Below are 51,632 nucleotides of genomic sequence, written 5' to 3'. Positions count from 1 at the left end.
AATTGCCTATTACATTATATCTATGATACGTTCCTTCTTTTCTCCGCTTTGCTTGCTGGTCTTAAGAAAGAGTAGTACTATTATCGCAAACGTAATAATATGGTGGGAGGTCTTTCTGACTATGAGTATCAATACCTTTGTATATCCCTACCCGATCAATGTATTTATTATTTCGCGGTTAGGTCTTACGGTAGAGCAATTTTGTGAGTTACATGGCTATAAGCAGAGTACAGTAGCAAGCTGGGTAACAAGAAACCGTGCAGTAAAAACGTTACCTTGTGATTTTTTATATTGTCTTAGTCTTTCTTCAGGCTGGTCGATGGATGATGTTTATCGTCATTTATTGGTATTGGAGGAGAAGTTCTTAAAGAGTATCAATCCAAAAAAAGAAAAAGAACAAATTAATTAGTTATGTCGATCATTCTTCTTTGTATTTTAGTTTTTTACGTGTTCGTTAAGTGATATAGGCGATGTAACTTAATAAATGATTTTGTCAGTTTACTTTTTTGGGAAGGTTAAAGTATCTGTATTTATTTGTGAAAGGTAATATTATTACATTTTTGTAAGGGTTATTTAAAACAGCAATAGTGTATAATTTAAATAAAATTATATCTTGTCTATGTTTTAAATATCGAAAAAATAAATATTTACAATATCCTATGACTAAAATATAGTTGAGTCAGAAAGGGGGAACAGTAGATTCATTTCTCGAATTTACTGAAAGATATGAAAAAATCAAAAAGGAAAGTATTGACGATTGTTTTATCTTGCACAGTTTTGGTAGTACTTGGTACACTATTTTTCCTGAAAAATAATGGTAAAACAGGTATTTTTATTGAAAACAATAAAGATGCAATAGAAGTTCCTATTACAATAGCAAGAAATTATTTGAATGAATCAGAAGTTCTTTATGAAAGTAATTCGATAAAGTCTACGAATAAACCAATAGAGGAAGTTAGTATAAGTGGTGAGAGTTCTATTTCAGTTACCATTTATGGAGAAGAGCAAACAGTTACTGGATATGTTGATAGCAATACTAAAAACTTTTCTTTATTGGTAAAAGTAGCTAGTTATGACGAATCAACGGGTAAAATAGTATTAGATTGCAAATATGATGATGGTATGAACAAAATAGAAAAACAATTGATTTTCCAAAAATAAGGAGAACTAAAAATGAAAAAAATATTTTTAACGTTAGTTTTATTCTTTGGTATTTCAGTATCAAGTAGTATCAATGCATATGCAGATGAGATTGCAACAGATGAATCAGTATCAGAAACAATATCGAATGAGAGTCTTAGCGATGAAGTAATAGATAGTTTAACAATTGATGACTTTGTTAGAGCTTATGAAATTTCGAGCTCAGATGAAGCATTTAAAGATCTATCTGAAGATGATCAAAACTTATATATGATAAAGCTATGAAAGCCGATTTCCTTTTTGGGAAGTCGGCTTTTAATAAGCGAAGCTAATTTAGTTGAAGTAGTTGCTCAATAACCGAAGAGCTGCCTGGTAAAAATAAAAGTAGACTACCTATGACTAACAAGATCCCTAAAACAAACTTTAACTGTTAGCTCCTGCCGAAGATCGTCACATCCGAGGAGGCTCATTGTCAAGGACAATCGGAATAGCATACGGAAAGAAGTTCTGCACCTTATAAAATTTGTCAAAAAAACTGTTGCCATTTCAAATGAAGCAAGCAATATATGAGGGTGTCGAAATCTGGGGCTACATGGTTTGGAGCCCTATAGATATTGTCAGTTCAAGCACAGGGGAAATGAAAAAGAGATATGGATTGATTTATGTCAATAGAAATGACAACCAGAGCGGAAACTTTGAAAGATACAAGAAGAAATCCTTTTATTGGTACAAAGGGGTTATTGCTTCCAATGGGAATGATTTGTAGGAAGTCACTGCTTACTCATGAACTGTAAATGTACTTGATTTTTAGATTTAAAAGTCTCTGATATTTCAATTTAAGAAATATATTACTAAGATGAGAATTACAAGGAGAATTAATTGAGGATAAACTTATTTTAATTAATTGACTAAAGTCCTTTAATCCCCCCATTTATGTAAAGCTGAGATAGGATAAGAAAAGCTTAACAAGGAGTTGTATATCTTTTTTAATGCTACAAGGTGTAATCAGATATTGTTGAGTATCCATCGGATTACTATCAAAATCGGTTACTTGTATTTCAAAAATATGACAAAATATTTCTATTTGTTTCTATTTGTTTTAAATTCTATTATTTCGAGTATTGTTTATTCTATTTGCTATGCTTTATATAAATAATATTTATCAAAAGTATAGGAGAATTTTTGTGAAAAAAAATATTTTTATTTCCAGTATTTTGATGTTGTTTTCTATGTCGGTGGTTTCTGCATATGCGGAGGATATAGATAATGAGATTGGTAAACAGGAACAGAAAATTGACGTGATAAAGAAAGAAACAAAGACCATAGAGGAGCAAAAGTTAGATACTGATAATTCAATTAAGAAAATTGATGCCGAGATTAAAGAAATACTTGAAAATAAATCAGTTACGGAAAAAAAAGCAAATGAAATTTCTAAAGAAATAACGGAGCTGACAATAAAGATTAACAAAAGAAAAGAATTGCTAAGAAATCAAGCTAGAGATATTCAAACTTCTGATTCATCTAATAGTTTAATAGAGACATTACTTAGCTCAGAATCTATTAGTGATGCAATAAATAAAGCCGTTGCCTCTATTACGATTATGAACGCGAGTAACGGTGTAGTAGAACAGCAGCAGATGGATATAAAAAAGAGTGTTGCACTTGAAAAAGAATTAGAAAAAAAACTAACTGACATTGAAGATCAGTCTGCTGAATTAGATAAGAAACAAAGAAACTTAGTTGATATCAAATTGGGACAAGAATTAGAGTTAGCTGAATTATCCCTATCTTTAAATACTGAAGAAGAAAAGAAACAGAAACTCATTGAGGAAAGAGATGAGGCAGAAAAGAAAAAGAAATTAGCTTTAGAGGCTTTGGAAAAGCAACGAAAAATTGAAGAAGACGCTAAGAGAATGGCTGATTTGGAAGTATCTAAGAAACGAGAGACAATTATTGATAATTCAGCAGAGAATGCGGAATTGGTTGATGAAAAAGCTACAAAAGAAAATCCAAGCGAGACAAGTAAATCTGAAGAAAATGTTGTATCGAATGAAGAAAAAAGCAACGTAGATTTATCTTCCAAAGAAAAAGATGTTCTATCAACCGAGGAGTCTAGTTCGTCAAATACTGGTTGGAGTAGGCCTCTAGATTCTATTAATATTTCAAGCCGATTTGGGTTTCGCTCAGATCCCACAGGATATTCTGGAAATCAACATGATGGTTTAGATTTTACCGGATCTACTGGAACTCCAATTTTTTCAATTAATTCCGGAGAAGTTGTTGCAGCAGGTTATGGACCGTCTACTGGAAATCATGTGATTATAAAACACTCTAACGGTATGTATAGTTATTATATGCATATGAGTACCCCACCGGCGGTATCAGTAGGCCAGTCAGTCTCTTCAAGAGAATACTTAGGAGGGATGGGAACGACGGGTAATTCTACTGGAGTTCATCTGCACTTGGGCATGTCTACTGGATTGTGGTCCGGTTTTGTGGACCCAGCGACTTATATAGGCTTATAGAATTTCATGTTTATTATTTTAGAGAAATCTAGTGTTTAAGGCAGTATGCTTTATTACGCTAGATTTTTTACTGGATTTATACACTTTTTTTAAATTATTCGAAGTAATAGAATTATCTTTTAATACGTTAAAGACAAGTATAAAGAATATAAATTAGGTAATTATTTCAATATTTTTCAAAACACTTTAATCTCATTTATAGAATATGTTTTAGATATCGACGTAAATTTAGGTGGAAATCGATGGTATATATTCAAAAGCAATCGATCGAAGCTGATTGCACAGAAGAAAAACCGTAATTTTTTTAAAATACATATGAATGATTTGACATATGTTTGATTAATCATTTATAATATTCTTATATTAACTAAAGGATGAGTAAGATGTCAAAAGAAAGAAAAAAAGAAATACGGAGAAAATTGATTAAGCTTTTAAATGAAAATCCTAACTGGTTAGATAGTGATCATACAGAACTAAAAAAAGAAATTCAGTTGTTGGGACAGTTTCTAGGATATAACTCCAAAAACAAAAAAATTGGAGACTTAACTTTAGAGAAATATTTAAAATTACTTAGCTTAGGTTTCAATAACCAAGAAATAAAAGGAATCTATCAGTTATCTGAGGGGAGCTTTAAGGAGTGGCTGAAAGAGCATGATTTTTATCGGCGAAATGTAGATGAGATTTTGAATGAAAACAAAGAATTCAAAAACTATGATTAATCATAAACAATATTTAGGAGGTAACGTAAATGGACAAAGAAGAAATCAACAACAAAAATCATTCTCTTAAAAACAAGACTAGTAACCATGGAGGCACTGAGCATAAACATAATGAAGAACACGATCATAGCCATGGGAATATCCCAGTATATTTTTACTTCATAGGGTTAATCACATTTTTAATTGCTCTATTTTTAGGAGAAGATCTACTTATACTTTCTAACATGTTATTTAGTATTACGGTGGTTTCTGCAGGGTACCATGTAATCATAGAGGGCTTTGGAGATACAATAAAAGATAGTTTGAGAACGAAAAAATTCATGCCTAATATTCATTTTTTAATGGTATTAGCAGCAGCTGCCGCAATGATTATTGGTAGTTTTGAGGAAGCCGGTCTATTGATTTTGATTTTTGCCGGAGCACATTTCTTAGAAGATTACGCTGAGGGTAAGAGTAAGAGAGAAATTACGAATCTACTAAAGCTAAATCCCACTGAAGCTAGAAGAATATCAACTGACAACTCTGTTGAAGTCGTGTCAGTTGATCAATTAGTGGTCGGAGATAAAGTGCAAGTTTTAAATGGAGGACAAGTGCCTACAGATGGGAAAATAATCTCTGGAACAACATCAATCGATGAGTCGTCTATAAACGGTGAAAGTATTCCAAAAGAAAAAACAGTGGGTGACGATGTATTCGGAAGTACAATTAATGGTACCGGTTCATTTGTTATGGAAGTTTCAAAAGATAGTAGTGATACTGTATTTGCAAAAATATTAAAACTAGTTGATCAATCGCAGAAAAATTTGAGTAAAACAGCAACAACCATAAAGAGGTTAGAGCCCAAGTATGTGACCTTAGTATTGATGATTTTCCCATTTATATTGGTCTTGGGTCCAACAGTTTTTGGATGGAGCTGGAATGTAACTTTATATCGAAGTATTGTATTTTTAATTTCATCTTCACCTTGCGCATTAGCAGCTAGTGCGGTACCAGCTACTTTATCAGCGATTTCTAATTTAGCTAAGAGAGGTGTACTGTTTAAAGGGGGATCATTTTTATCTAATTTAGGGGAACTTAAAGCTATTTCTTTTGACAAAACAGGGACTTTGACGAAAGGAAAACCCGTTGTTACAAATCAATATTTCATTGATGGGGTCGACGAAGAAGAGGTAATCGACGTTATTGTATCAATGGAAAAAGAATCAAATCATCCTTTAGCGACTGCTATAGTTAGTAATTTTCCACATACGGAGACAAAAACACTATCAGTAGAAAATGAGGTTGGCAGAGGATTAGTATCAACTTTCAATGATAATGAGTATAGAATTTCTAAACCTTCGGAATTTAACAGTTATGATAAAAACATAAAAGAAAAAGTTAATGAGTATTCAAAAGACGGAAAGACTGTTGTTTTAATAGCAATTAATAAGGAAGTTATAGGTTTAATTGCATTAATGGATGTCCCTAACTCGAATGCAAAAGATGCAATAGAATACTTCAATGATCAAGGTGTTCACACTACTTTAATTACAGGAGATGCTAAACTTACGGGTGAATCGATTGGCAATGAGCTAAAGATTGGTCAAGTAATTGCTAATGTTTTACCGGAAGATAAGGCGAAAATTGTTAAACAGCAACAGGATTCATATGGACTAACTGCAATGGTAGGTGACGGAGTCAATGATGCGCCAGCTTTAGTTAATGCGGATGTAGGAATTGCTATGGGCGATGGAACGGATGTTGCTATCGATGTAGCGGATGTGGTTCTAATGAAGAATGACATATCGAATTTAGTTTATGCTCATAAAGTATCTAGACGATTAAATAAAATTGTCTGGCAGAATATTATCTTTTCAATGTTTATTGTGTTGCTATTAATATCATTAAACTTTTTAGGTAAAATGACTATAGGAATAGGAGTTTTAGCTCACGAAGGAAGTACTGTGTTGGTTATTTTTAACGGATTGAGATTATTAATTCCTCAAAAAGAAATGTGAAAATTATAGGACGGAGATTCTAAATGAAAAATAAGGATTTAGAAAGATCAGTTGAGGGAGCCCAGAAAATCGTAAAAGTACTCAATGATCGAACCAGACTAAAAATACTGTTTTTTTTGTCGAAACAAGAAAGAAATGTCTCTGAATTACAGTCATTGGTCCAAAGATCACACACAGCAACATCGCATCATCTTTCTAAGTTGAAAAGTAATAGGATGGTTTCAGCAGAGCGTAAAGGAAAGTATATGTACTACTCCTTGAATGATGAACATATAAAAACTATTTTAAAAGTTCTGTTTGAACACACTATGGAAGAGGGTGAATTTTGTGGGACACCATCACAAAAAAGATTATTATAGAGATGACCACCATAAAAGTAACACTTACAAAAAAGAACATCATGGTAATCATGGTTCCTATAGAAGTAACAGAGGCTGCTTAGGCTGTTTAACTCAAATATTCCTAGTTTTAATTATAGTATCATTTATCTTTATCAGTGTTAATTTGTGATTATTAGCTGATGTGTTAAGTAATTGAGGTAAATATTTTGATACGGAGGAACTCAATGAATAGAGAAGAAATTTTACAAACAATCAAAGATCTAATAGCTAATGGCAATATTGAAGAAGCAAATGCTCTTTTGAATGAACAAGCTACATTCTTAGCAGATTATTATGATCAGGCAGCTGGATTATTTGAAAATTTAGATACTGTGCAAATACCTTTTTTTAATAACAAGGAAACTATATTGTTGTTATGGGAAAAACTTTCAAATTTATTCAATAAATAAATATTTAGATGATGAGGGCTTTCATGTTATTTGTAAGTGTAATATCAATATTCGTTCTTCTAAGTGTAGATCAGATTGCTAAATTATTGACAGTTAATATTTTTGCATTATATGAAGAAAGAGTCATTATTCCCGATATTTTTTCACTGACCTATATTCAAAATAGTGGGGCAGCTTGGGGGATTTTGAGTAATAATACAAACTTATTGATTGTTATATCGGTGCCCATAATCGCTATGTTGGGTTGGCTAATGTTAAAAAGTAAAAAAAAGATTCTGACGAGTGGCCTGAATTTTATTATTGCAGGTGCATTGGGAAACTTAGTAGATCGAATAAGGATTGGCTATGTAGTTGACATGCTACGTCTTGATTTTCTAAATTTCCCTGTATTTAATATTGCAGATGTAATGTTGACGTTTGGTGTGCTTTTGGTGATCACTGATTATCTATCAGATAAAATATCAAATGTAGAGAATAAAAATCATTGATTTTAATGGTCTTATGCAAGACATTCTGAGAAAAGTGCTATTAAAAAGTATCTGCTTAAATATATTCCATAAATTTTACTGATGTGACACAATCAGATTCTGTCACATTCGTTAAAATCGCTCCATCCTTAGAGGCTCTAAGAGAAAATCACTTTTCTTTTAGGTCCTTTTTTCTATAGCTTGTTTAAATGTGACTTATTATCTGTTATAATCATATTAAGTAACATTTGATAGGGGGATAAAAATGAAGAGCGTGGAACCGATTCGCGATAAAAAAAAGATCGATGCCATGAAGGCAATTTTGGCTTCCGGAAAATATGGGCAACGAAATTTGGTGCTTTTTTCGATTGGGATCAATACGGCGTATCGAATCTCTGATTTAAGACAGTTGAAATTAAGTGATGTGTTAGAAATTTCCCGTGGGCGGGTGATTGTCAAAGAACGTCTGGCCATGAAGGAGCAAAAAACGGCCAAGCACAATTCGGTCTTCATCTCGAACAAATTACGAAAAGTGATTCTTGATTATGTTCAATCCGAATTTTCTGAGCAGCTGCAAGTACAGGACTTCAGCAGGTATTTGTTTCCAAGTCGAAAGGGAGCAGATACGCCTTTGACCCGACAAAGCCTTTGGCGGATCATTCATGAAGCAGGAATGGCGGTTGGGTTGAAAGAAATTGGTCCCCATTCGATGCGTAAGACTTTTGGCTATTTTTTGTACAAGCAAGGAACCAAAACAGAGATCATTCAGTCGCTGCTCAACCATTCTTCGCAACGGGAGACCTTACGCTATATTGGAATCACCCAGGAAGACAAAGATACTGCAGTAAAGAGTTTGGATTTATGACAGAATAATGCCCTATACAATAGAAGAAAAATTCAAAAGGTGAGAAAATGAACGAAGAAAAGCAGCCTAACTTTCCTGATAAATATCACTTATCTCGCAAAGAGTCTGTGTATTTATTGAAGAAAAACATTGTAGAGCTGGTGTATAATGCGGGGAAATTTGAAGGGTTAAATACAACGTTGTTACAAACAGAAGAGATTATTAAGTATAATCGGGCCAACAACGTGGTGGTAGATGATGTCCTGACCGTCGTTAACTTAAAAAGAGGCTTTGAAATGCTTTTAAATGACGTACAGGAGCCCCTGTTAGAGACAAGTAAGCGGATTAATCGGATCGTTGCAGCAGAGGATGCGCTTTTTCCCGGTGAAATACGAACTGGTGGGGTAGAAGTATCGACGATTCAAGGAAGATATGTGCCACCAATGTTAACTGAAGACGAGGTAAACAATCAATATGGTGAGATAATGAATAAAGAGATATCAGATACGGAAAAAGCCCTGCGACTGTTTCTATTCATTTAATGCAATAGGAGCGGGTATTTGTAATGCTTCCCATAGTGCCACCCCATTTTTGAAATCAATTTCCCACGTTTCTTCGTTCTCGCCATTCTTTGGGAGAAGCTCAAGAGATGGCGGAGTAAAATCAAATTCGCTTTTCATTATATTAATTGTCTAACTTAATTTGACAATTAATATTATTTATACAGCACAAGTGAGAAATATATTGAACAGTTGAAACAAATACAAAACGATTTGTACGGTAACATTGAGAAAGAATATTTTGATAGTCAAATGTTCCAACAAAATTCTAGCCCCTATTATTCTGAAGAACGTTTTTTTCAATTAATGGAACAGGAGTAAGAAAAAAGACTACTTCAATTAATGAAAGAAATGGAAGAACAACAAGTAGCGGAAGAAATAGAAGAGAAACGGTTTATTAAATTAATAGAAGAGCAAATGGAAATAGAAAGTTTAAGAGAACAAGAAGAGGAGTAAGTTCTGCGTTTGTTAGAAACATAATATCTTTGAAAACAATTTAGACAAACGACAGGAAATGGTAATTTGAAAACTAAACATTGATAATTACTTATTGCACTTAATATGGTAGAATTGCATTAACTGTAAAGAGAGGGTGATGCCTAAATGATGACAACACAAGATTTAATGGACAAGTACGAAGTATCACGACAAACTGTAAACAATTGGGTTCGGAAAAACGAAATTCCTGCACCCACAGTAAAAAAAGGGCATCAGAATGCTTGGACATTTAGTCAAGCGGAACTTATTGACAAAAAATTGAAGCATAGTCACAGCGAACAATTGGAGTTGTTTAAAACTGAATCGACTCCTCTTCATATCAATAATAGAAGATATTTAGGCAGTAAACAGAAAATACTAGATTTTATCAATGATGTTGTTTCGGAACACACCAAAAATGTTAAGTCAGTTGCTGATGTTTTTGGTGGAACAGGTGTTGTTGCTAATTTATTTAACAAGCAAGGCAAAAAAGTCATAGTTAACGATATTCTTACAAGCAACTACATTTCTTATGAAACATGGTTCGGAAATATGCCCGTAGATGAAAAAAAGATTCAGTTCAAAATTGAAGAACTGAATTCTCTTGAAGGTATACATGGATATGTTGATAAAAATTTTGGTAATAAATATTTTTCAGTTGAAAACGCACAAAAAATTGATGCAATCCGTGAAAAAATCGAGACTTACAACGATTTAAACGAACGTGAGAAAGCATTTTTGTTAACGTCTTTGCTATATGCTATGGATAAGGTGGCTAACACAGTAGGACATTTTGATGCATATCGGAAAAAAATGGATACCTTTAAACCTATTTATTTACGAGTTCCCGAATTCAATAAAAATGTTGGAAATGAAATTTACAATGAAGATGCTAATCAGCTAGTTAGAAAAATTAAAACAGACCTTATTTACATTGATACTCCTTATAATTCTCGGGGCTATGAAAGTGCTTATCATGTATTAGAAAACATTATGGAATGGAAAAAGCCGGACGTTGAGGGAGTGGCAATGAAAGCGGTCAACCGCTCTGAAAAATCTTCGGACTATACTAAATCTAAAGCACCCCAAGCATTTGATGATTTGATTCAAAATATTAACGCTCGATATATTTTAGTTTCGTACAATAATATGGCGAAAAAAGGAAATTCACGTTCAAACGCAAAGATTTCAAATGAAGAAATTATTGCCACATTGAAGAAACGTGGGCAAGTAGAAGTTTTTTCAATTGATTTTAATGCTTTTACAACGGGCAAGTCGAATATAGAAAATCATAAAGAATTACTGTATCTTTGCACAGTTGATGATGAAATAATTCAATCGCCACTGAATTATACGGGCGGGAAACAAAAATTGCTTCCACAATTACGACCATATTTTCCTTCAAGGTATACACGATTGATTGACTTATTTTCTGGTGGTGGTAGCGTTACTGCAAATCTGGCAAAAAATGGACAAGCAGAAAGTTATCTTATGAATGATGTTGAAAATCATGTGATTAATTTTTTTGAGTATATTTCAACTATTGATATAGATGATTTCATCAACCAAGCGGAAATGAAAATAAGTGAATATGGGTTATCTAATACGAAAAAAAATGGATATGAATTCTATTCTGCGAATAGTGCTAGTGGTTTAGGTGCATATAATAAAGAAAAATTTCTGAAGCTAAGGAAAGATTATAATAATTCACCGTCACCATTGCTGTTTTACTTGTTAGTTGTTTTCGGTTTTAATAATCAGATTCGCTTTAATTCAAAGGGTGAATATAATCTTCCAGTTGGTAAACGAGACTTTAACAAAAAGATGGAGGAAAAATTACGTAAGTTTGTAAAAGTAATACAGGACTCACCAATTGAATATTCCACCAAAGATTTCCGAGAAGTGAGTATAGACACAGGAGATTTCATCTATGCTGATCCGCCGTATCTTATTACGACGGCAGCTTACAATGAAAATGGTGGTTGGTCTGAAAAAGATGAAAAAGACTTATACGATTATTTAGATAAAGCAAATGAAAATAATATTAAGTTTGCTCTTTCAAATGTGATAATTCATAACGGAAGAGAAAATGAAATCCTTAAAAGTTGGGCTTCAAAATATAATTTGTACGTCTTAAACTATAATTACAATAATAGCAACTATCAGTCCAAGGCTAAACAAAGTGAAACAGTTGAAGTTTTAGTCACAAATTACGAGAGGGATATTTAATGAAGCTTACAAATACCGCAGAAACATTTAATCTAGGTGACACAAGTTTTAGAAGAAAAACATTAATTGACGACTATAAAACTTTGTTGCCTTATCTTCAAGAAACAAATCTAGAATTCAATGAATGGAATAATGTCGCGCAAGCAGAATTTTACGAAAAAATTTTGACAAAAACAGATTTATTTTCTAGGAATACTGATGAGGATTTTGCAAAACGTGGGAGAACCTTAACCAATGCCTTAGTTAAAATTGGGCTAACAAATTCAAAAAGGAAACTTTCAAGAGTTGCTAATAGTTGGATAAATGAAAATACGCTTAGTGCAAATGATGTTGAACGTTCACTAGGAATTGATGCGAATAATTTATTATTCACTCGTCAGCTGTTAAAACTACGTGTTTATGATTCAAATAAGATGAATTATTTTTATCCATTTCGTGTCGCATTGGGATTGGTGATAAAGTATCAGAATATCCCACAACAAGATTTTCTAACACTAATTCATTTAATTCAGCCGTCATTTGATAATAGGAAAATAAAAGACATCATTAACGACTATCACAGTGTTAATGATAACAATGAAATTTTTTCGGAATTTTTGGATAGAAATTTTCCAGAGAATACAAGTGAATTGACTGCTGATGAACTTTTTTCAAAAAAACCATTAAATAGAAAAGAATTTGATTCGCTGTTCGTGAATAGAAAATCTTCAGCTACGCAAGGAATATATTTTGAATTTGTAAATAAGTTGTTGGCGTTTAAATCTAACAAAAATGTTGAAAATTTAGATGCTTTGCTTGAATTGAATTCTAACGATAAATTAACAAAGGCATTTGGATTTGGAAAAGCTATTTTTGCTAAAACGAATTTTATGAAATCTAAAAATATCCAAGATTTTTTAGATGAAAACGTAGATAATGATTTGCTGTCAGAAAATAATACGTTGATTTACAATCAATTTGTACTTTCTAAAAAAGATGATATCGTTCGTGAGTATCGAGATATGACAAAACGAACATTCAATTTATCGGGATTATTAGACTTCAATACTGGACTAGTCAATGCTACCAATCAAGATGTTCTTTCGATAATATTTAGTTCTATGAGTTTCTCGGGAACTGAAAACTATGCTGATTATGAAGAAAACTTGAGTTACTCATTCTATCAAGAATCTACAATAACTGAGGTATTGGATTTAGATGAATCTGCTATTTTGTCGGAAATTAAAGCATTTCTTGGAATTGAAAATACTTCACAAATCGAAAGTGTTGTTTTAACGCAAAAAGAAGATAAATTTAGAAAATTTATCTCAAAAACATTTCCTCGAGAAAAAATTATTGAAATCTTACCGCTATTTTCACCGAGAGATGATAAAAAAATTAAATCAGAAGTATCAGAATCGGCAACGGTTCCAACAATTTATGAATATATTGTTGCTATTGCATGGTTTTATATTTCTAAAGAAGAATTTTTTATTACAAAGAGTTTGAATTTAACCTTAGACGGTGAAATGCGTCCGTTATCACATGCAGCTGGTGGTGCTGGTGATATTGTCATTGATTATGAAAACTTGACATTAATGCTTGAAGTTACTTTGATGAATGCCCAAGCTCAAAAACGTGGAGAATGGGAGCCAGTATTACGACATGCAACAAATTTGACGGTAGACAACTTTGATAAGAATGTCATTACTTTATTTATTGCTGATGAACTGGACGATAATACTGTAAATATTTGGCGAGCAGTTGCAAGTGTACCTCTACGGTCATCAAATAAAGATGAAATTGCAGATTTAGTAAAGATTTTCCCTCTGGAGAATCGAGAACTACTTCATATGCTGAAAAACAATCTCGATGAACGAAAACTATTAAAAGCAATTGATGAATCATACGAAGAACTTGCGGGCAATTTTGACTTAAGTTGGCGAGATAAAATTTTTGTTGAAGCTAATATGTAAAAATGTAGTAGTTTCGATTTAAACGGGAATGTTTTTTAGTCAATGGAAAATATCACTTAATGGTGTGAACTTATGGTAAAAGCTAGCTCAATTCGTTTTATTTAGGGTTAAAATTCACACCATTCAAATGATATTAGTTGAAATTAGATGAAGTTTTGTTATTTGTAATCGCCCAAAAGATTTGATAATATTAATTGTCAAATTAAGTTAGACAATTAATATATTTATAAAGTATTATGTAATAATTAATTCGTAAAACCAGTGTATAATTACCAGAGAAAAACCGGGTCATTTCATATGGTTTCATATCACTGAATTTTAAGTAAGTTTCAAAGAAAATAGTTCCTCTAAAGGGTATCTAAATGGTATCTAAATACCTCTATAAAAATACAAAAAAACACTCTTTGAAATAATCCAAAGAGTGCTGTAAACGTTGAAATGGCAACGATATTAACGTTGAGAACTGTAGTGAACGACGAGCGCCTTTAAGACCTGGCTTGAACAACGCCTAATTGAATAACTTTCAAAAGCTTTTATTATTTCGTTTGTCAAATTAAGTTAGACAAATCATCTTTTGTGACGTAACTCAAAAATACTTCCATTGGTGTCCGATAGTGTAATGATTTTCTAGGAATATGATTTCGTTTTGATGCCACTGATTGGATAAAGGTTTCGGATACACCATTAAAATCCATAGCTTTATATAAGCCATCTTTACGTAATAATCCATTCGAATTTTCATTTAATCCTCGTTGAGAAGGTGTTCCTGGATCAGCGAAATAAATAGAAATATCATTGATGTTACTGATGTTTTTCCAATTAGAAAATTCTTTCCCACAATCAAACGTAATTGATTTAAATAAGTGCTTAGGAACAGAGTCGAACCACTGGTTCAATCTATTTTCAATATCTTTGGCTTGTCTACCAGTAGGTTTTAACGTAATGATCACTTTAGATAATCTTTCCACTAAAGTAATGACTGCACTTTTATGTTTTCCACCGACGATGGTGTCACCTTCCAGGTGACCAAATTCATGATTGAAGTGGGTATAATCATGAGTTCTATCATGAATTGAACGGCGAAACGCTTGTTTTCCTCGGGTTTCTTTGTGGCCGTTTAGTTTTCTTTTCCCCTTCATTGGTAAGTGTTTACTATCAAAGGTTTGGTCTTTAAACATCCGATACAGTGTACGTACCGAACAAGCAATAGGAAACTCTGCTCGACCAATAAGGACATCAGGAGCCCACCCTTGAACCACCTTTTTTTGAATGTATTCCTGTTGTTCATCTGGTAAAACAATCGGACGTCTTCCACAGTTACTTTTGTTTTTCTTATATTGTTTATAGTAACTCATTGCGTTTCCACCATTTTTAAGAAAACGATAGACATTATAAATGGTTTGTCGAGAACGTTGTAATCGTTTGGCTACTTTTGAAACAGATTGATGATTATTATAATACGCGTCTATCATTGCAAGTTCATTTGATGTAAGATGGGTATAGGTCATTTGTCTTCACTCCTTATAATTCTTTTGCGGGAACTATCTTGAGTGTAGCACAAATGACTTTTTATTTGTCTAGCTTAATTTTATGATCGGCGTATTAAGACTATTTTTAAAAAATGCTATAATAATATATGTATTTAAATTATATTTTGGAGAGTGTAGTATGAGTTTAATTTTTAAAATATTCACTAAGAAGTTTGCATTAGGCTGGTTAATATTATTTGCAGTTTTATTTTTAGCATATCCATCTTATTTAGCGTATTCAGTTAAAGAAGGAGAAAAAAGTAAGTCTTATTCAATGATAAAATATCTTGAACAAACTAATGAGACTGTCTATTTAAATGTAGGGATACAGGTAGTAGAAACTAAGTCAAATAATACAAGTATCCCTTGGACAAAAATTGGTATCCCTCTGACTGAAAAGAAAGCCATTATAATTCTTAATTATCAGGCAAAATTGGGCGTTAAAAAACCAGTTAAAATTAAGAAAATTAATGAAAATAGATATAGTGTTACTATACCTAAATATGATGTTATAGGGATAGAATTAGATCAAAAGGCTCCTTATCAGCTTTATGATTCTAGCGGTGACCTGTTAAGTTTAGCAACCGAGGATATTGACACAGGTAAATTGGTTACTAATAGATTGAGTACTAAAAAACAAGAAATGTATTTAGCAAAATACAAAGGGCAAATGAATGATTCTGCGAAATCATATTACAAAACATTGTTTCAAGGGATTAACAAAAATGCAAAATTAGAGTTTAATTTTGAGTGATAAAATCATTATTCTATCAACGGAAATTAGTCAAGTCCACAATCTTGTGTAAAAGTTCAACCTCATCAAAAGCACAATGTTTTGCGTTGTGAACCTAGTTTAAGTAGGGACTCATGTTAGTATCAAATCTTAGACAGCTTTTCGTAGAGACAAGAATAAATTAAACTTATCTACGAGAGGATGAATTTTTATGACCCGATATAAAGAAAATTTTAAACAGACGTATTACCCAAGAAATCTTATTATCACTCGACCTGAAGGCCTCTATCTTTCAGGGTTTACTACCGATAAAAAACAGCAAATTCTTGATTTTACTCAACGTGTTTCATTATTTTTAGAACAACATCAGTTAAAAATAGATGGAGATATTTGGGAGCTACTGTGGCAAGATGAAGTATTTACAACGGAAAAGGAGTTACAAGTTTTTGAAGTAATGATACCGATAAAACCTGTATCTCATTAACTTGCTGAAAACCCAAAACGTGAGTATCAGTTAGAGTTGCTTTATATTTTAAGGATAAGCATAAAAAATGATTAGCTCAAAGTGAATCAATGAATCATCTAAATGGGTGAGTCACTTTGCATGAACTGGAGTATGCTAACGCTAGAAGTCAAAAAATGAAACCTGTATACAAAAATACCTGTTAAAAGCTTGAATTGTTGATTTACCAACAATTCAAGCTTTTTTAATTTAATCTGCAGCTGAAAGCATACCTGTTGCTATTGTTTTCTCGTTGCATGTCGGTTAGTCTACACCATACTCTTTTAATAGGGCATCTGCTAGTTTGTTTACGTTTGAATAGATTTCTAACTCTACAATACTGTCGTTAAATTCCATTTGAATAGATGAATTGAAAATCGAATAAAATTCTGTTGTTCGTTTAAATGTATCCGTTTCAACAATTACTTTTGATCCGTCGACAAAGACATGTCCACAGTTATTTTTAAAATACATAACCTTCCCCTCCTTCCCTTTTAAGAGTAAATACGAAAAAATTGGTCAAAAGAAGACAAGGGGAAGCATTTCGTTGTCAAAACCATGTCCGATTGTCATTGTTGTGTGTTCTTTTCATTTAACCGTCCATTTTGTACGTATCTACCGCTTGCTGAAAGTGGTTATAGCATAGCCAGTCGAAAAAACAAGGATATATGAACTCTCTACGTTCGTCCTTGTTTTTTCTTTGTGTCTAAGCTAAGGGATAACCACAGCAAACGACCGAAACGCACTGAAAAAATGGCAAATAAAAAGAAAGGAGAAAAACACTGCTACTCGATCCTTGACAACAAAACAAATAACAAAAGAATCCAGCTTCACTTCTCTCAACCTCTAAAAAAATGTGTTGGGAAAAAAAGCCTAAAAGAAAGAAGGAGAAAACAATGTCAGTTAGTTATGAAAAAGTAGTAGAAATTGTCCGTCTCAAACAAGTTGTCTGTGATTCCACCTTAGAAATACAAAAAATTACGTCCAGCTTTGGCATTGCCCAATGGCTAATGGATGAGATTGGAAATGAAACGCAAGAAGTTTTGATGTTGCTATGTTTGAATACAAAAAACGAAGTAAACAGTTTATCTGTCGTGCACCGAGGTACGATAAACCAATCGATTGCTCACCCAAGAGATATTTTCCAACGAGCAATTCTTAGCAACGCGACTCGCATTTGTATCGCGCATAATCACCCAAGCGGAGACCTATTAAACATAGTATCCTAAACTAGAGTACTCTAAGTACTCGAAGTTTAGGATTTTTTAATTACAGTGCTTTAACTATTAAATATATAAGGGTATTATTAATAGTAGTTAAAGTATTTAAAGGTGGTGGAAAGATGAAGGTTCAGAAAGTAATTGTGGAGGAAAAATCATATCCGTTATACATACTGCTAGATAAAGAATTTGAAGTGATAGAACCGGTTAAGCGATTTATAAAGTACTTGGATAATACGGGAAAAGCTCCAAATACCATTAAAACATATTGTTATCATCTCAAGCTGTTTTATGAATTTATGAGCCAAAGTAGAATCGAATTAGGAGATTTACAATTTGAGGATTTAGCAAACTTTGTAGGATGGTTAAGAAATCCAGCAGGGCATTTAAAGGTAATAGATATACAACCAAAGAAGGCTAAAAGAGAGGAAACATCAGTTAATTCCATACTTAACGCTGTAACTAGTTTCTTAGAGTATTTAAATCGCACAGAAAATTTTAAAGCTATAGATATGTCTAAAGAAGCAAGAGGAAGAAACTTTAAGGGGTTTCTTCACCATATTTCTAAAGGTAGATCCTATAAAAAAAATATTTTAAAGCTTAGGGTCAAAAAGAAACTTGTACAAGTATTAGAACATGGACAAGTCAAAGCAATAATTGAGGCATGTCATACCAAAAGAGATAAGTTACTTATTATGCTTATGTATGAAGGGGGACTTCGGATAGGAGAAGCATTATCCCTTCGTATTGAAGATATTTCAACATGGGATAACCAGATTAACATCAGGCCAAGAGATCATAATGAAAATGGAGCTTATATTAAACTTAAAAAAGAAAGAACTATTGATGTAAGTAAGGAATTAATGGCATTATATACCGATTACTTAGTACATGAATATGGGGAAGATTTAGATCATGATTATATATTTATTAATCTTAAAGATTCTTATTTTGGCCACCCTCTAAAATATCAAAGTGTATTAGACTTAATAAGAAGACTAGGAAAACGGACAGGGATTACTTTCACTGCCCATATATTACGTCATACGCATGCCACAGAGCTTATTAGAAGTGGATGGGATGCTGCATATGTACAAAAAAGATTAGGGCATGCCCATGTACAAACAACACTTGATACGTATGTTCATCTTTCTGATCAAGATATGAAGAATGAATATAAAAAGTATCTTCAAGGGAGAGAAACATGACAATGAAATTTCCAAGTGTAGCAACTAATCGAAAGCTTATCGCTAGTACAGAGATTAATAAAAAAATAGCTAATATGACAAGTGTTTTAAAAGGTTATTGGGCAGCAGATAGATGGGATATAAGAATTTGTCCGCATCCTAGTGCAATTGAGTTAAGTAAGAATCCGTCACTAAGAAATCGTTGGGTAAATTTCGATAAGGTGGAAAATGTCTGGTTGAAAACAGAATTAAAATATTTTTATTACCTTCACTTGAATAATGGAGCTTGGAATGCAAAATCCGTTTGGATTAGAAAGGGAACAGTGATAAGCCGGATGATGGGATTTTTAAATTTAAAATATCCTAATATTACATCGATAACCGAAGTGCCTATAAAAAAAGCTTTGACAGAATACCGGACCTACTTAACAGAACAAAAAGTAAAAACTACGACTACTAATTACAAACTTGATGTAAATCAGCAGAAAGTTACTGTACATGCGAATTCCTATTACGTTACTCATCTTAAGCAGTTTATGGAATTCTATGAGGACTTCTATTTTGATGGGGAAGAATGGGAAAAAGATGTTTGGAATCGAAGAAAATTATCATTACCGGAAGATAAGGTAAACCCAACATCCTACGAATATACGATCAACTTTAAGGGTTTTAAGAATAATTATTTTAAAGAAATAGTTAAGCGATATTGTAAACTAATGTTAAACACAGCTAGCTTTTCTCACGTAGTAGATATAGCTTCAAAATTAAAAGAATTTTTTAATTTCATGAACAAAAATTGTGAAGGTATACAAAGGATTCATCAATTAACTAGAAATGAAATTGAGCAATATTTTAATTATATTAATTTAAAAGGTTTAAAACCCAGTACTGTAACTGGACGAATATCTACTTTAGACGTTTTTTTTACTACAATTCAAAGATATGACTGGAAGGATACACCTTCTAAGATCCTTATCTTTCAAGAAGATTACCCTAAAGTGCCGAAGGCACTACCACGTTATATTGATGAACATATACTTGAACAATTAAATGGGAAATTAGATAAATTGGAACCTTATATTGCTACAATGGTTATGGTACTTCAAGAATGCGGGATGCGTATCAGTGAACTTTGTACATTGAAAAAAGGGAGCGTCATAACCGATAAAGAAGGGGATTGCTTTTTAAAGTATTATCAGTGGAAAATGAAGAAAGAGCATATCATTCCTATTTCTAAAGAAATTGCTGCATTGATATTAGTTCAAGAGCAAAGGGTGGCTGATGAACTCGATGATGGATGTGTATATGTGTTTCCCCGAAAAGATTGCTCACCATTGAAACAAGATACCTTTAGGGTTAAATTAAATGAACTAGCTTATGAAGAAAAGATAACGGACAGCAACGGAGAAATTTTTCGTTTTCATGCTCATGCCTTTCGGCATACAGTTGGCACTAGAATGATAAATAACGGAGTGCCACAACATATTGTCCAGAAGTTCTTGGGTCACGAATCACCGGAAATGACGGCAAGATATGCACATATTTTTGATGAAACCCTAAAGAAGGAATTTACGAAATTTAAGGAAACCTTAGTAACGAATAACGGTAGCATTCTGGATTTAAGTGAGGAAAATACTGAAGCTGACAATACAGATCTTCAATGGTTTAAAAAGAATATCAATGCACAGGCACTTCCTAATGGCTATTGTCGGTTACCAGTAATTGCAGGACCATGTCCTCACGCAAATGCATGTTTAGATTGTACGAATTTCTGTACAAGTAAACAATTTCTTACTGAACATGAAGAGCACTTAGAGCGAACTAAAGAAATACTAAATAGGGCTAAACAAAACCAATGGCAGCGTCAGGTTGAAACCAATGAACGTGTTAAAAATAGATTAGAACAGATTATTCATTCGTTAAAGGAGACGAATTAAAATGATTAGAAAAGGTAACACAACTGCCATAGTTCAGCTAGCTAAAGACAAGTCGGAGAAAACAAGAATTAGGGTTGAAAAGACAATTTCAGAGATGGCATTGAAAGAAGAGAAGATTAATTTTAATTCCGTTGCACAAAAAGCAAATGTTTCAAAGTCATGGCTTTACAAACAAAAAGATATTAGAACTAGAGTGGAGACATTAAGAGGGATGCAGATAAGTGAGTTAACCCCCCGTAAACCTAGTAAAAGCCCTCGTTCAGAGGACGTATTAATAAAAACCTTAAAAAGCCGTATAAAGGCGTTAGAAGAAGAGAATGAACGGTTAAAGGATCAAGTTCAAAAATTACATGGCAAGCTGTTTTAGCAGATTTGTGTTTCTTGGAATTTATTGGGCACTTTGAATTGGCTACCTAAAATGAAATCGCTAAAACCTTCAATAACTTCAATAGCCCATTTCCCTAAATGTGTTAAGGGGAAATGGGCTTTCTTCTAGTATTGTTGGCATGATCGCAGAAGTGTTTTATGCTCTTAAATAATACTTTTTAATATATTGCAAATACTCATTAGCACTTTTCTGTATCTCTTCGCCCTTCATATCCGAATTAGCACCGTAAAGTACAAACTCTGGTACATATTCAGCATGAATCTATGCACATAAAGATTTGAATGGTGTTAACATCTGGGTTAATGTATGCTTGTTTTTACCCATACTTGTAAATTCACCTTTTTTTACGCCAGCTGATATAGCTAATCCTAATTTTCGATTATAAAATATTCTTTTACCCTTTGATCCGTAAGCCCATCCATATATAATCACTTCATCGATCCATTTTTTTAATAATGAAGGAGAACTATACCAATATAATGGAAATTGAAAAATAATATTATCATGATTTTCAACTAATTCCTGCTCTCTTTTTACATTTATAATAAAATCAGGATACTCTCTATAAAGATCATGAATGGTAATTTCGTTTGAATAAGACGCTGCTTTTTCTACCCAAACTTTATTGATTCGAGAATTTGGCATATCTGGGTGAGAAACGATCACCAATGTTTTCATTGTTTCATCCTTAACATACTCAACTTTCGCACCAATAAAACAGTGTACGAAAGTTGAGTTACTTAAAAGTATTCTATTCTAAGAAATTCAAATTTGCGTGATTCCTAAGCTATTTATTTACAGCTTAAACTATAGAAGATGAACTAAACAATAACTAATCTTTACATAACTAAGTTATTACCCACGCTTTTTTAAACCTAATCCAGCTATTAAGGCAATGAGTATTGCCCCTGTAGCTGCAAGGAACGCATCTGAGTAGGACATAGCGTCCAATATATATAATGGATTTATCGGCTCAGTAGCATCACGTCGAGCGGATAATAATGCTCCAATCATACCTGCTCCAGTTCCTGCTCCAAGGTACAAAGCACCTTGGAAAATCCCCATTCCGACACCAACCTTGTCTGCATCGAGTGCACTTACTGCGGCGTTATTTGCGGGAGAATTCGTGAATGCAAAAGCAATCCCTACTCCGAGGACCCCCACGGAAACTAACAGAGGTGAAGCACCAGATGCATAGGTGGACAAGAATAAGGTAGACAGCCCCATCAGAGTCATCCCAGTAATTATCAGACGTTTATCCCCAAATCGATCAGAAAGACGGCCAACGAAGGGAGATAAGATTGCAACAGCCACACCACCTGGCAACAATATCATTCCAGCCTGTCCAGAAGAGAGTCCATTCACCTCAATGACTAGTAATGGGACGAACACAAGAACAGCGAAATAAGCAAACATCGAAAAAAATGCAATTATGACCGTATTGACATAATCCTTGTTATTGAACAGGACAGGTGGTACAAATGGATTTTCTGCGGTAACAATTCTCCAAATAAATCCCACCAAAGCTACAACAGAACCAATTAGGCTAGTTAACGATGAGAACGAAGAAAAACCAGAAGTTTCTCCTTGAGTGATGCCAAAAAGGAGTAATCCTACTGTGAGGCCGAGGAATAAACCACCAATGAAATCAAAGTTCTTATTGCTTCCTACGGATTCTGCCGGTTTAATTGTCGGTAACGCGTAGTAGGCACCAATAACAATCATAATGGCTAACAAAAATGTGAACCAAAACAAGGCATTCCACCCTAAATATTGACCAACTACTCCACCAAATATTGGACCAGCAGCAGTTCCAACACCAATACTTCCTGCGATAATTCCCAAAGCTCCCCCACGTTTTCCTTGTGGGAAAACCTTCGAAATTGCAATGACTGATAGAACTGGAATTGCGGACATCCCAGCACCCTGAACCATTCTTCCCAAAACCAACAATGGGAGGTTCGGGGCAATTGCACATAAAAGACTACCACTTGCCAGAATCATAATGGCAAAGATATATAGCTTTCGTAACTCAAAAAAGTCTGAGATTCGACCATAAATCGGAACTCCAATCGCAAGAACAAGTGCAATACCACTAACTATCCAACTCACTTGAGATTTCGAAGCTTCTAAATCTTTGCTTATTAGTGGAAGTACGGGATTGACTGAATCAGCCGTAATTGAACCTACAAGTACAGATAGGGAGAGTACCATCATTAAAAGCCTAGTAGAACCCCTTTTTTCAGATTGAATCATTTCTTTAGATTTACTATCCTTTTTCATTTTATTTCCTCCTAAAATATATTGTGATTTTAGGAGGCTAAATCCACTGCTTTCACCATAAACCTCACCTCATATCTATTTATATTGTAAAACCAAATCAACGAACTCACCATATTTCTACAGCATGATTAAAGATTCGGTTCTCCAAACTAACTGAACTGATCAAACAAAAAAAAGGCACCAGTTTAACAACCGGTGCCTAATCATTCGTATGCATTTTTACAAATGCAATAGATTCATAAATTTTTGCCCATTATATAAAAGGAGGCAAAAAGTTTTCCGGTAGTGTTTCCATTTTTTGTTTTTGTGAAAAAGGACATACTGATCCCGTTGTACCTAAATCCCCTGAAACTTTTACATGCTTTCTAAACTCGACATTAATGAAATCAATTCCCATTACTTTTTGCCTCCTTTCTCATATTGTGATAATAACACAATTATAATTGATGAAAAAGAAATAATCAACCCTACTTTTTTGAAAACCAATTTAAAGCTTTACTACTTTTACTTACATAATAAAGGCAGGTGCAGTATAAACTTTTTTAAATAGGTCTTCTTTAACGAGCAGGTAGCGTCAGTTAAAGTAGATAATTTAAGATCGAAATCATATTATAGATATTCCGAAATTGGGCGTGATTGTTGCAGGTCAAAAGCTTAATTCCTCGATAAAATAAAAAGGAATTAGTTTTTTTATTTGTGGTACATTCTTCTGACCGTAATCAATTGTCATCTAATAATTACATTGTATTTTTTCATTTGATTTAACACGTTAAATATATGTTCTTAAAGTAAAAACATTGATGTTAATGGATTTTTAGTAATTTACTCTTGATAAAACCCGTTACCAAGTAAAGCAGATACGATGATGACAGACAGGATGAACAAATTATGTGAATTGATGGGGATTCCTTTAATTGATCACGTGATTGTGGGAGGAGATAATCGAGAGTTTTTTAGCTTCAAGGAAAAAGGGTTGATATCTAATCCAAGAATTACTTTGACGAACGACTATAAAACTCTAGACTTTCCATCCCCAATGATAGCTGAGCGAGGGAAGGTAAGGTGAATGTGAGTGGATGGAGGCAGATTTACAGAAGAAGAGCTGGCTATTGCAAAGAGTGTTGATTTAACAGCAGTAGCTACTAACCTTGGATATACAGTAAAACGTGTGGGTAGATATCACACGCTGAAGGAAATGGACTCTGTAAGAATTTATGATAAAAGTCATTGGTTTCGCTGGTCAAGGCAGTATGAAAAGGGAAGCAACGGTGGTTCACAGATTGATTTCCTTCGAGTTTTTGCTGGAATGGAAGTGAAAGAAGCAGTGTTTTGGCTTTTGGACTTTGTGGGTTATCAAAGAATGCAGGAAGATAACAGAATGTCAGAATTAATGTATCGGGTAGAACCAGAATCACCAAAGGTAAAAGAGTTTGTACTACCATTACCAGCTAGGGATAATTCTTATTTGTACTCGTATCTAAGGGAAGAACGCGGATTAAGCGATCAGGTCATTGACTATTTTATTGATAAGGATTTGATTTATGAGAGCAGACATTATCATAATGTGGTCTTTAAGGGAAATGACAAAGACGGAATGACTAGATTTGCAAGTATGAGAGGGGTTTTTGATAGGGAAGGTTCTTCATTTAAATGCGATGTTGCTGGAAATGATAAGAACTATGGATTTAATGTAACGAATGCAGAAAGTTCTGAACTGATTGTATTTGAAGCAGCTATCGATCTTATGAGTTATACGGATATTTTTTCTGATTTTGAAACAAATAAGCTTGCTCTTGGAATGCTTGCAGATGCTCCACTGATTATGTTTCTAACAGAGAATCCACAGATCTCATTCATACGGTTTTGCCTTGATAATGATGAGCCAGGGAGAAAGGCTTCATTGGAATTATGTGAGAAATACTATGGACTTGGTTATGAAGTGGAGGATAGTCCACCACCAATTGGTTTTAAAGATTATAACGAATGGCTAGTGGCAAAGAAACGAGATTTGGAATTTCCAAAGAACTGTTCAGAAAAAGGGATGCATGCAAAATAAGCAGATTACGGTTTGGATTTGTATGCAAAACATTTGTCTACAGGAATTCTCCTAAAAACCAATGTCTATTGTTTTGATTTGTATTCAAAATTTATGTCCAGTGTTTGGGATTTAAGTGATAGCAGAAAGTGCCATCAAAACGAGGCAGTGATAGCAGAAAGTGCACTCACAAAGCAAAAGTGATAGTAAAAAGTGCTATCACAATTATAAGGTAATCAAAGTTAGGAAAAGTCTATATAAAAAGTGATAGCAGAAAGTGCACTCATAATTGCCATGTGATAGCAGAAAGTGCATTCACAAGGCAAAAGTGATAGCAAAAAGTGCTATCACTCGTATATAGAAGGGGGTTTAGGGGATTTTCCCCTAACTAGATGCTTCGAAAGCCAGAGATGGCTTAGAAGCGTATCTAGCAGTGGACACCGGGAACTTTACGGGGGACATTAGAGCAAGGATAGAATTCACAAAGACAGATAAGGAGGTGCAAGGGAGTGATGGAACAGGAAATTGAATTATTTACAAAACCAGAAGAAGTGATTCAGTGGATACAGAAAAGTGGTTTGTCTTTTGATTTTTCGGTTGAAGATGCAGAGATTCTTCTTGGTTATTTGGAAGGTCATGATTATACCATTGGACAAGACAAAGAAGGGACTCTCTATCGAACAGATATTGCAGAGGTTCAAGGTGAGACGGAAGTGTATTCAATGGATGAGGTAATTGATATTGTCTGCCAATGGAATTATGAAAAGATTCTTGAGGAAGATGAAGGTCGTAATAATCCAAAGGATTTCATGGATTTTACAGAGCATCAAAAAGAATATGAGAAATTGAAATTGGATGAAATGCGATTAGACAGATTATTTGATATGACTCGATTTGGAAGAGAAATGGAAGCGTTAGCAGTTAAGCTTGCGAATGAGTTCATAGAGAACCTGAATCAGCATAAAGAGATTGATACAGCCGTGCGTGTAGTATCTGAAGGTATACAGCAGAATTCAACAGGTAACAGAGGAAGGTGAGGAGATGGCAGATAGTATTCATTGTATTAAGAAGACGTTGCGTTTGATGCCAGAAGAGGCTAAAATTCTGGCAGAAAAAGCAAAGGAAGCTGGGATGAATGAAGCAGAGTATGTGCGCTTATTAATCCGACAGAAGCCAAACGACTATCCTGAGATTCGTAAACTCTTAAAGACATTGATTAATGAAGTGAATCGGATTGGAATTAATATCAATCAGATTGTCTTCAATCATAATTCCGGGCTATATTCGGAGGATGATAAGAGTCGATTGGTAGCATATATGAGAAAGTTGAATTCTGCTGTGAATGAGGTGGTGATGCAGATTGGCAATTAGTAAGATCCTTCATATGAAAGACTGTGGAGGACATTTTCATGGAAAGCACCTGAAAAGTTCACTGGAGTATATTTTAAAACCAGAGAAAACACAGGATGGCAGACTGGTAGGAGCAATCAATTGTCAGGTAGATACAGCATTTGAACAGATGAAAGAAACGAAACGACTATTTGGAAAGATTGATAAGCGGCAGGGATATCATTTGATCCTTTCTTTTAAAGAAAATGAGGTCGATCCAGATACTGCAATGGAAATCACACAGAAATTCGTTCAGGAATACCTTGGGAAAGAATATGAAGCTGTATATGCGGTTCATGATAATACGGAACATGTGCATTCCCATATCGTTTTTAACAGTGTCAGCTTTGTTTCAGGTAAGAAGTATCGTTATGAAAAAGGGGATTGGGCAAGAGATATTCAGCCCATAACTAATAGATTATGCGAAGAGTATGGTCTATCCATCATTGATATTGAAGAAGGAAAGGGAGAACGGGCAAATGAGAATTATAAGGACTGGAGCGAATACCGTGAAGGAAAGTTTGTTTGGGCAGATATGATAAAACGCGATTTGGATTCTTGTATTATTCAGGCAAATTCTTTTGATGACTTTGTGGATTTATTGAAAGAGAAAGGCTATGAAACAAAGCAGGGAAAGCATCTTGCTGTAAAACCTCCAGGAATGACACGGTTTAAACGATGTAAGTCGCTGGGAGAGAATTACTCCGAAGAGCAGATTTGGGAGCGAATCAAGAAGGAAGACTTGGAATTCTATCAGGCGCAGAAGGAATTGGCAAAACCGCAAATTGTGAAGTGCTATATAAAGCGATATAGGAGAGCTAGAATGTCAGGTCTTCAAAAGCGATATTATGCAAGGTTATATCGGACTGGGCAGCTAAAGAAGAAGCCCTATAGTCAGGTGTGGAAATACAAGAATGACATAAGAAAGATGCATAAACTTCAGCAACAATATCTGTTTTTAGCAAGGCACGACATTCACAATGTGGTCGATTTGGAAGCAACGATTGAGAATCTGACGGATAAGAGAAAGGATTCTTCATTTGAAAAGAGTAAAGTATATCGGGCACGGCAGAGATGTGTAAACTTATTTTCTATTTTGGATGAGTTAGAAGTATTGAAACCGGCAGAAGAGTCTTTTCAAAAAGGAGATGATTTTTTTATCGATGAACACAATCAATGGACTTTATTGTCAGAGCAACTCCTTAGCGAGGGATATACTCTAGAGGAGGTGGAGAAATTAGGAAGCTTTTACAAGGAACAAATAGCTTCTACAATTGCGAAAGAGAAAGCAGTATTTCGTGAATTGAATCTTGGAAAGTCAATCTGGAAGGATCTGATTTCAGACAATACAGAAAAGACAAAACAGGAAGAAATCAGTAAAGAGAAAGAAATAGACAAAGACAGGAAAGAGCAGCCAAAACGATAGGCTGTTATTTTTATGTAGACAATGAGACAAGTAATGCATGCTTGCATGCAAATACATTTGACAAATGTCCATAGGAGAGACGAAAGTCGAGTTTTAGAAGGAGGTATTTATGGAACAAGCACTTAGTAAATCAGAAATCGGTAAGCATATTGACATTCTAAAGTCTGGAAAGCGATATGGTGAGGAAATTATAGCATTGATTAAGGATGATTTGGAATATGGTTTTTCAAAGGAACAGACAGAGTTGTATTTAAAGTCTGGTTACAACATTGGACAAATGAGGGTATATTCGGAATGTCTGCGTGATGGTAAATCGGAAGAGTTTTTATCCTTAATAGAACGAACAGAACTAACTGCACCTCAGATGCAGATAGCATTTGAATTCTATAAAAAGGGTGTACCGATTGAGACAATTGAAGAGGTTGTAGCAAGGAAGGAAACACCGATTGCTATGAAGACTGCTTTTAGTAAATTTTTAGAACAGATTCAGATGGTAAAGCAAGAGACGGCTACAGAACCAGAATATGTGCAGGAACTTGTCAAGAAGATGGAGGAGATTGTTAGTAAAATCTGTGTTCAGGAGCAGCGATACGATGCTTTGAATGAAAAGCTTACTATATTTGAATCTACGAAGGCAGATGAACAGATTAGGGAGAATCTTGTGAAAGAGAATGCTGATAAAGAGCAATTGTTAAATGATCAGCAGGACAAACTGAATCAAGCAAATTCAGCAATTTCTAGATTACGAGAACAGATAGAGTTTAAGGATAAGGAGATGAATCGTATGAGCAATCGCATTGAAACTTTAGAGGATAAATTGCTTCATGCCACGAATGTGAATACAGTTACATCTTCAGAACCAAAGAAGGAAGAGGAACAAAGCGTTCAAGGTGAGATCAAGAAAGAAGGTGCAGCTATGACACAGCAGACCATTTTAAAAGAACCAATTGGTATACCAATTTTTTATCAGGTGCCGGTCGTTGATATGCAGGGTAGAGTGGTTCAGAAAGTTCAGGTGGACAGATCAGAATCTAAAACCAATGGAGTGATAGCATTACTATCTAAACTATGCTTTAAGAAGAAATCCAGAGCGGATATCGTAAAGCTAGTTGCAAGTGGTGATCTGGCGCCAGCTCAGCTGATTCAGATTAAGAGTGGAATTGAAAAGGGTCTTACAGAAGGACAGTTAGTTGAACTGATTAATAATAATGTAGCAGCTGAGAAGATGAAAGAAATTATTGAAATTGCTGTTTTGGAAAACAGCATGGCATATTAGGAGGCATGTATGAATTTAGAAATCATAGAAGAGGCAGCGTTTGTTATGAATGAGGCAAAGCATCGTTTTACAGGATCTCAAAAGGAATTTGTAGTGCAGTTTGCTTTTAAAACTGCAAATAAGGACTTAACAAGCAAACTGATTGAAGAGCTTCGACAGTCAGAGAATGAAACACAGTCAGCTCAGATTATTCAGAACTATTCAGCGATGATTCAGGAGAAGCCAAATTGGGTGGCGCCGTGCTGAGTGGATATAATGCTTCACATTCTATTTAAAGTTTTCAACAGAAGTGCTGACGCTACCGACTGGTGCGCTAGCACTTTTTAATCTCGATATATCCCTTTTCAAAATATGTTATACTATATTATAAAATACTTTTGAAAGGTACAGACAAGGGTTGTCAAAACTATGAAGAAAGAAAGAATAAAAGAAATCTGCCATCTCGCACAGGTATTTCACTCAACCTATAAAATTTCAGTTCTAATAAAAGATGACAAGAATATAAACATAGCTCTTGGTAATATTGAAGTTGACAAGAATTTGTTTCCTATTGATTATGATATGAGCCAATATTGGATTGAAGATTTACCAGGATTCAGAATCGGAGTTCATCCTCTTGGTGCTGTCCGATGCACATTTGAATCTGATGATAAAGCAATGTACGTTCAGATTGGTCCAGTGATGGTAGAGAACATTAACCCATTGATGATTTATCAGGGAAGCAATGACAATGAATGGACTGTGCTCGATATCAGAAAGTTTAGTGAAATATGTGTGATGATGTATTACTTTGCATTAGATAAGAATTTATCTTTTTCTATTGAGAGTTTAGTGAATAAACTGGTACAATTTTTTTCGACTGATATCATGGGACTACAAACGTCTGAGCTTTCAAAGCGGACGATTGAACAAAGTTATCAGGACTTACGAACAAGACTTGAGCTTGTCCAAAATGGTGATATAACTACACTTAAACAGCTGAACCGGGATCAAGATTACCTTAATGCACTTTTTGAATTTTGTAATAATGAACAATCAACAAAATCCATGCTGACATTCTGTCTGTATCTATCGATGTACTATGCTATTGCTGGCGGTCTTCCTATTGAAATGTCAGGTGCAATCAGTAGCTATTACGGAAATCGCTTTAGTTCTCTGAGAAAAAGAGAAGAGTCCGTTGCTATGTATAACAGTATTTTGGAGCATTTCGCTTTAAGTACTGCAGATTATAGAGTATCTGGTGTCTCTTCAGACATAGCAAAAGCAGTCAGGATGATTAAAAGAAATATCAACCGTCAGCTCACCATTCAGTCAATATGCACAGAAATTGGTCTAAGTCAGTATCACTTCATGCGTAAATTCAAGATAGATATAGGTATGACTGTTGGTGCATACATTAAGAAGGAGAAAATAGCATATGCCAAATTTCTATTGGTATATACGAATCAGTCAATATCAGAAATTAGTGAATATCTTATATTTAACTCACAAAGTTACTTCACATCCGTGTTTAAAAAAGAAACAGGAAAAACGCCTTTTGAATATAGAAAGAGTGATTTGTAAAGCTGATGGCTAATGCAAAGAATCAATTGCGGCAATCCTTTTGTATCTTTTTCCAGTGTGGCTGCGGTTTCTGTTGACGGGAACAGCAGGGCATATGCGGAATCTGGTGTCGGATGAGATAACGGATCAGTTACTTTGTTTTTATCAGAAAAGGTGTAAGCTAAAACTTAGGTTAGCCATTGCGCTAGCGATTTGGTACAATAAGGGGGAAGTTGAATTATATTTGAAACGATAGGAGGGAGAAGCAAATGAAATCTACAACTAAAGTAACATTTAAAGAACTTCATGTATAGGTGGCTGTGACAAGCTTTACATGGAGTGGAATAATTATTGTCCGAAGCCACCTTTGCAATTGCTAGTACTAACGCAAAGGAGGATATGAAAATGCAATACAAAATAATTAATGGTGCCGTTTACTATGATGGTAATATGGTGTTGGAAAACATCGGTATTGAAATCAATGATAATGAAAAGATTGCTATTGTTGGTAGAAATGGATGTGGAAAAACAACCTTGCTAAAAGCTATTATAGGCGAAATTGAATTAGAAGAAGGAACTGGTGAAAGTGAATTTCAAGTAATAAAGACCGGTAACCCTTATATTAGCTATTTAAGACAGATGCCTTTTGAAGATGAAAGTATATCAATGGTGGATGAAGTCCGTACGGTATTTAAGACGCTTATTGATATGGAAAACAAGATGAAACAGCTGATAGATAAAATGGAGAATCAATATGATGATAAAATCATCAATGAATACTCTGATATCAGTGAAAGGTATATGGCTCTTGGAGGTCTAACCTACCAAAAAGAATATGAAACGATGATTCGTAGTATGGGTTTTACTGAAGCAGATGATAAAAAACCCATTTCTGAATTTTCAGGTGGTCAGCGAACTAAGATAGCTTTTATAAAAATACTTTTAACAAAGCCAGACATTCTATTACTTGATGAACCTACTAACCACCTTGATATAGAAACAATACAATGGTTGGAGAGTTATTTGAGAAGTTATAAATCTACATTGGTTATTATTTCCCATGATAGAATGTTTCTTAATCGAATTGTGAATAAGGTTTATGAAATCGAATGGGGAGAGACCAAATGTTATAAAGGTAATTATTCAGCCTTTGAGGAGCAAAAACGAGAAAATCATATCAAACAGCAAAAAGATTACGATTTGCAACAGATAGAAATTGAAAGGATTACACGCTTGATTGAACGTTTTCGTTATAAACCTACGAAAGCTAAAATGGTGCAATCTAAAATTAAATTATTACAGCGTATGCAAATATTAAATGCACCAGACCAATACGATACAAAAACTTATATGTCTAAATTTCAACCGAGAATCAGTAGTTCAAGGCAAGTATTAAGTGCTTCAGAACTTGTGATAGGCTATGATACTCCTCTTGCAAAGGTTAATTTCAACCTTGAAAGGGGACAGAAGCTTGGAATTGTTGGGAGTAATGGTATTGGTAAATCCACGTTGCTTAAAACACTTATGGGTGGTGTGGCAGCATTGTCTGGAGATTTTAAATTCGGATACAATGTTGAAATTAGCTATTTTGACCAACAGCTTGCTCAAATCAGTGGAGATGATACACTATTCGAAATTTTTCAAAGCGAATACCCTGAGCTAAATGACACAGAGGTCAGAACTGCTCTTGGCTCATTTCAGTTTAGTGGAGATGATGTTTTTAGACCGGTGTCCTCTTTGTCAGGTGGAGAAAAGGTTAGATTGACATTATGTAAATTATTATATAAACGTACTAATGTTTTAATCTTAGATGAACCGACAAACCACATGGATATTATTGGAAAAGAGAATTTAGAGAATATCTTATGCAGTTATCAAGGTACAATTATTTTTGTGTCACATGATAGATATTTTACTAATAAGATTGCTGACAGATTACTTGTTTTTGATAAGGATGGTGTAGAGTTTGTACAATCTACTTATGGTGAGTACGAGAAAAAAAGGATGAATTCTGAAAAGCCATTTAATAACATTAAAGTTGAGCAGAAAGTAGAGAAAAATAACACAGTAAAAGGCGATCGTAACTCCATTGAGAAGGAGAAGGTTAAGAAGGAGAAACGAATTGAAAAGCTTGAAGTGTTAATAAATCAATATGATGAAGAATTAGAAAGATTGAATAAAATCATTTCTGAACCAAACAATTCTTCTGATTATATGGTACTGACGGAAATACAAAAATCAATTGATGATGTTAAAAGGTGTCAGGGTAATTATTTTAATGAATGGGAACAGTTGATGAGAGAATTGGAAGTTATGTAATTTTTGAGTTATGCAATAAGGATGTAAAAGTGTTAATGATACATTCTGGTTGTTGAAAATGTAAAAAAATTAATGAATTTTTATTAGATATAATCGCTATGTGAAGACCTTTTGAGTTTGCCGCATAGCGGTTTTTATTATCTATACTTTGGAATTGTCAAGAAAAGTGTAGTCGTATAAACTCACTAAATTTCCTTTGATTGTTATGCTGCCAGAAGTTGTTCTTCCAGCTGAACAAAATTATTACGATTTATATGAAAAGTTGTTGCCTGGATGCCAATTCCATAAAATGGGTTGGGCAATGGGGGTTGTCTGGACAAAATAACTTAAAGCTGTGGCTTTGAAAAGTTGAATTTGTGATTGTTTTCAGAGCTATCGGGTGCTTTAGTATAAATAACAATGAATAAAAAATCAGCCTGTATCTTATGTTACTATTAAGTAATTTAAGATACAGGTTTTACTATTTTTGAAATAAGTACCTTCCACTTCAAATACATGTATTCAAAGTGAAAGTATTGATTTAAATGATTCTTTTGTAATTTACTCTTGATAAGATACGCAACCAAGTGAAGCAGATAAATTATTTACAGAACGCATCAAAGAAGCTGGCGACCTATTAGGAATTTCCCTACTCGACCACCTCGTTGTTACGAGCAATCGTTACTATAGTTTTCGAGAGAATGGCGGATTGTAGAAGGAAGCAAAGCACAGGCTCAAAAAGAGCCTGTGGCTTTGATGAAAGGAGAAAACACGATGAAATACCCCAAACTATTGCAACGGTTAGAAACATTAGAAATGGTTACTTATTTTCATGATGACAATGCTGAAGATATGTACAGAAATATCATGCAGATTGTAGCCACTGCAAAACCACAAACCAAAGAACAAGAACACCAAATTATTTATGACACATTGTACTTATTAGAAACTATGCATTACGAACCCCTACTAGATGAGCCTTTAAGCGAGTTTAAAGTAGAAGAACGTGAGCCAAACAACTAAACTGTAAAGAAAGAGCGTTTGACAAAAGTTTGTCATACGCTCTTTTTTTAAACCAAAAAATAAATACAAACAAACGGCCATTCTATTTTAAATAGAATGGCCGTTTGTTTGTATTGAATGCGGTGGTGTGTCCCCCACCCTACCGCATTGAATTCGCTTAACAGTCGTTTCTGTTACAATAATAGCTGGCAACTAGTGACATCATATTTAAGGCAGTATCTAAATTAGCTCGAGGTAGTGTCTTTTTTTGCCACCTCATTTTTTCGAATCCCCCACCCTTGGATTAATTCTTCTTCGGTTTCTTTTTCTATTTCCTCTACTGTCCGAATTGTTTGTCCCCTATCATCTACATCAGGGACTGTTTGATTTTCTTTCTTCGCGTTTCTGAATAAGTTCAATTCAAATTGTACGCTATTAAATAAGTCTACTTTGTCTTCTTGAGAGAGATTTTGTTTGATGTATTCATTAAGTGCTTCACGTAACAGTTCATCACGAGAAAAATTGGTGGCATATTTTTCTACCAGAATACGTGACGTAGCATTTAGCAATGGCGAAAGCTTGATGGGTGTTTTTACTGCATAGACGCGATCAAACTTTCGAACAGGTGCACCCACTAACCGTTTCTTTCCTTGGGATAGAGCAGAAGGTCGTTTTAGTTGTCGGTATTCTTGCTTTTGTGGGCATTTCTTATTTTAACAATAAGAATCAACCACCAGTGACACCAACAGCCACCACCGCAAGCAAAGAAAGCAACCAGTCAGAAACAAGCGGAGAAGCCACAGAAAACAGCTCACAAGCCGTTCAAGGTTCAAGCGACCATTTACTCAAATTAAGTGCGAAAGAGCGAGCAGACGAAGCGACAGAAGCTTTTGAGAGTTGGTACAAGTCTTTCTCTAATGGTGACGTGATTTTAGAAATCAACAAAGAATTATTGAAAGAAGGATCAGGCGGTACAAGCCCGATTGAATTACAAACAAAACTGATTGATAACTTAAAAGCCAAATTTGGCGATAAGGTATCAGATGATTTTTATACAGGGCTACAAGCAAGTTTCAATTTCAATCCAGTGATCGTTGACGGTACCAAAGGGCTAACGATTTCTAAGCAAAATGACGATAAAAGCCAATTGTTGCGTACCTGGTTCTTAGATACCCAAAAAACAGAAAAGAATACGAAAATTGTTTTGCGTAATGATTTTCCCTATGAGTGGGCAGATTGGCGGAACAAAGGACAACATGATGAAAAAGTAGGATCAATGTTTTCACAAATTGATTGGGATAATGATTTGAGATATGAGGTTATAGGGCTAGTAACTAGCAAACAAGAGAAGAATATTGAAAACATTGGTGGAGTATTTGTAGTTATGCAATACAACGAAAAAATAGGAAAGTGGCAAGTTAGTGGAACGATTGGTGGTGTAATGTAATATGGACGTAATAGACCAAATAAAAGATACAGGATCGGATATTTTAAGTTCTACTGGTGAGGCTATCTCTAATGTCTTTGAGGGCGTAAAAGAGAGTGTGGATAGTGTATTGCACCCTATTGATACCTTGTTAGGGAATTGGGGCAGTGACTTGTTAGAAGCCAGTATGAAAATTGCCAATAAGACGACTTTTGATATTCCCAATATCGAATTGATTAGTACCATTACCAATGTGTTTGTCTTTGCAACGACAACCTTTGCGATTTGTATTGTGTTGTATAAGGTCATTGAAGCGCAAATACAAGCTTCTAATGGGAGTGGTGACGCATTGACCGCTAATATTGTTCAAAAGCTGTTTTACTCGTCTATTGCCTTAGCAACGTTGCCCTGGGCAATGAACTTTTTTATCAAAAAGATTGTTGCACCAATCGGGGAATATGTGATTCAACAAGTCGCTAATGATTTGAACGTGGAAACGATCGGCGAACGTTTGCGTAATTTCTTAGTTTCCAATTTCTTTAATGGTGGCGTTAGTGCCGTTGTTCTCTTTGTTTTTGTGATCTTCTTTGCCTTTTCCATTGCCAAGTATTTTGTAGCGATCTGTGTCTTTTATGCCGATTTCTTGGTACTGACTATGTTAACACCATTAGTTGCCTTATCGCTTTTAACAGACGAACAAAATTACTTTCAAATATGGATCAAAGAACTGTTATCCGAAGCACTCACAATGCTTATTAAGCTTATTTTGTACTTACTCATGATTACACTCATGATTGCTGAAAAATACACGTTACCAAACTTTATGTTAATGGTTGGTTGTGGCTTGTTGATTATCAAAACACCGTCAGCCCTACAAAATATGTGGTATTCAACCAAAGTGTCAAAAGGTGGCGGACTTGGAAACTTAGCAATGATGGCTATGTTTAGAAAATAAGAGAGGGGGATAACGATTGTCTTATTATTTTGAAATACGAATTATTCTTCCCGAAGAAGAAAAACAATTTTTGAATCGAAAATTAAGTAAAAGCGAATTATCCGAAGTCACACACTATTTACAACAAAAGACAAGTCGAGGAATTCCAGTTAAATTTCGTGTAGGTATTTTTAGAGTAGAAGATCAAACAAAAATTATGTCTGTTACGCTGAATACAAAAAATACCAAAGAAACGGACGTAATTAACTTGTTATTAAATCGAGTAACAGATCAACACGTTTTAGTTTACTTGAATGAACCAACAGAACCAACAACGCTTAATACGCAAGAATTAAATCGTCAGGAGTTAAAAACGAGTAATGAACGCCAAGAAATACCGCAGACAGAAATTCCAACTGAAACAGTAAATGAACCTAGTGTTATTAAGGAAATATCGAAAAAGAACCAAGCAAAACAAACGAATAGTAGAAAAGAATCACTATCAGAATCCATAACCAAGAAAAATGTTCCCAGAATTCATTTGTTCATATCTATTTTGACTCTTTTTATTGTATTATTGATAGGAATAAGTGTTATTCAACAAGTACAACTTCAATCAGTCAAAAAAGAGAGCGAATTATTGGAAGAACAAATTGAACGTGTCAAAGAAACGGATATTTCTCAATCGAAAATAGATACTTTTGGAAGATACTTTTTGACTTACTATTTTTCACAGGAAAAAAATCAAGAAAATTATCAGTCAAGTTTAAGAACATATGTATCCGAAAAGGTAGATATATCCGATTGGAAAGCGTTAGGGAAAACGCTTAAGAGTGTCAATTACTATGGTAGTGAACAAACAAAAAAAGGGTATAGCGTTGAATACCTTCTAAATGTTTCAGTAGACAATCGTAGTAAAATGCAAAAAATCACTTTTGAGGTTGAACCAACTAAAAACGGCTTTCTTGTGACAACTCAACCAAAACTTACAGACTTCTCTTTTAACTGAAATACGCTAAAAAGAGAGTGCTTAAACAATGGGAAAAATTAATTTAAATCAAATTTACACAGCAAAAGAAATGAGTGAAAGGATAGGTAAGAATAGAAATTACCTATCCCAAGCTTACCGTAACAACAAACATGAAATACTTAAAAATTTTAATTATCGAAAAATTGGTGGAACAATTATTTTCTCTGATAATCCCAATAATGATTTATCGCAATTGATTACAGCAAAAGAAGCAAGCCAGTTGTTAGGAAAGAATGATGAATACTTTGCCCACATTTATAAACGGTTTCCTCATAGACTAGAGGGAATCGATCACATTTATACAGGTAAAACATTATTCTTAACGAAAGAATCGCTAGAAGCTTTTAAAAAAAAGATGAATAAAAATGTCAGATAAAGCATATTTATGATATACTATTTATGTACACAAATATTAATTTTTAAGGAGAGAAGAAAATGAAAAAATTTGCCCTCTTAACACTATTCAGCACTGCTTTATTAGTATCAGCACCGATTGTCAGTTTTGCAGACGAAACCGCAAGTAGCAGTGATATTAATATCTTAGCCGATGATGATCCAGTCGTTCCAGTAGAACCAACCGATCCAACTACTCCAGTTGATCCAGTTGATCCAGTTGATCCAGTTGATCCAGTTGATCCAGTTGATCCAGTTGATCCAGTTGATCCAGTTGATCCAGTTGATCCAGTTGATCCAGTTGATCCAGTTGATCCAGTTGATCCAGTTGATCCAGTTGATCCAGTCGATCCAACCGATCCAACGGAACCAACAGAGCCAACAGAGCCAACGGAACCAACAGAGCCAACGGAACCAACAGAGCCAACGGAACCAACGGAACCAACGGAACCAACGGAACCAACGGAACCAACAGAGCCAACGGAACCAACAGAGCCAACGGAACCAACGGAACCAACGGAACCAACAGAGCCAACGGAACCAACGGAACCAAGCAAGCCAACAGAACCAAGTAAACCAGTAGACACAAACCCAATCGAAAACCCAGTTAATACAGATACAGGCGTTGTGATTGTTGCAGTTGAAGATAGTAAACCAATCATTCAATTAGCAGACGGAACAACAAAGAAAGTTGAAGCTAAAGAAATTGGCGCAAACGTTCAGAAAGACGGAACAGTAACGGTTAAAGGTTCAGACGGAAAAATGAAAGTTTTACCAAAAACAGGAGAAACAGAAAATATTGCATTGTCTGTCCTAGGGTCATTAATGGTATTAGGATCAGCATTCATTTTTAAAAAGAGAATCTAATTAAGTATTTATAAAAGCATGGTCGCAAGTTTCACTAGCAGCCATGCTTTTATTGAATCATTGTAGGACATTTTAAAGATAATTGCCCACTTTAAAATTAAACATGTGCTTAGAATCGTTGGTTCTGTTGCAAAGTTTTAAATCTACTATCAAATAAGGTAGAATAATAGAAAAAGATAGCAGGAGGAATGACGATGAATCATTTTAAAGGAAAGCAATTTCAGCAGGATGTGATAATGTTTTGCTTAGTCACTTAACATTGTAAAACACTAGGTACGGGAAAGTAATCTTTTTTTGTTTTAATCCAATAACCACAAGGGTTCAAGCCCTATAAGAGTCCCGATTTTCTGCCGAAAATAGTTACCCTTATAAATAGTTACCCTTATATCAAGATAAGAAAGAAACTCGTCTAAATTTGTTTAAAAAAACTCAAATTACTAGACAATAAATTTGAAAAGGAGAAAATAAATTGGGAAAAAATAATGTCACAGAAAAACATCTATTTTATATTTTAGATTTACTTAAAGACCTCCAAATAACTTATTGGTTAGACGGTGGATGGGGAGTAGATGTACTCACTGGAAAGCAACAGAGAGAACACAGAGACATAGATTGATATGCTCCCCAATAGGTAGACAGACGAAATAACAAATCTGTTTATCTGATTGGGGAGTGTTTTTTTATGGCGAGAAGTCGGCATACGATCGAACAAAAATTGAGTGCGCTGCGCATGATGGAAGAAGAAACATATACTTGGAAAGAAATCATGGAGGCTCATGGCGTCTCTAGGCACACCCTCCAGGTGTGGAAAGTGAAATTCGATACCGGTGGGATCGATGCGTTGAAGGAATCGAAGGCATGGAAACTGTACACCAAGGAACTGAAAATCGCGGCCGTCCGCGACTATCTCGATGGGTTCACTAGAATGGAGGTACTCTCCAAGTATCAGATCAGTGATTGGTCTGTTCTTCGTAAATGGATTAAGAAGTATACTAGTCATAGCGAGTTAACAGATTCGAGAAAAGGGATGGATCGAGCTATGACAAAAGGAAGAAAAACTACATTCGAAGAGCGCCTTGAGATCGTGAAATATTGTTTGGAGAATGGACGCAACTACCAGCAGACCGCGGAACAATTTCAGGTGTCCTATGCCCAGGTCTATGGTTGGATCAAAAAGTATGACACGAACGGGGCAGAAGCGCTCGTGGACCGCCGTGGTCGTACGAAGCCAGAGGACGAACTAAGCGAAGAAGAGAAGCTGAAACGCCGGATCCAGCAAATGGATCTTGAGAACGAACTTCTTCGTGCGGACATCTTGTTTCTAAAAAAGTTAGAGGAGATCGAGAGGAGGTCATGATCAGCCAGGTACGGCTACAGCAACGATATATCGCCATCAAAGAATTGAACGAAGAGGAGGCCCTTTCGATCGTGCTCCTCTGTCGAGTCGCCGGCATCTCACGGGCGGCCTATTACAAATGGTTGAATCGCACCATACCGGTGCGTCAAGAAGAGAACGAGAAGCTTCTGGAGGACATCCGTCTACTCTATGACCAGGCGAACGGCACATACGGGTACCGTCGGATCACGATGACGATCAACCGGCTGCGCCGGCAACAAGGCCTGTCCCCGTTCAATGAAAAGCGAGTCTATCGCTTGATGCATATCCATGGGATCCAATCGGTCATCCGCCGGAAGCGGAAGAAGCATAAGAAGTCAACGCCGCAGCACGTGGCCGAGAACCTGATGAACCGAGAGTTCAGCGCGTCCCGACCGGACGAGAAATGGTGCACCGACGTCACCGAGTTCAAATATGGTGCCGGGAAGAAGGCATACCTGAGCGCGATCATCGACCTGTATGACGGCTCGATCGTCGCCTATCGCATCGGGAAGTCCAACAACAACGCTCTCGTCTTCCAGACGATGATGCCGGCCATCGCGGGGCTCCGTACAGGAGCACGTCCGATGATCCATAGCGACCGAGGGTTCCAATATACCTCGAGAGGGTTCAAACGAATGGTAGAAGACGCGGGAATGACCCGCAGCATGTCCCGGGTCGGACGTTGCATCGACAACGCCCCGATCGAGAGTTTTTGGGGCACCTTGAAAGTGGAGATGTACTACTTGCGTGAGTTCCAGGCCTATAGCGAACTCACAGCGGCCATCGAGAACTACATATCGTTCTACAACCACGATCGTCTCCAGAAACGACTGAACGGCTTGAGCCCTGTCGAATACAGGTCTCAAGCCGCTTAGGCTGGTTTTCATTATTTACCCTGTCTACTTGACGGGGAGCAGTTCAGATATCGATTTTGATTCACAACATACAGACAAATTAGTTAAAAAATTAAAAGAGATTGGATACATCACAGTTGTAGATTGGATGCCTTCCAGAATGGAATTAAAACACGAAGAATACGGATATTTAGATATACATCCCTTAGATTTAAAAAAAGATGGCACAGCAACTCAAGCCGATCCAAAAGGCGGTTTTTATCTATTCGAAAAAGATTGGTTCACAACTACAAATTACAAAAATCGAAAAATACCATGCATTTCAAAAGAAGCACAACTACTTTTTCACTCTGGATATGAATTAACAGAAAAAGACCAATTTGATATTAAAAATTTAAACTCAATAAATCAAGTTAAGAAAGAAGGTCATTTTTCAAATGACTTCTAAGACCTTTGGGGCTAGCCCCAAAACCCCACAAGCGCAAGGGCGCTTGACCCCTGCCTCTAAAAAGGTGTTACGTTACAGCAAACTCGCTTAATTGAGCCCTTTTCGTCGGACAACAAAAGCTAAAATCACTAATCACAAGTGATTTGTGATTAATCACTTGTGATTTACAAGGTGTAACGATATAATTAAATGGATAACGTGCAAAATATTTACATAAACAGGGGGGAGAAACTTGGAACTAGCATTTAGAGAAAGCTTAAAAAAGATGAGAGGTACCAAATCAAAAGAAAAATTCTCCCAAGAATTAGAAATGAGTAGATCAAATTATTCACGAATAGAATCAGGAAAATCAGATCCAACCATAAAAACACTAGAACAAATTGCAAAGTTAACTAACTCAACGCTAGTAGTGGATTTAATCCCAAATGAGCCAACAGAACCAGAATCAGAACAAGTAACATTGGATTTAGAAATGGAAGAAGAAAAAAGCAATGATTTCGTGTAAAAAATGCACGAAATCATTGCTTATTTTTTTAAAAAGCGATATACTAGATATAACGAAACAACGAACTGAATAAAGAATACAAAAAAAGAGCCACGACCAACTTATTTTCCGCCAAGAAAATAAGTTGCGAGCCTTAATTGATTACCACCAATCAATTAAAGAAGTCGAGACCCAAAATTTGGTAAAGTATTTAATTACTTTATTAATCAGATACTTAAATATCTGTAAACCCATTATATCGGGTTTTTGAGGGGATTTCAAGTCTTTAAGAAGATACCAGGCAATCAATTAAGAAAAACTTAGTTGATTGCCTTTTTTGTTGTGATTCAACTTTGATCGTAGCTTCTAACTAATTAATTTTCGTAAGAAAGGAGAACAGCTGAATGAATATCCCTTTTGTTGTAGAAACTGTGCTTCATGACGGCTTGTTAAAGTACAAATTTAAAAATAGTAAAATTCGCTCAATCATTACCAAGCCAGGTAAAAGCAAAGGGGCTATTTTTGCGTATCGCTCAAAATCAAGCATGATTGGCGGACGTGGCGTTGTTCTGACTTCCGAAGAAGCGATTCACGAAAATCAAGATACATTTACACATTGGACACCAAACGTTTATCGTTATGGTACGTATGCAGACGAAAACCGTTCATACACTAAAGGACATTCTGAAAACAATTTAAGACAAATCAATACCTTCTTTATTGATTTTGATATTCACACGGAAAAAGAAACTATTTCAGCAAGCGATATTTTAACAACAGCTATTGATTTAGGTTTTATGCCTACGTTAATTATCAAATCTGATAAAGGTTATCAAGCATATTTTGTTTTAGAAACGCCAGTCTATGTGACTTCAAAATCAGAATTTAAATCTGTCAAAGCAGCCAAAATAATCTCGCAAAATATCCGAGAATATTTTGGAAAGTCTTTGCCAGTTGATCTAACGTGCAATCATTTTGGGATTGCTCGTATACCAAGAACGGACAATGTAGAATTTTTTGATCCCAATTACCGTTATTCTTTCAAAGAATGGCAAGATTGGTCTTTCAAACAAACAGATAATAAGGGCTTTACTCGTTCAAGTCTAACGGTTTTAAGCGGTACAGAAGGCAAAAAACAAGTAGATGAACCCTGGTTTAATCTCTTATTGCACGAAACGAAATTTTCAGGAGAAAAGGGTTTAGTAGGGCGCAATAGCGTTATGTTTACCCTCTCTTTAGCCTACTTTAGTTCAGGCTATTCAATCGAAACGTGCGAATATAATATGTTTGAGTTTAATAATCGATTAGATCAACCCTTAGAAGAAAAAGAAGTAATCAAAATTGTTAGAAGTGCCTATTCAGAAAACTATCAAGGGGCTAATAGGGAATACATTACCATTCTTTGCAAAGCTTGGGTATCAAGTGATTTAACCAGTAAAGATTTATTTGTCCGTCAAGGGTGGTTTAAATTCAAGAAAAAAAGAAGCGAACGTCAACGTGTTCATTTGTCAGAATGGAAAGAAGATTTAATGGCTTATATTAGCGAAAAAAGCGATGTATACAAGCCTGGATTTGAGTCAATACCTCGGACACGATTTGTGAGAATTTTTTCGAGATTCCAGCGGGTGAGTATCTCATCGTTTCGACCAGCGGTCAAACCAAAACCGTTTGACCGCTGATCGAAGCGATGAAGTTGAAGCCCTGTGGAAATCTCGCAAAAAAAATGTAGGTGGTAGCTAGGAACTAAGCTTGCAATGCCAACTCCTCCATCTGATTTGGTGTTAAATAGTTGATACTACTATGGATTCGCTTGCGATTGTAAAATCCTTCAATGTATTGAAATAACGCTAAATGAGCAGCTTCAAAGTTTTCATACGCTTTTGATGGATAGACTTCTTCTTTTTTGAGTGAGGCGTGAAACGATTCGATGCCGGCATTATCGTAGGGACAGCCCTTACGACTGAAGGAGTGCCGAATGTTCAATTCATTCAGCTTTGCCTCATAGGCTTCGCTAGTGTACTGAGAACCCAAATCTGAGTGGATGATTAAGTTCTCGGAGGGTGTTTGGTGTAAGAGCGCATGGTCAAGGGTTTCGATAACCAATTCTTTCGTCATCTGCTTGCCAAACTTCCAACCGATGACTTTCTTTGTGTGGAGGTCTTGGATAGTGGAGAGGTAGGTCCAGCCATCTTTTAGGGTATGAATATAGGTAATATCTGTCACCCATTTTTGATTGATCGACGTAGTGGTAAAATCTTGGTTTAACAAGTTTTTACGTCCTTCACTTTTAACTTTCACTTGTTTGCCAGGCTTGTACTTCTTGAGGGTGACTGAACGCAAGCCTAATTTTCTCATCAGTATTTGTACTTTCTTTAGGGACAAGCTCTCGCCACGGCCAACAAGAATCTTATGAATTTTGGGCGCACCATAGATCCCCTTGTTTTCAAAGTAGATTCCTGAAATCAAGCGGTTTAAGCGTTTGTTTTCTGATTGGCGCTTGGAAGGCTTCTTTTTCTTCCAGTCATAGTAGCTGGATTTCGGTGCTTCCAAAACGGTACACATTTGTTTTACGTCATGATCATGAACATTTGATTGAATAAATTCGAAGACATCACTCATTTTTACTTTTGAGCGAATATGGTTAAAGCCTTTTTTAGGATGGTGTTTTCCTCCTGCATGCGGGCCATTTCCTTTTTCATTGCTAGGATTTCTGCCTCAGTCATGCCGGTTGCTTCATTCTTTGTATGAAGCTTCTTCCAACGATAAATCGTTTGTGTAGCGATACCATATTGCTCTGCCAGTTCCTCGACCGATTGGCCAGACTGGTTTAAATCTAAGATCGTCTTCTTAAAGTCTTCATCAAATTTTTTATTGGCTTTTGCCATCGTGGACACGTCCTTTTCTTAGTAGTTAGATTCTACCAAATCGTGTCCATGAAATCATCCTAACATCACATTCTATAATTGGAGCACTACGAGAAGTAGAATTAGAGCGTGTAAAAGAATTACAAAAAAAAGAGTCCTCTAAAGCGGAATGGGAATTTAAGGATAAACAAGAAGAAAGAAAACTTAATACTAAAATTCTTTTAGGTCTTGCCATTTTTATAGGTATCAGTATGTTAGCGCTAAGTGTAGGAGCATATTTTGAGTCCAACCCAATGGGAGTTAAAATTACTGTAGAACAAAGTGATTTTAAAGGTGAGAATTATAAAATCGTAAAAGAAAAGTTGACAGATATGGGATTTAAAAATATAAATACTGAAAAAGTAGCAGATTTAAAATTTGGAATTTTATCAAGTGAAGGTGATGTAAAAGAAGTCACTATCAATGGAGATAATGACTTTAAAAAAGATGATTACTTTGATGAACAATCAATTATAAAAATATATTATCATGTTTTTAAAGATTAATTTTAGATTTGTATAATGTTATTTATGTTAAATCATAAAAATTCCTCCTGCTATCTTTTTCTATTATTCTACCTTATTTGATAGTAGATTTAAAACTTTGCAACAGAACCTTATTTGGGAATAAAATTGCTGAATAATCCTCCAAAATAATGAAGAGTATGTTCGTGAAAGAATAATTGTTCAAAACTAATACTATTTTTACAATGCATATGCATTGTAAAAAATCATAATTAAATTAAATATAAGAGATATTGAATAATATGGATATACGGTATATACTTAATTATAGGAGTTGATTTTATGAATATAAAAAAACGAAAAATTAGAGAAGTAGGTAACTCAATAGTTGTCACTTTATCAAAAGAGAGTTTATTACAAAAAGGATTGAAACCTGGAGATACTATTTTTATTGATGAAGACAAAATGATGGATGCAATCGTGAAAGAAGAAAGCAATTTAGATCTCGAAATTGATATGTATGTGAATCAAGCTCTATCTGAATATGATGCGGCGTTCAAGGAATTAGTTGATCGATGATTTATTTGAGCGAAAGAGACATTGTAAAATTGAATGTTATTCAAATAAAAAGATATTCACCAAAGGAAACAATTGGCGTTATTGATAAAAATGCTTTGAGTATGGCTGTAAATCAACCGAAACAGCATATTTTTGGAAAAGATCTCTATCCTGATGTGTTCAGCAAAGCAGCAGTTCTCTTAATAAATCTGATCAAAAAACATCCATTCCATAATGCAAACAAACGTACTGCATTTCTAGCGGCATATATTTTTCTCAAGCTAAACGGCTACTCACTAAAAATGGAAAATCAGGAAGTCGTAGAATTTGTAGTTAGAATTGCCACTTATCAGGGTGAATTTGATGAGCTAAAAGAGGCAACGACAGATGTATTAAAAAATAATTCAACGAAGATTGATACAAAAAAATAGAAGCAAACTAAGGATTTAGTTAAAACTGGATTTTTAGTTTGCTTTTTATTTTAGTTTACATAAGATACATTATACAAAGTTAAAGGCGTTTAACAGATAATTATCAAGCTTTATAATGTCTTTAAAATATTTATGTTAACTAATAGCTTTTCATCAAACTGATAAGTAGTCCTCTTCCTCACCAGATGTTTATCTATTATTTTAAAAAGCTAATATAATCACCTATCCAGATGATCATATTAGTTTCTTATTTCTGAATTGTAAATTAGGAAAGATTATTTAAATTTATAGTAAATCTGAAGCGATTTTATATGAGTTGATAAAAAAATAGATATCGCTCAATAACTATTAATTTTTTGCCCGGCACAGTAATATTAATCATTTTACTGTTTGATATATCTTTTAGTTAGACTTGGATAAATTAGATTGTAACTATGATTACATAATAAAGAGAAGGTGAATGTAAATGGTAACAAATAGTGAAGAAAGTTCAATGATTAAGGTAGTAGATAAAGGTTATATACTACCTTAATTCCTTCGTCATCTTTCCCATAATTCCTGAAAATTTATCAGAATGAATACTTTTATATGAAATTTTATTACGTACTACTTTTATGGTATCTATAATAAACTAAAAATCTACTACCATAATGGCTAATTATGGTAGTAGATTTTTAATGTTTATAATTCATTCCCCAATTAGTTCGTAAAATCATTTGAGTTTCTTCTTCTATTTCACTGACTGTACGAATTATATTTCCATCTACATCTGTTTCTGGGATAGTGGGTTTCTTCTCTCTAAACATTTCTACTTCCCTCATAACATTATTAAAAAGGTCTTGTTTATCTTCTTGTGTCAAGTGCTGTTTGATGTATTCATCGAGTGCTTTTCGTAGTATCTCGTCTCTAGTAAGATTTGTTTCATATTTTTCAACCATCACTCTTGAAGTAGCGTTTAAAATAGGCGAAAGTTTCAAAGGCATTTGAGCAGAGAAAGATCGATCAAATTTCCTTATAGGAGCCCCTACCCCTTTTACTTTCTTAGATAGACTGTTTTTTTTCTTAGTTTGAATGACCGTTTGTCCAATATCTTCAGAAGAAGGAGTCGGAGATTCGTGGATCACTTCTTTATTATTAATTGTATCTTCCTGTGACTTTGTGGTACCTATATCATTAGATGGAGACGTGGTTTGAGGTTTCTTGCTACTTTTTCTAGCTGAGTTCCCTGCCCTAATTTTATCTAATCCTTTGTTGCTTCTAAAAATACCTAAATCTTTTATATCAGCCATTTAAAGAACCTCCTACTCATACCAAGCTTCATGTTCAAGCAGCTCTTCGTAGATATTAATAAATAGATGGTGGCAACGCCTATCCCATTGCTTTAATTTCCCAGCCTTAGTTAACTCCATTGTTATTCCAGATCCATCATATCGCTTTAAACGTGCATTTTTTAGTACAACATTTTTGAGCAAATGATCACCATAAATTTGTTGTGCTTGGGCATACATTTCCTGATCGACTGCATCCCCACTCTCTAACATAAATGGAATCACACCAGCAACCTTCAATGAAGTATCAAATCCTTCAACAAAGAAATCCATATATTCTAAGTATTGCATGGCATTTCGCATAGACTTAACCTGTGTTTGAAGAACAACGATCGCATAATCTGCTAGATACATTGCAGATTTGCTATAAATTGAAATGGAAGGTGGAACGTCTAGATATACAATGTCAAATTCTTCAAGCAGCGGTCCTAAACGTTTCTGCATATAGATAAGTTTATCGGCAGAATCCGAGAATTGGTCTTTGATCCAATCATCATAAAGTTCAAAGCTCATATCTGCGGGTAATATATATAAATTATCTACTACCTTATATATAGCATCTTTTGGATTTACACGAGTATCTTTATCTACTACCTTATTCCAGTCAACTTCCCCATAGGTTTCAAGATTTAAATCAATAGGTTCTTTTCCAATCAATACATCGGTTATTGTATTTTCATAATCAAGAGGCTTACCGCCTCCACCACCCTCTTCTAAAGAAAAGTTCATATGGGTTAAGCTCATTACGTCAGAGGTATTCCCTTGCATATCCAGATCGACGATCAGAGTTTTTTGATTTTTTGCAACAGCTGCTTCGAAACCTAACATCTGTGCACACGTACTCTTCCCTACTCCACCTTTGAAATTTCCTATCACAAATTTCTTTGACAAGCTAACTCACTCCTTTTATTATCTACTACCTTTATAATAATAGTAACATACTACTATAAATAATGCTATGTAAATTAAATTACATACTACCCAAAATAAATTCTATGTATAAATGTTTTTGATATTATAAAATAGTTACTACTTTAAAAACAATATTTATATACTACTGTAATAAATAATAAAACAAGACTACTCTATTAGTCACTACACGTTATTAAGACGCTAGTTGTATTAAATATATCTTAAGAGGGAAAACTTAATTTGGAAGGGATGTCAGTTTTACTTGGTTAGTTCATAAAGCTTATGATCGAGTAAAATTAGTTCATTAAGGTAGTACTTAAATAAAAGCGAATTGTTGCAATTGAAATTCAATTAGTTGGGTAGTAATTAAAAGCATAAAACGGTAGTAGATAACTTCTAAATATGGTAGTAAGTAATAATTTTTAAAATGGAATAAGGTAGTATATAATATACTTTTTAGGTAGTATCTATTTAAAATAAAAGTAGTATATAACAAAGGAATAAGGTAGTAAATAATACTCTCATTAAAGGTAGTAAGTAATTTTAGAAATTTTTTAAAAAAGGTAGTAACCAATTCTATTAAGGCAGTATGTAGTCATGATTTCAGGATAATATAAGTTAGATAAGGGTATTTTAATTTTATTACCTACTACCTAAAGAACAATATATTAATTACTACCTATCAATGGTATTGTTATAAGGTAGTAGATAATTAATTTTTAAGGTAGTATATAATATAAAATATGAGACAAAATCGTAGTAGATAATTAATGATTTAAGTAGTACATATTATAATAATTATCTCTACAAATGTAGTTGTTAATCTTTAATTAGAGTAGTAAATAATAATAGGAAAACTATATTTAAGGTAGTATGTAATGGATTTTTGAGAAAATAGCGCTTGAATTAAATGGCGTTTTCATATATTCTTAATATGAAAATAAATCAAAAAAAAGAGACGGATAAAAAAGTGAATTCGGCCTCACTCTTTCATCTGAATCACATACACAACTATGTGTTCTCGCTCGTCTCAGAATTATGTAAGTGGCTGGTTACCACTTATGTGATTTAATTAAATCTATTCGGACTGGTAATCCGAACTTATAGGTTTATTTTACCATTTTTTGACGGGCAACTCAATATATATATGCTTATTTTGTCATGCGATTTAACGAGATGCTGATGTTCTAAGCCATTGAGGGAACACAAATCGAAAGATTATTTGTGTTCTCTTTTTGTTTAGGAAGGAATAACAGTCATGGCAGCTTCTTTGGATGTCGTATATTCGACGGTATTACAAAATGGTATCCGTAAATTCAAATATAAAAACAGCCACCTAAAACCGGTCTCTTTTAGTGATCAGTCGGGGAAGGGGGCTATTTTTGCGTACCGTTCAAAGGAACACATGATCGAGGGGATTGGACTAGTGATCACTTCAGAAGAAGGGGTGATCGAAAACAATAATCGATTCACTCATTGGACACCAAATGTATTTCGCTATGGAACGTATGCTGATGAAGCCAGAATGTTTACAAAAGGTCATTCTGAGGACAATTTGCGTCAAATCAATACTTTCTTTGTTGATTTTGACACATTGGATCCAAACTTTGACTACGGAGAAATTATCTTGGCCAGTCACGAGATCGGCTTTATGCCGACAATGATTCTACGTACACCGCATGGATTTCAAGCTTTCTATGTACTAGACAAGCCTGCATACGTGACAAAGAAATCAAATTTTAAAGTGATCAATGTGGCCAAAATGATCTCAAAAAATCTAAGAAACAAATTTTCAAATGATTATCGGTTTCCAGTTGATGTAAATGCCAATCATTTTGGGATCACACGTATGCCTTCTGAAGAGAATGTTTTATTCTTTGAACCACAGTATCGTTATAGTTTCGAAGAATGGATCGACTGGTCAATGAGAGAAGATGCGGACAAAAAAGCGGAGATCAAGAACGTTTTTGTATTACCATCTACTCAAGAATTTCGTCAAGTCGATGAACCCTGGTTCCAGCTGTTGCTAAAAAGTCAAAAAATACAAGGTGAAAAGGGCGTATATGGTCGAAATAATGTCATATTCACCTTGTCTTTGGCATACTTTTCGTCAGGATACGAAGTAGAAGCATGTGAATTGACGATGTTAGAATTCAATGACCGCTTGGCTAACCCTTTATCTGATCGAGAATTAACCAGAATCATTCGTTCCGCTTACTCCGGAAAATATCAAGCAGCGCACAGAGAAAAAATTGTCCTATTATGCCAAGAGTGGGTCGATGCCAATCTTTCTGAAGAGCAACTATTCAACAAAAAACGGGGTTGGTGGAAATTCAAGAAAGAAAGAGCTGTTCGCAAGTATTCACATAGTCATGAATGGGCAGAAGATCTACTGTCCTATTTGAATGAGCAATCCTATGAAGAACAACCATACATTATTTCTACAAAAAAAGAGTTAACTGAACGTTTAAAGATCCCAAAACGTTCCCTGGACAAAGTACTGAAGCATTTAAGAGAAGAGAACAAAATTCATTTTCGTGTTCGTGCTGGTCGTAATGGGGGTATTATGCTAGCTTCGATACATGGATTGATGCGCTCCGTTATCCGGCTAAAAAAAGAAAGCCGGGGGGCTTATTTCGCTGCGATCTCAGAAGCTTTTGGAAAAGAATACACGTTTGTCCAGACAGCACTGAAACGCTTGATAGATCCCAATAAGATCGGCGTGCAAACAGATCTGTTCATGATCGATACAGGCTGAAATTAAAAGGTGCA

Annotated in this window: 46 protein-coding genes and 9 pseudogenes; 46 read left to right on the top strand and 9 right to left on the bottom strand. The window is 34.8% G+C overall.

Annotated features, from left to right (window positions below):
• Positions 1 to 121: 121 nt before the first annotated feature.
• The 14 genes and pseudogenes from HED61_RS16855 (at position 122) to HED61_RS16790 (ending at position 13,703) form a co-directional block, all read left to right on the top strand.
• Positions 122 to 409 (top strand): type III secretion system protein PrgN, encoded by a 288-nt coding sequence (locus HED61_RS16855; protein WP_143112411.1) that lies wholly within the window; start codon positions 122 to 124, stop codon positions 407 to 409.
• A gap of 341 nt (positions 410 to 750) precedes the next feature.
• Positions 751 to 1,161 carry a hypothetical protein gene (locus HED61_RS16850; RefSeq protein ID WP_143112410.1) on the top strand — a complete coding sequence of 137 codons (411 nt, stop codon included), beginning with the start codon at positions 751 to 753 and terminating at the stop codon, positions 1,159 to 1,161.
• A gap of 12 nt (positions 1,162 to 1,173) precedes the next feature.
• Positions 1,174 to 1,425: a hypothetical protein gene (locus tag HED61_RS16845; protein WP_219645636.1), complete on the top strand. Its 252-nt coding sequence runs from the start codon at positions 1,174 to 1,176 to the stop codon at positions 1,423 to 1,425.
• Between the two features lie 262 nt (positions 1,426 to 1,687).
• Positions 1,688 to 1,906: pseudogene (locus HED61_RS16840) on the top strand (family 1 glycosylhydrolase); the annotation flags it as partial.
• Positions 1,907 to 2,324: 418 nt separating this feature from the next.
• Positions 2,325 to 3,665: a peptidoglycan DD-metalloendopeptidase family protein gene (locus HED61_RS16835; protein WP_029486043.1), complete on the top strand. Its 1,341-nt coding sequence runs from the start codon at positions 2,325 to 2,327 to the stop codon at positions 3,663 to 3,665.
• Positions 3,666 to 4,048: 383 nt separating this feature from the next.
• The gene (locus HED61_RS16830; protein WP_029486042.1) at positions 4,049 to 4,384 is read left to right on the top strand and encodes a hypothetical protein; all 336 of its coding nucleotides are present in this window, start codon (positions 4,049 to 4,051) and stop codon (positions 4,382 to 4,384) included.
• Between the two features lie 29 nt (positions 4,385 to 4,413).
• Positions 4,414 to 6,381 carry a heavy metal translocating P-type ATPase gene (locus tag HED61_RS16825; RefSeq protein ID WP_029486041.1) on the top strand — a complete coding sequence of 656 codons (1,968 nt, stop codon included), beginning with the start codon at positions 4,414 to 4,416 and terminating at the stop codon, positions 6,379 to 6,381.
• A gap of 23 nt (positions 6,382 to 6,404) precedes the next feature.
• Positions 6,405 to 6,740: an ArsR/SmtB family transcription factor gene (locus HED61_RS16820; RefSeq protein ID WP_051661423.1), complete on the top strand. Its 336-nt coding sequence runs from the start codon at positions 6,405 to 6,407 to the stop codon at positions 6,738 to 6,740.
• A 206-nt stretch (positions 6,741 to 6,946) separates the two neighbouring features.
• The gene (locus HED61_RS16815; protein ID WP_029486039.1) at positions 6,947 to 7,171 is read left to right on the top strand and encodes a hypothetical protein; all 225 of its coding nucleotides are present in this window, start codon (positions 6,947 to 6,949) and stop codon (positions 7,169 to 7,171) included.
• 23 nt (positions 7,172 to 7,194) lie between these two features.
• The gene (gene lspA / locus HED61_RS16810; RefSeq protein WP_034706604.1) at positions 7,195 to 7,659 is read left to right on the top strand and encodes a signal peptidase II; all 465 of its coding nucleotides are present in this window, start codon (positions 7,195 to 7,197) and stop codon (positions 7,657 to 7,659) included.
• Between the two features lie 244 nt (positions 7,660 to 7,903).
• The gene (locus HED61_RS16805; protein WP_218210646.1) at positions 7,904 to 8,503 is read left to right on the top strand and encodes a tyrosine-type recombinase/integrase; all 600 of its coding nucleotides are present in this window, start codon (positions 7,904 to 7,906) and stop codon (positions 8,501 to 8,503) included.
• 47 nt (positions 8,504 to 8,550) lie between these two features.
• Positions 8,551 to 9,021 (top strand): annotated as a pseudogene (locus HED61_RS16800) (hypothetical protein); the annotation flags it as partial.
• Positions 9,022 to 9,645: 624 nt separating this feature from the next.
• On the top strand, positions 9,646 to 11,748 hold the full coding sequence (locus HED61_RS16795; protein WP_032495685.1) for a Dam family site-specific DNA-(adenine-N6)-methyltransferase: 2,103 nt from the start codon (positions 9,646 to 9,648) through the stop codon (positions 11,746 to 11,748).
• Complete coding sequence (locus tag HED61_RS16790) at positions 11,748 to 13,703, top strand: AlwI family type II restriction endonuclease (RefSeq protein ID WP_010731568.1); 1,956 nt, start codon at positions 11,748 to 11,750, stop codon at positions 13,701 to 13,703. Before HED61_RS16795 ends, HED61_RS16790 begins: the two co-directional genes overlap by 1 nt.
• 548 nt (positions 13,704 to 14,251) lie before the next feature.
• Here HED61_RS16790 and HED61_RS16785 read toward each other — a convergent pair.
• On the bottom strand, positions 14,252 to 15,211 hold the full coding sequence (locus tag HED61_RS16785; RefSeq protein ID WP_032495686.1) for an IS30 family transposase: 960 nt from the start codon (positions 15,209 to 15,211) through the stop codon (positions 14,252 to 14,254).
• Positions 15,212 to 15,371: 160 nt separating this feature from the next.
• Between HED61_RS16785 and HED61_RS16780 the strand changes: the two genes are divergently transcribed.
• Both HED61_RS16780 and HED61_RS16775 read left to right on the top strand, forming a co-directional pair.
• Positions 15,372 to 15,986, top strand: a complete 615-nt coding sequence (locus tag HED61_RS16780; protein WP_218210644.1) for a DUF4230 domain-containing protein — start codon at positions 15,372 to 15,374, stop codon at positions 15,984 to 15,986.
• A 190-nt stretch (positions 15,987 to 16,176) separates the two neighbouring features.
• Positions 16,177 to 16,449: a hypothetical protein gene (locus tag HED61_RS16775; RefSeq protein WP_032495688.1), complete on the top strand. Its 273-nt coding sequence runs from the start codon at positions 16,177 to 16,179 to the stop codon at positions 16,447 to 16,449.
• Between the two features lie 282 nt (positions 16,450 to 16,731).
• Here the strand turns inward: HED61_RS16775 and HED61_RS16770 are convergent, their stop codons facing one another.
• Positions 16,732 to 16,941, bottom strand: a complete 210-nt coding sequence (locus HED61_RS16770; protein ID WP_031644640.1) for a hypothetical protein — start codon at positions 16,939 to 16,941, stop codon at positions 16,732 to 16,734.
• A gap of 422 nt (positions 16,942 to 17,363) precedes the next feature.
• Here HED61_RS16770 and HED61_RS16765 point away from each other — a divergent pair, with 422 nt between their 5' ends.
• From HED61_RS16765 to HED61_RS16750, 4 genes are all read left to right on the top strand, one after another.
• Complete coding sequence (locus HED61_RS16765) at positions 17,364 to 17,696, top strand: JAB domain-containing protein (RefSeq protein ID WP_218210656.1); 333 nt, start codon at positions 17,364 to 17,366, stop codon at positions 17,694 to 17,696.
• A gap of 113 nt (positions 17,697 to 17,809) precedes the next feature.
• Positions 17,810 to 18,895, top strand: a complete 1,086-nt coding sequence (locus HED61_RS16760) for a tyrosine-type recombinase/integrase (RefSeq protein WP_000867971.1) — start codon at positions 17,810 to 17,812, stop codon at positions 18,893 to 18,895.
• Between the two features lie 2 nt (positions 18,896 to 18,897).
• On the top strand, positions 18,898 to 20,811 hold the full coding sequence (locus HED61_RS16755; protein WP_029658482.1) for a tyrosine-type recombinase/integrase: 1,914 nt from the start codon (positions 18,898 to 18,900) through the stop codon (positions 20,809 to 20,811).
• Between the two features lies 1 nt (position 20,812).
• On the top strand, positions 20,813 to 21,178 hold the full coding sequence (locus tag HED61_RS16750; RefSeq protein WP_000619629.1) for a DUF6262 family protein: 366 nt from the start codon (positions 20,813 to 20,815) through the stop codon (positions 21,176 to 21,178).
• A gap of 282 nt (positions 21,179 to 21,460) precedes the next feature.
• Here the strand turns inward: HED61_RS16750 and HED61_RS16745 are convergent, their stop codons facing one another.
• From HED61_RS16745 to HED61_RS16735, 3 genes are all read right to left on the bottom strand, one after another.
• Entirely contained in the window at positions 21,461 to 21,877 is a 417-nt protein-coding gene (locus HED61_RS16745) for an NAD(P)H-dependent oxidoreductase (protein WP_000855243.1), read from the bottom strand.
• Between the two features lie 177 nt (positions 21,878 to 22,054).
• A complete protein-coding gene (gene fexA / locus HED61_RS16740; protein WP_032495690.1) occupies positions 22,055 to 23,482 on the bottom strand; it encodes a chloramphenicol/florfenicol efflux MFS transporter FexA in 1,428 nt (475 codons plus the stop codon).
• A gap of 253 nt (positions 23,483 to 23,735) precedes the next feature.
• The gene (locus HED61_RS16735) at positions 23,736 to 23,879 is read right to left on the bottom strand and encodes a hypothetical protein (RefSeq protein ID WP_002360221.1); all 144 of its coding nucleotides are present in this window, start codon (positions 23,877 to 23,879) and stop codon (positions 23,736 to 23,738) included.
• Between the two features lie 450 nt (positions 23,880 to 24,329).
• On the opposite strand from HED61_RS16735, the pseudogene HED61_RS16730 reads away from it, so the two are divergent.
• The 12 genes and pseudogenes from HED61_RS16730 to HED61_RS16675 form a co-directional block, all read left to right on the top strand.
• Positions 24,330 to 24,548, top strand: a pseudogene (locus tag HED61_RS16730) (JAB domain-containing protein); the annotation flags it as partial.
• Positions 24,549 to 24,554: 6 nt separating this feature from the next.
• Complete coding sequence (locus HED61_RS16725; RefSeq protein WP_002415362.1) at positions 24,555 to 25,538, top strand: DUF3991 and TOPRIM domain-containing protein; 984 nt, start codon at positions 24,555 to 24,557, stop codon at positions 25,536 to 25,538.
• Between the two features lie 491 nt (positions 25,539 to 26,029).
• Positions 26,030 to 26,554, top strand: a complete 525-nt coding sequence (locus HED61_RS16720) for a multidrug transporter (protein ID WP_089202006.1) — start codon at positions 26,030 to 26,032, stop codon at positions 26,552 to 26,554.
• Between the two features lie 4 nt (positions 26,555 to 26,558).
• Positions 26,559 to 26,888 carry a plasmid mobilization protein gene (locus HED61_RS16715; protein ID WP_089201990.1) on the top strand — a complete coding sequence of 110 codons (330 nt, stop codon included), beginning with the start codon at positions 26,559 to 26,561 and terminating at the stop codon, positions 26,886 to 26,888.
• 13 nt (positions 26,889 to 26,901) lie between these two features.
• Positions 26,902 to 28,332 (top strand): relaxase/mobilization nuclease domain-containing protein, encoded by a 1,431-nt coding sequence (locus HED61_RS16710; RefSeq protein ID WP_089202007.1) that lies wholly within the window; start codon positions 26,902 to 26,904, stop codon positions 28,330 to 28,332.
• Positions 28,333 to 28,441: 109 nt separating this feature from the next.
• A complete protein-coding gene (locus HED61_RS16705) occupies positions 28,442 to 29,608 on the top strand; it encodes a hypothetical protein (RefSeq protein ID WP_089201991.1) in 1,167 nt (388 codons plus the stop codon).
• A gap of 9 nt (positions 29,609 to 29,617) precedes the next feature.
• On the top strand, positions 29,618 to 29,854 hold the full coding sequence (locus tag HED61_RS16700) for a hypothetical protein (protein ID WP_159314662.1): 237 nt from the start codon (positions 29,618 to 29,620) through the stop codon (positions 29,852 to 29,854).
• Between the two features lie 162 nt (positions 29,855 to 30,016).
• Positions 30,017 to 31,171 (top strand): helix-turn-helix domain-containing protein, encoded by a 1,155-nt coding sequence (locus tag HED61_RS16695; RefSeq protein WP_002360186.1) that lies wholly within the window; start codon positions 30,017 to 30,019, stop codon positions 31,169 to 31,171.
• 330 nt (positions 31,172 to 31,501) lie between these two features.
• Positions 31,502 to 33,469: an ABC-F type ribosomal protection protein OptrA gene (gene optrA / locus HED61_RS16690; protein WP_268832824.1), complete on the top strand. Its 1,968-nt coding sequence runs from the start codon at positions 31,502 to 31,504 to the stop codon at positions 33,467 to 33,469.
• A 229-nt stretch (positions 33,470 to 33,698) separates the two neighbouring features.
• Positions 33,699 to 33,794 (top strand): annotated as a pseudogene (locus tag HED61_RS17035) (class I SAM-dependent methyltransferase); the annotation flags it as partial.
• 240 nt (positions 33,795 to 34,034) lie between these two features.
• Positions 34,035 to 34,163 (top strand): annotated as a pseudogene (locus HED61_RS16680) (JAB domain-containing protein); the annotation flags it as partial.
• A 59-nt stretch (positions 34,164 to 34,222) separates the two neighbouring features.
• Positions 34,223 to 34,471 carry a hypothetical protein gene (locus HED61_RS16675; RefSeq protein ID WP_126796638.1) on the top strand — a complete coding sequence of 83 codons (249 nt, stop codon included), beginning with the start codon at positions 34,223 to 34,225 and terminating at the stop codon, positions 34,469 to 34,471.
• 224 nt (positions 34,472 to 34,695) lie between these two features.
• Here HED61_RS16675 and HED61_RS16670 read toward each other — a convergent pair whose 3' ends face one another.
• A complete protein-coding gene (locus HED61_RS16670; protein ID WP_218210654.1) occupies positions 34,696 to 35,085 on the bottom strand; it encodes a hypothetical protein in 390 nt (129 codons plus the stop codon).
• A 35-nt stretch (positions 35,086 to 35,120) separates the two neighbouring features.
• Here HED61_RS16670 and HED61_RS16665 point away from each other — a divergent pair.
• From HED61_RS16665 to HED61_RS16620, 10 genes and pseudogenes are all read left to right on the top strand, one after another.
• Positions 35,121 to 35,897 (top strand): annotated as a pseudogene (locus tag HED61_RS16665) (hypothetical protein); the annotation flags it as partial.
• A gap of 1 nt (position 35,898) precedes the next feature.
• Positions 35,899 to 36,831 (top strand): conjugal transfer protein TrbL family protein, encoded by a 933-nt coding sequence (locus HED61_RS16660; protein ID WP_070544061.1) that lies wholly within the window; start codon positions 35,899 to 35,901, stop codon positions 36,829 to 36,831.
• Positions 36,832 to 36,847: 16 nt separating this feature from the next.
• A complete protein-coding gene (locus HED61_RS16655; RefSeq protein ID WP_002425009.1) occupies positions 36,848 to 37,819 on the top strand; it encodes a hypothetical protein in 972 nt (323 codons plus the stop codon).
• Positions 37,820 to 37,847: 28 nt separating this feature from the next.
• Positions 37,848 to 38,216 carry a hypothetical protein gene (locus HED61_RS16650; protein WP_032495652.1) on the top strand — a complete coding sequence of 123 codons (369 nt, stop codon included), beginning with the start codon at positions 37,848 to 37,850 and terminating at the stop codon, positions 38,214 to 38,216.
• 59 nt (positions 38,217 to 38,275) lie between these two features.
• On the top strand, positions 38,276 to 39,100 hold the full coding sequence (locus tag HED61_RS16645) for an LPXTG cell wall anchor domain-containing protein (protein ID WP_234981440.1): 825 nt from the start codon (positions 38,276 to 38,278) through the stop codon (positions 39,098 to 39,100).
• 469 nt (positions 39,101 to 39,569) lie between these two features.
• A pseudogene (locus HED61_RS16640) lies at positions 39,570 to 39,713 on the top strand (nucleotidyltransferase domain-containing protein); the annotation flags it as partial.
• Between the two features lie 69 nt (positions 39,714 to 39,782).
• Positions 39,783 to 41,353, top strand: a protein-coding gene (locus tag HED61_RS16635) for an IS3-like element ISEnfa5 family transposase (protein WP_128701034.1) whose coding sequence is annotated in 2 segments (ribosomal slippage) — positions 39,783 to 40,422 and positions 40,422 to 41,353 — 1,572 coding nt in all. Because the reading frame shifts where the segments join, the coding sequence is not laid out codon by codon here.
• Positions 41,354 to 41,399: 46 nt separating this feature from the next.
• Positions 41,400 to 41,780, top strand: a pseudogene (locus HED61_RS16630) (nucleotidyltransferase domain-containing protein); the annotation flags it as partial.
• Between the two features lie 232 nt (positions 41,781 to 42,012).
• Positions 42,013 to 42,285 carry a helix-turn-helix transcriptional regulator gene (locus HED61_RS16625; RefSeq protein WP_011266100.1) on the top strand — a complete coding sequence of 91 codons (273 nt, stop codon included), beginning with the start codon at positions 42,013 to 42,015 and terminating at the stop codon, positions 42,283 to 42,285.
• A gap of 383 nt (positions 42,286 to 42,668) precedes the next feature.
• Positions 42,669 to 43,832: pseudogene (locus tag HED61_RS16620) on the top strand (primase C-terminal domain-containing protein); the annotation flags it as partial.
• A gap of 175 nt (positions 43,833 to 44,007) precedes the next feature.
• Here HED61_RS16620 and HED61_RS16615 read toward each other — a convergent pair.
• Positions 44,008 to 45,149, bottom strand: a protein-coding gene (locus HED61_RS16615) for an IS3 family transposase (RefSeq protein ID WP_142429341.1) whose coding sequence is annotated in 2 segments (ribosomal slippage) — positions 44,008 to 44,921 and positions 44,921 to 45,149 — 1,143 coding nt in all. Because the reading frame shifts where the segments join, the coding sequence is not laid out codon by codon here.
• 272 nt (positions 45,150 to 45,421) lie between these two features.
• Between HED61_RS16615 and HED61_RS16610 the strand changes: the two genes are divergently transcribed.
• The 3 genes from HED61_RS16610 (at position 45,422) to HED61_RS16600 (ending at position 46,620) form a co-directional block, all read left to right on the top strand.
• On the top strand, positions 45,422 to 45,673 hold the full coding sequence (locus tag HED61_RS16610) for a hypothetical protein (protein WP_208786175.1): 252 nt from the start codon (positions 45,422 to 45,424) through the stop codon (positions 45,671 to 45,673).
• A gap of 300 nt (positions 45,674 to 45,973) precedes the next feature.
• Positions 45,974 to 46,210: an AbrB/MazE/SpoVT family DNA-binding domain-containing protein gene (locus tag HED61_RS16605; protein WP_002287931.1), complete on the top strand. Its 237-nt coding sequence runs from the start codon at positions 45,974 to 45,976 to the stop codon at positions 46,208 to 46,210.
• Positions 46,207 to 46,620, top strand: coding sequence for a type II toxin-antitoxin system death-on-curing family toxin (locus HED61_RS16600; RefSeq protein ID WP_198764190.1), 414 nt, complete (start codon positions 46,207 to 46,209; stop codon positions 46,618 to 46,620). The genes HED61_RS16605 and HED61_RS16600 overlap by 4 nt, the downstream gene beginning before the upstream one ends.
• A gap of 674 nt (positions 46,621 to 47,294) precedes the next feature.
• Here HED61_RS16600 and HED61_RS16595 read toward each other — a convergent pair.
• Together HED61_RS16595 and HED61_RS16590 are read right to left on the bottom strand one after the other, a co-directional pair.
• Positions 47,295 to 47,909: a hypothetical protein gene (locus HED61_RS16595; protein WP_100908276.1), complete on the bottom strand. Its 615-nt coding sequence runs from the start codon at positions 47,907 to 47,909 to the stop codon at positions 47,295 to 47,297.
• Between the two features lie 12 nt (positions 47,910 to 47,921).
• Positions 47,922 to 48,839, bottom strand: a complete 918-nt coding sequence (locus HED61_RS16590; RefSeq protein ID WP_219645637.1) for a ParA family protein — start codon at positions 48,837 to 48,839, stop codon at positions 47,922 to 47,924.
• A gap of 1,279 nt (positions 48,840 to 50,118) precedes the next feature.
• On the opposite strand from HED61_RS16590, the gene HED61_RS16585 reads away from it, so the two are divergent.
• The gene (locus HED61_RS16585; protein WP_002337539.1) at positions 50,119 to 51,618 is read left to right on the top strand and encodes a primase C-terminal domain-containing protein; all 1,500 of its coding nucleotides are present in this window, start codon (positions 50,119 to 50,121) and stop codon (positions 51,616 to 51,618) included.
• Positions 51,619 to 51,632: the final 14 nt, after the last annotated feature.

It is taken from the genome of Enterococcus gallinarum (assembly GCF_021496385.1).
Taxonomy (GTDB): Bacteria; Bacillota; Bacilli; order Lactobacillales; family Enterococcaceae; genus Enterococcus_D; species Enterococcus_D gallinarum.
This window is presented reverse-complemented; position numbering and strand designations above follow the sequence as displayed.

What these genes read in the sequence shown, in the direction of transcription:
- HED61_RS16790 (WP_010731568.1), top strand. Translation starts at nt 11,748, where the DNA reads ATGAAGCTTACAAATACCGCAGAAACATTTAATCTAGGTGACACAAGT.
- HED61_RS16700 (WP_159314662.1), top strand. Translation starts at nt 29,618, where the DNA reads ATGAATTTAGAAATCATAGAAGAGGCAGCGTTTGTTATGAATGAGGCA.
- HED61_RS16815 (WP_029486039.1), top strand. Translation starts at nt 6,947, where the DNA reads ATGAATAGAGAAGAAATTTTACAAACAATCAAAGATCTAATAGCTAAT.
- HED61_RS16820 (WP_051661423.1), top strand. Translation starts at nt 6,405, where the DNA reads ATGAAAAATAAGGATTTAGAAAGATCAGTTGAGGGAGCCCAGAAAATC.
- HED61_RS16765 (WP_218210656.1), top strand. Translation starts at nt 17,364, where the DNA reads ATGTCAGTTAGTTATGAAAAAGTAGTAGAAATTGTCCGTCTCAAACAA.
- HED61_RS16750 (WP_000619629.1), top strand. Translation starts at nt 20,813, where the DNA reads ATGATTAGAAAAGGTAACACAACTGCCATAGTTCAGCTAGCTAAAGAC.
- HED61_RS16780 (WP_218210644.1), top strand. Translation starts at nt 15,372, where the DNA reads ATGAGTTTAATTTTTAAAATATTCACTAAGAAGTTTGCATTAGGCTGG.
- HED61_RS16745 (WP_000855243.1), bottom strand. Translation starts at nt 21,877, where the DNA reads ATGAAAACATTGGTGATCGTTTCTCACCCAGATATGCCAAATTCTCGA.
- fexA (WP_032495690.1), bottom strand. Translation starts at nt 23,482, where the DNA reads ATGAAAAAGGATAGTAAATCTAAAGAAATGATTCAATCTGAAAAAAGG.
- HED61_RS16775 (WP_032495688.1), top strand. Translation starts at nt 16,177, where the DNA reads ATGACCCGATATAAAGAAAATTTTAAACAGACGTATTACCCAAGAAAT.
- HED61_RS16770 (WP_031644640.1), bottom strand. Translation starts at nt 16,941, where the DNA reads ATGTATTTTAAAAATAACTGTGGACATGTCTTTGTCGACGGATCAAAA.
- HED61_RS16610 (WP_208786175.1), top strand. Translation starts at nt 45,422, where the DNA reads ATGGGAGTTAAAATTACTGTAGAACAAAGTGATTTTAAAGGTGAGAAT.
- HED61_RS16695 (WP_002360186.1), top strand. Translation starts at nt 30,017, where the DNA reads ATGAAGAAAGAAAGAATAAAAGAAATCTGCCATCTCGCACAGGTATTT.
- HED61_RS16760 (WP_000867971.1), top strand. Translation starts at nt 17,810, where the DNA reads ATGAAGGTTCAGAAAGTAATTGTGGAGGAAAAATCATATCCGTTATAC.
- HED61_RS16855 (WP_143112411.1), top strand. Translation starts at nt 122, where the DNA reads ATGAGTATCAATACCTTTGTATATCCCTACCCGATCAATGTATTTATT.
- HED61_RS16805 (WP_218210646.1), top strand. Translation starts at nt 7,904, where the DNA reads ATGAAGAGCGTGGAACCGATTCGCGATAAAAAAAAGATCGATGCCATG.
- HED61_RS16720 (WP_089202006.1), top strand. Translation starts at nt 26,030, where the DNA reads ATGGAACAGGAAATTGAATTATTTACAAAACCAGAAGAAGTGATTCAG.
- HED61_RS16600 (WP_198764190.1), top strand. Translation starts at nt 46,207, where the DNA reads ATGATTTATTTGAGCGAAAGAGACATTGTAAAATTGAATGTTATTCAA.
- HED61_RS16715 (WP_089201990.1), top strand. Translation starts at nt 26,559, where the DNA reads ATGGCAGATAGTATTCATTGTATTAAGAAGACGTTGCGTTTGATGCCA.
- HED61_RS16825 (WP_029486041.1), top strand. Translation starts at nt 4,414, where the DNA reads ATGGACAAAGAAGAAATCAACAACAAAAATCATTCTCTTAAAAACAAG.
- HED61_RS16735 (WP_002360221.1), bottom strand. Translation starts at nt 23,879, where the DNA reads ATGGGAATTGATTTCATTAATGTCGAGTTTAGAAAGCATGTAAAAGTT.
- HED61_RS16650 (WP_032495652.1), top strand. Translation starts at nt 37,848, where the DNA reads ATGGGAAAAATTAATTTAAATCAAATTTACACAGCAAAAGAAATGAGT.
- HED61_RS16675 (WP_126796638.1), top strand. Translation starts at nt 34,223, where the DNA reads ATGAAATACCCCAAACTATTGCAACGGTTAGAAACATTAGAAATGGTT.
- HED61_RS16595 (WP_100908276.1), bottom strand. Translation starts at nt 47,909, where the DNA reads ATGGCTGATATAAAAGATTTAGGTATTTTTAGAAGCAACAAAGGATTA.
- HED61_RS16785 (WP_032495686.1), bottom strand. Translation starts at nt 15,211, where the DNA reads ATGACCTATACCCATCTTACATCAAATGAACTTGCAATGATAGACGCG.
- HED61_RS16605 (WP_002287931.1), top strand. Translation starts at nt 45,974, where the DNA reads ATGAATATAAAAAAACGAAAAATTAGAGAAGTAGGTAACTCAATAGTT.
- HED61_RS16660 (WP_070544061.1), top strand. Translation starts at nt 35,899, where the DNA reads ATGGACGTAATAGACCAAATAAAAGATACAGGATCGGATATTTTAAGT.
- HED61_RS16845 (WP_219645636.1), top strand. Translation starts at nt 1,174, where the DNA reads ATGAAAAAAATATTTTTAACGTTAGTTTTATTCTTTGGTATTTCAGTA.
- HED61_RS16705 (WP_089201991.1), top strand. Translation starts at nt 28,442, where the DNA reads ATGGAACAAGCACTTAGTAAATCAGAAATCGGTAAGCATATTGACATT.
- HED61_RS16830 (WP_029486042.1), top strand. Translation starts at nt 4,049, where the DNA reads ATGTCAAAAGAAAGAAAAAAAGAAATACGGAGAAAATTGATTAAGCTT.
- HED61_RS16645 (WP_234981440.1), top strand. Translation starts at nt 38,276, where the DNA reads ATGAAAAAATTTGCCCTCTTAACACTATTCAGCACTGCTTTATTAGTA.
- HED61_RS16710 (WP_089202007.1), top strand. Translation starts at nt 26,902, where the DNA reads ATGAAAGACTGTGGAGGACATTTTCATGGAAAGCACCTGAAAAGTTCA.
- HED61_RS16755 (WP_029658482.1), top strand. Translation starts at nt 18,898, where the DNA reads ATGAAATTTCCAAGTGTAGCAACTAATCGAAAGCTTATCGCTAGTACA.
- lspA (WP_034706604.1), top strand. Translation starts at nt 7,195, where the DNA reads ATGTTATTTGTAAGTGTAATATCAATATTCGTTCTTCTAAGTGTAGAT.
- HED61_RS16585 (WP_002337539.1), top strand. Translation starts at nt 50,119, where the DNA reads ATGGCAGCTTCTTTGGATGTCGTATATTCGACGGTATTACAAAATGGT.
- HED61_RS16795 (WP_032495685.1), top strand. Translation starts at nt 9,646, where the DNA reads ATGATGACAACACAAGATTTAATGGACAAGTACGAAGTATCACGACAA.